The organism is Sphingopyxis sp. EG6, assembly GCF_003609815.1.
Taxonomy (GTDB): Bacteria; Pseudomonadota; Alphaproteobacteria; order Sphingomonadales; family Sphingomonadaceae; genus Sphingopyxis.
Map to the genome: position 1 here is coordinate 633272 of NZ_AP017603.1, position 57671 is coordinate 690942.

At 65.4% G+C, this 57671-nt stretch carries 42 protein-coding genes (2 of these 42 running past the window's edge); 22 read left to right on the top strand and 20 right to left on the bottom strand.

Annotation, left to right across the window (positions count from 1 at the left end; genetic code table 11):
* Positions 1-1919, top strand: partial view of a cytochrome c3 family protein gene (locus tag SPYCW_RS03140; RefSeq protein ID WP_120215554.1) — the 3' portion only. The gene continues 16 nt to the left of window position 1, outside the view; only the last 1919 of its 1935 coding nucleotides appear in the window; its start codon lies beyond the left edge, outside the window; the stop codon is at positions 1917-1919.
* 42 nt (positions 1920-1961) lie between these two features.
* Positions 1962-2810 carry a phosphodiesterase gene (locus tag SPYCW_RS03145; protein WP_120215555.1) on the top strand — a complete coding sequence of 283 codons (849 nt, stop codon included), beginning with the start codon at positions 1962-1964 and terminating at the stop codon, positions 2808-2810.
* 100 nt (positions 2811-2910) lie between these two features.
* On the opposite strand, the gene SPYCW_RS03150 is transcribed toward SPYCW_RS03145, so the two are convergent.
* The 8 genes from SPYCW_RS03150 to SPYCW_RS03185 form a co-directional block, all read right to left on the bottom strand.
* Complete coding sequence (locus SPYCW_RS03150) at positions 2911-3855, bottom strand: D-2-hydroxyacid dehydrogenase (RefSeq protein WP_120215556.1); 945 nt, start codon at positions 3853-3855, stop codon at positions 2911-2913.
* 7 nt (positions 3856-3862) lie between these two features.
* Positions 3863-4219 carry a hypothetical protein gene (locus SPYCW_RS03155; protein WP_120215557.1) on the bottom strand — a complete coding sequence of 119 codons (357 nt, stop codon included), beginning with the start codon at positions 4217-4219 and terminating at the stop codon, positions 3863-3865.
* A 256-nt stretch (positions 4220-4475) separates the two neighbouring features.
* The gene (cysS, locus tag SPYCW_RS03160; RefSeq protein ID WP_120218070.1) at positions 4476-5999 is read right to left on the bottom strand and encodes a cysteine--tRNA ligase; all 1524 of its coding nucleotides are present in this window, start codon (positions 5997-5999) and stop codon (positions 4476-4478) included.
* Between the two features lie 134 nt (positions 6000-6133).
* Complete coding sequence (locus SPYCW_RS03165; RefSeq protein ID WP_120215558.1) at positions 6134-14551, bottom strand: hypothetical protein; 8418 nt, start codon at positions 14549-14551, stop codon at positions 6134-6136.
* A 30-nt stretch (positions 14552-14581) separates the two neighbouring features.
* Positions 14582-16402, bottom strand: a complete 1821-nt coding sequence (locus SPYCW_RS03170) for a ShlB/FhaC/HecB family hemolysin secretion/activation protein (protein ID WP_120215559.1) — start codon at positions 16400-16402, stop codon at positions 14582-14584.
* A 187-nt stretch (positions 16403-16589) separates the two neighbouring features.
* The gene (locus tag SPYCW_RS03175; protein WP_120215560.1) at positions 16590-17348 is read right to left on the bottom strand and encodes a hypothetical protein; all 759 of its coding nucleotides are present in this window, start codon (positions 17346-17348) and stop codon (positions 16590-16592) included.
* Entirely contained in the window at positions 17335-19425 is a 2091-nt protein-coding gene (locus SPYCW_RS03180) for an adenylate/guanylate cyclase domain-containing protein (protein WP_172595408.1), read from the bottom strand. The genes SPYCW_RS03175 and SPYCW_RS03180 overlap by 14 nt, the downstream gene beginning before the upstream one ends.
* Before the next feature lie 4 nt (positions 19426-19429).
* Positions 19430-22504, bottom strand: a complete 3075-nt coding sequence (locus SPYCW_RS03185) for a CHAT domain-containing protein (protein WP_232014817.1) — start codon at positions 22502-22504, stop codon at positions 19430-19432.
* Positions 22505-22737: 233 nt separating this feature from the next.
* Between SPYCW_RS03185 and SPYCW_RS03190 the strand changes: the two genes are divergently transcribed.
* The 15 genes from SPYCW_RS03190 (at position 22738) to SPYCW_RS03260 (ending at position 38773) form a co-directional block, all read left to right on the top strand.
* Entirely contained in the window at positions 22738-23064 is a 327-nt protein-coding gene (locus SPYCW_RS03190) for a DUF1476 domain-containing protein (protein ID WP_120215562.1), read from the top strand.
* A gap of 4 nt (positions 23065-23068) precedes the next feature.
* Positions 23069-23302 (top strand): BolA/IbaG family iron-sulfur metabolism protein, encoded by a 234-nt coding sequence (locus SPYCW_RS03195; protein ID WP_120215563.1) that lies wholly within the window; start codon positions 23069-23071, stop codon positions 23300-23302.
* 44 nt (positions 23303-23346) lie between these two features.
* Positions 23347-23676 (top strand): Grx4 family monothiol glutaredoxin, encoded by a 330-nt coding sequence (gene grxD / locus SPYCW_RS03200; RefSeq protein WP_120215564.1) that lies wholly within the window; start codon positions 23347-23349, stop codon positions 23674-23676.
* Positions 23677-24304: 628 nt separating this feature from the next.
* Positions 24305-24673 carry a BlaI/MecI/CopY family transcriptional regulator gene (locus SPYCW_RS03205; protein WP_120218072.1) on the top strand — a complete coding sequence of 123 codons (369 nt, stop codon included), beginning with the start codon at positions 24305-24307 and terminating at the stop codon, positions 24671-24673.
* Positions 24670-26343 (top strand): M56 family metallopeptidase, encoded by a 1674-nt coding sequence (locus SPYCW_RS03210; protein WP_120215565.1) that lies wholly within the window; start codon positions 24670-24672, stop codon positions 26341-26343. Before SPYCW_RS03205 ends, SPYCW_RS03210 begins: the two co-directional genes overlap by 4 nt.
* Positions 26344-26655: 312 nt before the next feature.
* Complete coding sequence (locus tag SPYCW_RS03215) at positions 26656-27573, top strand: MBL fold metallo-hydrolase (RefSeq protein WP_120215566.1); 918 nt, start codon at positions 26656-26658, stop codon at positions 27571-27573.
* A 1-nt stretch (position 27574) separates the two neighbouring features.
* The gene (locus SPYCW_RS03220; protein WP_120215567.1) at positions 27575-28375 is read left to right on the top strand and encodes a hypothetical protein; all 801 of its coding nucleotides are present in this window, start codon (positions 27575-27577) and stop codon (positions 28373-28375) included.
* Positions 28372-29019 carry a DUF4230 domain-containing protein gene (locus SPYCW_RS03225; protein ID WP_120215568.1) on the top strand — a complete coding sequence of 216 codons (648 nt, stop codon included), beginning with the start codon at positions 28372-28374 and terminating at the stop codon, positions 29017-29019. Before SPYCW_RS03220 ends, SPYCW_RS03225 begins: the two co-directional genes overlap by 4 nt.
* A gap of 66 nt (positions 29020-29085) precedes the next feature.
* Positions 29086-29799 (top strand): adenylate cyclase, encoded by a 714-nt coding sequence (locus tag SPYCW_RS03230; protein ID WP_120215569.1) that lies wholly within the window; start codon positions 29086-29088, stop codon positions 29797-29799.
* Between the two features lie 70 nt (positions 29800-29869).
* Positions 29870-30859, top strand: coding sequence for a quinolinate synthase NadA (gene nadA, locus SPYCW_RS03235; RefSeq protein WP_120215570.1), 990 nt, complete (start codon positions 29870-29872; stop codon positions 30857-30859).
* Between the two features lie 947 nt (positions 30860-31806).
* Positions 31807-32070: a GlsB/YeaQ/YmgE family stress response membrane protein gene (locus tag SPYCW_RS03240; protein WP_120215571.1), complete on the top strand. Its 264-nt coding sequence runs from the start codon at positions 31807-31809 to the stop codon at positions 32068-32070.
* Positions 32071-32191: 121 nt separating this feature from the next.
* On the top strand, positions 32192-32461 hold the full coding sequence (locus tag SPYCW_RS03245; RefSeq protein ID WP_120215572.1) for a GlsB/YeaQ/YmgE family stress response membrane protein: 270 nt from the start codon (positions 32192-32194) through the stop codon (positions 32459-32461).
* Between the two features lie 293 nt (positions 32462-32754).
* On the top strand, positions 32755-33963 hold the full coding sequence (locus SPYCW_RS03250; protein ID WP_120215573.1) for an efflux RND transporter periplasmic adaptor subunit: 1209 nt from the start codon (positions 32755-32757) through the stop codon (positions 33961-33963).
* Between the two features lie 37 nt (positions 33964-34000).
* Positions 34001-37417, top strand: a complete 3417-nt coding sequence (locus SPYCW_RS03255; RefSeq protein WP_120215574.1) for an efflux RND transporter permease subunit — start codon at positions 34001-34003, stop codon at positions 37415-37417.
* A 156-nt stretch (positions 37418-37573) separates the two neighbouring features.
* Positions 37574-38773: a DUF445 domain-containing protein gene (locus SPYCW_RS03260; protein ID WP_232014912.1), complete on the top strand. Its 1200-nt coding sequence runs from the start codon at positions 37574-37576 to the stop codon at positions 38771-38773.
* Between the two features lie 93 nt (positions 38774-38866).
* On the opposite strand, the gene SPYCW_RS03265 is transcribed toward SPYCW_RS03260, so the two are convergent.
* The gene (locus SPYCW_RS03265; protein WP_120215575.1) at positions 38867-39658 is read right to left on the bottom strand and encodes an SDR family NAD(P)-dependent oxidoreductase; all 792 of its coding nucleotides are present in this window, start codon (positions 39656-39658) and stop codon (positions 38867-38869) included.
* A gap of 46 nt (positions 39659-39704) precedes the next feature.
* Here SPYCW_RS03265 and pepN point away from each other — a divergent pair, with 46 nt between their 5' ends.
* Positions 39705-42299, top strand: a complete 2595-nt coding sequence (pepN, locus tag SPYCW_RS03270; RefSeq protein WP_120215576.1) for an aminopeptidase N — start codon at positions 39705-39707, stop codon at positions 42297-42299.
* Between the two features lie 719 nt (positions 42300-43018).
* Here pepN and SPYCW_RS03275 read toward each other — a convergent pair.
* Genes SPYCW_RS03275 through SPYCW_RS03290 form a run of 4 tightly spaced genes read right to left on the bottom strand, consistent with a single transcriptional unit; the run spans position 43019 to position 46540 of the window.
* The gene (locus SPYCW_RS03275; RefSeq protein ID WP_120218074.1) at positions 43019-43618 is read right to left on the bottom strand and encodes an ABC-type transport auxiliary lipoprotein family protein; all 600 of its coding nucleotides are present in this window, start codon (positions 43616-43618) and stop codon (positions 43019-43021) included.
* A gap of 8 nt (positions 43619-43626) precedes the next feature.
* Entirely contained in the window at positions 43627-44568 is a 942-nt protein-coding gene (locus SPYCW_RS03280) for an MlaD family protein (RefSeq protein ID WP_120215577.1), read from the bottom strand.
* Positions 44568-45434, bottom strand: coding sequence for an ABC transporter ATP-binding protein (locus SPYCW_RS03285; RefSeq protein WP_120215578.1), 867 nt, complete (start codon positions 45432-45434; stop codon positions 44568-44570). Before SPYCW_RS03285 ends, SPYCW_RS03280 begins: the two co-directional genes overlap by 1 nt.
* Positions 45434-46540, bottom strand: coding sequence for an ABC transporter permease (locus tag SPYCW_RS03290; protein WP_120215579.1), 1107 nt, complete (start codon positions 46538-46540; stop codon positions 45434-45436). The genes SPYCW_RS03285 and SPYCW_RS03290 overlap by 1 nt, the downstream gene beginning before the upstream one ends.
* An 89-nt stretch (positions 46541-46629) precedes the next feature.
* Between SPYCW_RS03290 and SPYCW_RS03295 the strand changes: the two genes are divergently transcribed.
* Positions 46630-47361: an HAD family hydrolase gene (locus tag SPYCW_RS03295; protein ID WP_172595409.1), complete on the top strand. Its 732-nt coding sequence runs from the start codon at positions 46630-46632 to the stop codon at positions 47359-47361.
* 152 nt (positions 47362-47513) lie between these two features.
* Here the strand turns inward: SPYCW_RS03295 and SPYCW_RS03300 are convergent, their stop codons facing one another.
* The 6 genes from SPYCW_RS03300 to lgt are packed head-to-tail and all read right to left on the bottom strand — an operon-like array spanning position 47514 to position 53529.
* A complete protein-coding gene (locus SPYCW_RS03300; RefSeq protein ID WP_120215580.1) occupies positions 47514-48839 on the bottom strand; it encodes a cystathionine gamma-synthase family protein in 1326 nt (441 codons plus the stop codon).
* A 59-nt stretch (positions 48840-48898) separates the two neighbouring features.
* Complete coding sequence (locus SPYCW_RS03305; protein WP_120215581.1) at positions 48899-50305, bottom strand: SLC13 family permease; 1407 nt, start codon at positions 50303-50305, stop codon at positions 48899-48901.
* Between the two features lie 18 nt (positions 50306-50323).
* Positions 50324-51085, bottom strand: coding sequence for a peptidoglycan editing factor PgeF (gene pgeF, locus SPYCW_RS03310; protein ID WP_120215582.1), 762 nt, complete (start codon positions 51083-51085; stop codon positions 50324-50326).
* Positions 51082-51600, bottom strand: a complete 519-nt coding sequence (locus SPYCW_RS03315) for a GNAT family N-acetyltransferase (RefSeq protein WP_120215583.1) — start codon at positions 51598-51600, stop codon at positions 51082-51084. The genes pgeF and SPYCW_RS03315 overlap by 4 nt, the downstream gene beginning before the upstream one ends.
* Positions 51597-52661 (bottom strand): class I SAM-dependent methyltransferase, encoded by a 1065-nt coding sequence (locus SPYCW_RS03320; protein WP_232014818.1) that lies wholly within the window; start codon positions 52659-52661, stop codon positions 51597-51599. Before SPYCW_RS03320 ends, SPYCW_RS03315 begins: the two co-directional genes overlap by 4 nt.
* Positions 52654-53529 carry a prolipoprotein diacylglyceryl transferase gene (lgt, locus tag SPYCW_RS03325; protein WP_120215584.1) on the bottom strand — a complete coding sequence of 292 codons (876 nt, stop codon included), beginning with the start codon at positions 53527-53529 and terminating at the stop codon, positions 52654-52656. Before lgt ends, SPYCW_RS03320 begins: the two co-directional genes overlap by 8 nt.
* A 77-nt stretch (positions 53530-53606) precedes the next feature.
* Here lgt and SPYCW_RS03330 point away from each other — a divergent pair, with 77 nt between their 5' ends.
* The 3 genes from SPYCW_RS03330 to SPYCW_RS03340 all read left to right on the top strand — a co-directional run bounded on the left by SPYCW_RS03330 (position 53607) and on the right by SPYCW_RS03340 (position 57091).
* Positions 53607-55310 (top strand): class I adenylate-forming enzyme family protein, encoded by a 1704-nt coding sequence (locus SPYCW_RS03330; RefSeq protein WP_120215585.1) that lies wholly within the window; start codon positions 53607-53609, stop codon positions 55308-55310.
* A 180-nt stretch (positions 55311-55490) separates the two neighbouring features.
* Positions 55491-56324 carry a cytochrome b/b6 domain-containing protein gene (locus SPYCW_RS03335; protein ID WP_120215586.1) on the top strand — a complete coding sequence of 278 codons (834 nt, stop codon included), beginning with the start codon at positions 55491-55493 and terminating at the stop codon, positions 56322-56324.
* On the top strand, positions 56321-57091 hold the full coding sequence (locus SPYCW_RS03340) for a molybdopterin-dependent oxidoreductase (RefSeq protein WP_120215587.1): 771 nt from the start codon (positions 56321-56323) through the stop codon (positions 57089-57091). Before SPYCW_RS03335 ends, SPYCW_RS03340 begins: the two co-directional genes overlap by 4 nt.
* Before the next feature lie 459 nt (positions 57092-57550).
* On the opposite strand, the gene SPYCW_RS03345 is transcribed toward SPYCW_RS03340, so the two are convergent.
* Positions 57551-57671, bottom strand: partial view of a DUF1801 domain-containing protein gene (locus SPYCW_RS03345; protein ID WP_120215588.1) — the final stretch only. It continues 317 nt past the right edge of the window; only the last 121 of its 438 coding nucleotides appear in the window; the start codon falls outside the window, past its right edge; it ends in the stop codon at positions 57551-57553.

The window sequence follows — 57671 nt, forward strand, 5'->3', positions numbered from 1 at the left end:
GCCGCGTTTCGACGACCAAGACGGGCAAGCAGATCGTCCGCGATCAGCCGCTGCCGGGCGATGTGATCACGCTGGGCCGCGACAGTTCGAACATCATCCACGTCGCCGACCTGGCGGTGAATCCGCAGCATGCGACGATCAGCAGCAGCGACGGGCGGACGGTGCGGGTAACCGCGCAGGAGGGGCTGGGGTTCGACGTCAACGGGCGCAGCGAAACCGTCGCCGACATCGACAGCGCCGCGGGCGGCGAGCTGCGTTTCGGCGGCCACCGGCTGACGATCGCGCGCGAGGATGACAAGATCATCCTGCTGGTCGAACGCATCGACGAGCTGTCGCAATCGTCGAAGGATGTCGACGAGGCCAAGGCCTTCTCGCTGCAAGGCGTGATGCTCGGCAAGCGCGTCGGCGCGTGGGCGTTCGCCGTGCTGATGCTGCTGGCGTTTCTGGTCGGACCGATCTGGGCCTGGTACAGCTACAAGAGCGTCGACGAGCGCCCCGAGGGCTTCCACGCCGACAGCAGCTGGTCGTCAGGACCATTGTCGAGCGCGCACGCGAGCCTGAAGGACGATTGCCAGTCGTGCCACGTCGAACCGTTCGTGGCGGTCACCGACACCGCGTGCGTCAGCTGCCACACCGGCGAGCACAAGGCGATGAGCACCGCGCATGCGGGCGCGCCGACTGCGATGCTGCTCGCGGCGCGCGCACCCGATGGCGGGTTCGACAAATTGCTGGCCAATGTCGGCGAAGTGTTCAACCGGCCGCAGGGCCGCTGCGTCGATTGCCATACCGAACATGAGGGCGCCGGGCCGATGGCGGCGACGCCGCAGAAATTCTGCGCCGACTGCCACGACGGGATGCAGGGGCGGCTGAAGGCGGCGGGGCATCCGACGATGCTGGCCGATGCTGCCGACTTCGGCACCGGCCACCCCGAATTCCGTCCGCTCGTCCGCGCTGCGCCGGGGGCGAAGCTGGCGCGCGCCGCACCGGGCAAGGGGACGGTCGATTACAACGGGCTGAAATTCCCCCACGACATGCACTTGCAGGCGACCGGCGGCGTCGCGCGCATGGCGGCGAGTTTCCGCGGGCGCTATGATTTCGGGCAAAAGCTGGAATGCGAAAATTGCCACCGCGTCGAGGCCGACGGCGTGCGCGTCAAGCCGGTCGAGATGGAGCGCGATTGCGCGATGTGCCACAGCCTGGCATTCGAGACGGTCGGCGGGGTGACGCGGACCTTGCGCCATGGCGAGCCCGATCAGGTTGTCGCCGACCTCACCGCCTATTATCGCTCGACCCCGCCCGCGCGCCCGCTGCAGCTGGGCGGGATGCAGCGGCGGCGTCCGGGCGCTTATGCCGAGGGGCAGGTCTACAATATCTATTTCAACGAGGTGGCGGTGCGGCCGAGCCGCGCGCAGGATGCGGTGCGCGCGGTGTTTTCAAAGGGCGGCGCCTGTTATGATTGTCACACGATCTTTGCGCCCGCCGCAGGAAATAACTGGCGCGTCGCGGCGGTAAACCAGACCGCGCGCTATCTGCAAAAGGGCTGGTTCGACCATGACGCGCACCGCGAGACCGATTGCGCCGATTGCCACACGGCGGCACCGGGGTCGAAGACGTCCACCGACCTGCTCGTCCCGGGCCTCCGCCAATGCCGCGACTGCCATGTGGGCGAAAGCGGCGCGCGGCTGGTGAAGGTCGAAACCGCGACCGAATCGCCCTGCGCGATGTGCCACGAATATCACTCCGACGGCGGCCAGCCGTGGGCGCCGAAGCGTCAGCGGAAGGTAAATAGCGCGGCAATCACAAATAAACCCCTGCGTGCTACCTATGGTGTGAGCTTGATCACAGGCGCCGAGGGGCGGGGACTTTACAAAGTGACATGGCGCACACCTGCTTTGCACGCGGCAAGTCGGGGCGGATAGGTTCAGGACCGGGGCCAGAATGGGCCGGAGCAGGGGGCGGATGTGCTGATCGCGCAGATCACCGATATCCATTTGGGGTTCGATCCGGACAATCCGGCCGAATATAACCGCAAACGGCTCGACGAGGTGCTCGACATGCTGATCGAAGGGCCGAACCGCCCTGATCTGCTCCTCGCCACCGGCGACGTTACCGACCGCGGCGACGAGGACAGTTATCGGCGTCTGGCGAACGCCTTTTCGCGCTGCCCCTTTCCGGTGTGGGTCAGCGTCGGCAATCACGACCTGCGCGATAATTTTCATGCGCGCTTCCCGGGGCTCGACGATGGCAATGGCTTTGTCCAATATGCGATCGAGCTGCCTGAACTTCGGCTAGTGACGATCGATACGCTGGAGGAAGGGCGTCATGGCGGCGCTTTTTGTACGGCACGCGCAGCGTGGCTGGACGCCGAGCTGGCGAAGGAGCCCGCAAAGCCGACCTATATCGTGATGCACCACCCGCCGATCGAAAGCGGCATCGAGTGGATGAACACCCATCCGGACGAGCCGTGGGTGGCGACCTTTACCGACGTCGTGCGGCGGCACCCGCAGGTGCGCGGGCTGATCTGCGGCCATTTGCATCGCAGCGTCACGGTGGCGTGGGAGGGGCGCACCGTCGCCATCTGTTCATCGACCGCGCCGCAAGTCTCGCTCGACCTGCGCCCGATCGACGCCGACCGGCCCGACGACCGCCCGATGATCGTCGCCGAAGACCCCGCCTATGCGCTCCACCGCTGGAATGGGCGCGAGCTGGTGAGCTTCTACGATTTCGCCGGGGCGCACACGATGCTGGCGAAATATGATGCCAATCTGCAGCCGCTGGTGCGCGAGTTGAAGGCCGAGCGGCCTAGTTAAAAGCCGTCGCCCCCGCGAAGGCGGGGGCCGCAATCGGCCTTGTCGTGCCTCGCTGTGTAAACCGACAGCGGCCCCCGCCTCCGCGGGGGCGACAACTTGCTCAATAACCCAGCGTCAAATCCACCCGCGGCTCGACCGCCTCGCCCTTGTGCCAGCGCGCCAGATTTTCCAGAAACCGCTGCGCCGACCGCACGAACATTTTGTCCTGCGCGCGGCCCGACAGGTGCATGGTGATATGCGCATTGTCGAGGCTCCACAGCGGGTCGTCGGCGGGCAGCGGTTCGGGGGTGGTGACGTCGAGGAAGGCGGCCGCGATCTGCCTGCTGTCGAGCGCCGCGACGAGCGCGTCCTGATCGACGACACTGCCGCGTGCGATGTTGATCAGCGTCGCGCTCGGCTTCATCGCGGCGAGTTCGGCGGCGCCGATCATGCCATCGGTTTCGGGGGTCGCGGGGACCGCGAGGATCACCCAGTCGAAATCGCCAAGCTGCGCGCGCCACTGGTCGGGAGTCAGCGTGTTCGCACCCGGCGAGCGGCGGACGACCGTGACGTCGACCGCAAACGCTTTCAACCGCTCTTCGATCAGCTTGCCGATCGCGCCATAGCCGAGCAGCAGGGCTTTCGACCCGAACAGCTCGACCTTGCCCGGCGAATCGATCAGCCACTCGCGGCGCTCCTGCGCGCGGACGACTTCGCGATAGCCTTTGGCGATGGTGAGCATCCCCATCACGACATATTCGGCGATCGTGATCGCGTTGATCCCCGCGCCGTTGGTGACGACGGTGCCGCGCTGCTGCAGCAGGTCGAGCGGCATGCCGTCGACCCCGGCATAGATCGAGTTCAGCCATTTGAGCTGCGTCGCGGCGGTGATGACCGCGGCCATATCCTTTTTATCGTACATATCGAACCAGCCGATCTCGGCGTCGGGCGCGAGGGCAAGCGCCTCGTCCTTGGACGCGAAGAAACGCGGTTCGACCCATTCGGGCAGGCGGTTTTCGACGAGCGGGCGGATGAGTCCGGACAGGACGGTGACGGTCTTGGTCATGAAATCCCTATTGCTGAAATGCGTGCCACCCCGCCCAGGCGAGCGGGACAAGGCCGATCAGATCGACGAGCGCGATGGTGCCGAGCTGCGCGGGGCGGCCGTAGGATTGATAGAGAAAAAGGAAGCTGAGCATGCTGATCGCCGCCAGCAGGGTCGCGATCTTGCGCCCGCCGGGATCAAAGGCGGCCCAGATGCACGCGACGAGCACCGCAAAGAACAGCGCGGCGCGGTGCTGCATCAGCAGGAAGAGCGGGCTGTCGGGCTGAACGCCGTAGAGCCGCGTGATCAGCGCCGGGCGGAACAGCGCGAGTGCGGGGATCAGATGGACGAGCCCGAGGAGAAGCCAGCAGATCAGTTGCGACATGCAACGAAGCTAGCAGCCCGCGGCGCCGGGGCAAGTCTTTAAAGCGCGATGATTCCCGTTCGCATCGTCATCCCGGCCTTCGCCGGGATGACGAGAGGGGAGCATTCGGTTCGGATTGAACCGTAGCCCTGAGCTTGTCGAAGGGCGCCTATTGCCGAGAGGCGCCCTTCGACAAGCTCAGGGCTACGGTGATTGGTGATCCCGACTTTCCAAGCCGGAATCGGGAAGGTGGTGTTTCGACCCAACCAGATGATGCTCAATTGGCGTCGAGCCGCCAATCCCAGCCAAGCGGGTCGCCATCCATCACCTCGACCCCCGCAGCGGTAAGTTCGTCGCGGAGTTTGTCGGAGGTCGCGAAGTCCTTGGCCGCACGCGCCTCCTTGCGGCGGGTGAGGGCGGCTTCGATTTCGGCCTCGGTGATGGTGGCGGCGTTCGGGCGGATGCGAAGGTCAGCGCGCGACGTGGAACAGATCGCCAGCCCCAGCACATCGTCAATAGCAGCGAGCGTGTTCAACCGATCGGACGCCGATTGCTTTTTTGCTCCCGGCCCGAGAACCAGTTCGACCTCTAGGAGCGCGCTCGGCGCACCAAGGTCATTTGAAATCTCGCGATCAAATTGGGTAAGGTTGTTAGATTCGATCGACTTGACCGGCATCGCATCCAGAAATTTGCGCAGGGTCCATTCCCCCGCCGCGTAAGTCGGCGACCACGCCGACGACGTCGTTTCAAGATGTCGAGCCTTTAGCTGTTCGACGCCCATCACCATCCGCTTCAACCGCGTCAGTGCCGCGCCCAAACCCTCCCACGAAAATTCCAGCTCGCTGCGATAATGCGCCTGCAGGCACATCAGGCGATAGGCGAGGGGGTGGTAGCCCTTGTCGATCAGCAGTTGCAGGCGCAGGAATTCGCCCGCGCTCTTGCTCATCTTGCCGCTGCGTTCGATCAGGAAATTATTGTGCATCCAGATGCGTGCGCCGCTCGCGTCCGAGCAGCTATGCGCCTGGTTCTGCGCGATCTCGTTCGGGTGGTGGATCTCGCGGTGGTCGATGCCGCCGGTGTGAATGTCGAACGGAAAGCCGAGCAGCGCCTCGGACATCACCGAACATTCGAGGTGCCAGCCGGGCGCGCCTTTGCCCCACGGTGAATCCCATTCCATCTGGCGCGTTTCGCCCGCGGGCGTCTTGCGCCAGATCGCAAAGTCCGCGGCGTGACGTTTGCCCTCAACCTCCTCGATCCGGCCCTCGCCCTCGTCGGTTTTTGCGCGTGCCAGCGCGCCGTAATCGGCGACCGTCGAGGTGTCGAAATAGAGGCCGCCCTCCAGCTCGTAGCAATGCTTGTCGGCGATCGCCTTCGCAAATTCGATCATTTGCGGCACATAGTCGGTCGCGATCGACCAGTGCGCCGGCTGGCGGATATTGAGCGCCTTCACGTCCGCCCAATAAGCCTCGGTATAATGGCGCGCGATGTCCCAGATCGACTGCGCTTTCTCCGCCGCCATCTTTTCCATCTTGTCCTCGCCCGCATCGGCGTCGTCGGTCAGGTGGCCGACGTCGGTGATGTTGATGACGTGGGTGAGCTTGTAGCCCTTGAACGACAGGGTGCGGCCAAGCGTGTCGGCAAAGACATAGGCGCGCATGTTGCCGATGTGCGGGTAGTTATAGACCGTCGGGCCGCAGCTATAGACGCGCGCCTCGCCGGGATGGACAGGCTGGAATTCTTCCAGCTGGCGCGTCAGGCTGTTGAACAGCATCAGCGGCTGCGAGGCAGGGGCGTCGGTCATGCTCGCGCCCATGCCTCGCCCGATGGGGAGGCGTCAACCCGATTGAAGAACCGTAGCCCAGAGCCTGTCGAAGGGCGCTTCTCCGAGAGGCGCCCTTCGACAGGCTCAGGGCTACGGTCTTGTCGCAAAGCCCGCTACGGACCTTCCGTCGGCGTCCACAGATCATCGTTACCCGCCCCCGTCACCGGATCGTCGAGCAGCGGCTCGCCGCTCAGCGGATCGAGGTCGCGCATCGTGATCAGCGGTACAGGCAGGCTCTGGCCGTTGCCATCCTCATCGACGGCGTCTGCCTCTTCTTCGATGACGTCCTGGACCGGGAAGTTGCTTTGTACGTCGATAAAGGCGCAGGCGCTGGCATTGGCGATCAGGCAGCCGTTAAAGGTTGAGCGCGGATCGAAGTTGCCCGCGACGGGCGCTACCCCGCCGATGGTGAGGAGCAGGATGGTGTCGAGTCCGGTCACCTGGCCATTGGGCCCGATGTGGACGCCGTTTATGACGATCCGCGACGGACCGCTCGTGACCACATTGAGCCCGCCTGCGCCAAAGCTCAGACCGCGGCGGCTGGCAAAATCGGTGCCGACGCCGCTGTTTTGCACATAGAAACCGCCGACGACTTCGGCGCGGATGCCGCGCGCGAACAACGCGCCTTCGTCGATCAGCACGCCGTCGTTCTGTGCCAGACGCGTTTCGATCGCATCGGTCGATGTCGCGGCGCCGACGTCGTTGATCGCGGCGGTCGTCGCGACGATGATGTCGTCGGATACCATGTTGAGCTGACCGGCGGCGTTGGCGCCGTTGACCAGTCGCACCGTGCCTTGTCCCAGGATGACTTCGAGCGCGTCGTCGGCGAACAGGTTGAGCGCGTTGGTGTCGGACAGGCCAGTCAGCTGGACATTGCCGATAACGCGCATCTTGCCCGGGGTGCGAATGGTCAGCGCGCCATTGGCACCGAGGTTCGACCCGGCGGCACCCCCGGCGAGGGTGAAGCTGTCGACGATGAGGTCGGGCGGGGTGGTACTGCCGACCGACCCGCCGCTGACGACCTGAACGTCGGGCGCGAAGATTTCAATATTCGTACCGAACAGCCGGGTAAGCTCGTTCGCGTCGAGATGGAAGCCGTTGCGGGTGCCGGTGCCGCCGACGAACGTCTGGCTGAACACATCGTTGTTTTCGATCGACAGCGTATCGGTGCCGCCCGCGGTACCGACCCGTGCGCCGCTGGCTATGATGATGTCGTTCGATTGCAGCGAGATATTCCGGGCGGTCAGCAATGTGTTGACGGTGATGTCGCCCTGCGTCGTCACATCGGCACGGTTCGCGGTGAGCTGGTCGATGATGATGTCATCGCCGCTCTCCGCGCTCAGCGCGGCGCGTCCGGCAACGACGCCCGACGTGACGGTCAATGTGCCCGAACTGGTGCGCACCACCGCATCGCCGACATCGGCAGTCAGGCTGGCGAAGACAATATTGCCACCGGTGCGAAGGTTGACGCTGTCGCCGCTGACGGTCACCGGACCGGTCGAGATGAGCCCGTCGGAAGTCACGGCGCCGTTGCTTGCGTTGAGCAGGGTGGCCCCGCCGGCCTGGATATTGGTGGAATTAACGCCGTTCGTTCCGTCGAGGGTCAGTTGTCCGGTCCCGGTGGTCTGGGCGCGGGTGATGTCGATGCTGGCGCCGGTCAGCGTCAGGTCGCCCCCGGCGCGCACCCGGCCCCCGATGATGGCTCCCGCGGCGGTGACGGTCAGATTCGCTCCGGCGTCGAGGGTGCTGACAAAGGAGCCGCCGGGGCTGGCCAGCGTTTCGAGATTGGCGGCCGTAGCGGTGACGGCAATGTCGCGCCCCGCGGCGACGGTGCCGGTCGCGCTGAAGGTGCCGGTCGACGTGACCAGAACGTCGGTAAAGGCATTGAGCCCCGCCAGCGTCGTGTCGCCGCCCTGCGTGCGAATGTCGCTGCTGCCCCCGGTCGCGCCAAGGCCAAGCGTCGTCGCTCCGTCGATCGCGATGGCCCCGGGTGCTATCGCGACGATGTCGTCTCCTGCCGATAGCGCCGATGCGCTGATCGCCCCGCCAGCCGACAACCGGACATCGGAGCCATCGGTTGCCGACACCCCTTCGCCCGAATTGATCGTGAAGCCGCTGCCCGCAACAAATCCCAACATGGCGGTATCGGCCTCGGCGCCCGTCGCGCTGACCCCGGTTGCCGAGAGATCGCCGACCGTGCGTACATCGACGTCATCGCCCGCGGTGATCCCTGTGAGCGTTGCGGTCGTGCCTGCGAGGACGAGCATATCCTCGCCCGCATTGGCGCCCGCGATCGTCGCCGACCCGCCTGCACTGACCCCGAACATGCGTGCGGCGGCGCTGTTCGCCAGCACGACATTGCCTGCCGCCTCGACAAAGACATTGCCTTGGGTTGGAATCCCGCTGGGATCGGGGAAGCCGCCATTAGCGGTCGCCGAAGCATCGACATTCGCGTTGGAATTCAACCGAATATCGCCGCCAGCAACATAGGTTCCGGTGAGGTCGCCGTCCGCAAAGATCGAAATCGTCCCGGCGGCGTCCGCCTGATTGACCGCGACTGGTCCGCCGAGGCCAAAGGCAAAGAAGTTTGCGCCGCCGGTTACCGTGCCGGTCAGCGAAATGCTGTCGCCGATCAGGTTGATATCGCTGCCTGCGGCGATGTTCGCGCCGGTGATGGCGTTGGTCGCGGTCAGGTTGACCGTGCTGCCCGCATCGATCGCGGCAAAGGCGATGCTGTCGCCGCTGACACTGGTGGCCTGACCCGACGCCAGCGTGCCGGTTGTCGTCACCGCACCCGATGCTGTCAGGCTGAGATTGTCGAATGCTGCGATATTGCCGCCGCCGATGGTACCCGCCGATGCGGTGAGGGTGATGTTCGACAGGTCGGGGGGCGACGAATTGGCCTGGAAGAAGCTGGGGCCGGACGGGCTGAACGGTCCGTAGCTGAGCGTCCGATCATCGGGCCCGGTGCCGGTCGTCGCGAGGCCGTTGGCGCTAATCCCGCCCGGCGCCGTGACCGTCAGGTCGTCGCCCGCCGTGATGTTGGCCAGCGTTGCGGTAGTGCCCGCCAGCACCAGCACGTCTTCGCCGACATTGGCGCCGTTGACCGATGCCGACCCGCCCGCGCGGACCCCGAACATGCCGGTGGCGCTGTTATTGGTCAGGACGACGTCACCGCCCGCATCGACATAGACGCTCGCGGCGATCGGGGTGCCGCTGCTGGAGCTTTCGAACCCGGTCGCGTTCGCCGATGCGCTGATATTGGCGTCCGATGTCAGTCGGATGCTGTTCGGCGTGTTGTAGGTGCCGGTAATGTCGCCGGTGGCCGACACCGATATGAAATCGCCCATATTGGCAAGCGCGATGGCCACTGGTCCGGCGCTGCCATTGGCAAACAGGGCGCCGCCGCCCGCTATTTCGCCGCTGATGGCGATGCGGGTTGCGTTGAGGTTGATGCTGCCGCCTGCATCGATCGATCCGCCGCCGATCCCTTCGGCGCCGGGGGTGTTGCCGGTCGCGGTCAGGAAGACCGACGACCCGGCATCGATATTGTTGAACAGGATCGACTGGCCGCTGACCTGGACGAAGCCGCCCGCGGTCGAATTACCCAGGTCGACTGCGCCCGGCGAGGTCACGAAGATATCGCCGCCGGTGATGATCGAATTGAGCCCGGTTCGGAAGCTGGCGCCGCTGGCGGTAAAATCATTGACCGCTTCGGCATGTTCGACCGACGCCGCGCCTGCCGCGGTGACGACGATGTTGTTGCCGTCGAGCCGGTCGACCCCGATGCCGCCAAGGGTCGAGGTCAGCGACAAGGTCCCGTCCGCGCCCAGCAAGCTGCCCGGCGCGCCGCTGATGCTGCCCGCGGTGGCCGACAGGCTGCCGGTCGCGCCGATTGTGCGCGCGGTTCCTTCGCGCCCGTCGTGCCGGATGTCGATCTGGTCGGCGGCGGTGATCAGCAGGTTGCCGCCCACCGCGACGCTGCCGTTCGACTGGCCATAGGTACCGAACGAGCTGTCGGTGGTCAGCGTCATGTCGCCGGTGGTGGCGATCGTGCCGCCGGTTACGTCAAAGAAGATCCCCGCCGGGGCTTCGTCGGTGTCATTGTTGGTCGGCGGTGCCGTTCCCAGCGCATCGGCCGTCAAGCTGGCGAACGTGATTTCGCCGCTGCTCCGGACCTCGATCCGGCCCGCGGCGTCGCCGTTCGCGGCGATCGTGGTCGCCCCCAGATCGACCACGCCAACGCCGGATGACGTGGCCGAGGCGTCGATGACCGCGCGGCCCCCCGTTGTCCCGACCGATCCGCCCGCGGCGCCGTTCCCGGCGCTTCCCGTGCCGCCAGCGCCGCCGATTCCCGACAGGCCGCTGACGTTGATGTCGACCGCCGCGCCGTTCGACGTGATGGTGCCGCCATTGGCCGACAGGCGCACGGTGCCGCCAGTGCCGCCGCCCCCGCTGCCGCCGTCGCCACCAACCCGCATCCCGCCGAAGCCGTTGAATGCGCCGTTGCCGCCGTTGCCGCCGGTTCCCGCGCTGCTGAGCGCGATGATGCCGCTGGTTTCCGGGGTGATCGCGACGGTCGAACCGTTGCTGGCCGCAATCTCAAGCGTCCCGCCGGTGGCATCGCCGCCGCGGCCACCCGCAGCACCGACAAGTTCTTCGGAGAAGAAGCTGCTGTTGGCGCCGCCGCCATTGCCGCCGGTCGCCGCGGTGACGAAATTGGCCTGCGAGACGCTGATATTCGCATTGGCGCCATCGGCTTCGATCCGTCCGATGCCGCCCGCCGCGTTGCCGCCATCGCCGCCGGCGCCGTCATCACCAAAGCCGCCATTGCCGCCGATCGCCGACGCATCGACGGTCAGCGCCAGCGCGCCCGCATCGAAATCGGAAACGATGACCTGCGCCAGACCGCCCGCCCCGGCGCCGCCATTGCCGCCGACCGTGCCAAAGCCGCCGACGCCGCCCGATCCGCGCGACGTGCTGGCGACCGTGCCGGTGGCAGTAAAATCGGTCGCGAAATTGATCGTCGCCGTGCCGCCCTGGCTGTTGCCGCCATTGCCGCCGACGCCGATTCCGGTGACCGAACCCGAACTGCTCGACGCAAAGACGTTGCCGCCCGCGCCGCCGATGCTACCGGCGTCGGCGATCAGATCCCCGGTGGTCAGCGTTCCCGACACGATATTGATCGTCGCGGTGCCGCCGACGCTGTCGCCCGCGTTGCCGCCATTGCCGGCGACGCCATTGAACGCGAAATAGCTGCCGCCCTCGCCGCCCTCGCCATTGGCATAGGCCGCGAGCGTGGCGGTATTGATCACCGCCGTACCGTCGATGTTGATGATCGCAGTCCCGCCCTGTCCTGTACCCCCGGCACCGGTCGGGGTCGGGTTGGCCGGATCGTCGTCATCGCCGTTGGCGCCGTTGCCGCCCTCGCCGTTGGCCGAAACCGAGACATTGCCGCCGTTCAGCGTGCCGCCGAGCAGGTTGAGCGCTGCGGTGCCGCCGATCCCGTTGCCCGAAACGGCAGGATCAAAGCCGCCGCGACCCGATGCTGAAACCGACAGCGTGCCGACCGTCATCGTGCCGCCCGTTTGCGTCAAAGTCGCCGTTCCCCCGCGACCGATTCCGGCGGCGGTGCCGCCAAAGCCGTCGGCGCTGACGGACAGCAGGTTGGCGGTGAAGCTGCCGCTTTGCATGTCAAAGGTCGCGGTGCCGCCAACCGCGCCGGCTGCGCCATCCCCGACATTCACGCCTTCGGAAAAGCTGTTCGTGGCCCCAAGCGCGTCGACGAAGATGTCATCGAACGTCATGCTGCCGGTACCGGTCGTGCTGTTACGGATGCGGATCAGAACCGTCCCGCCGACGCCCGATTCAATCGGCGACGCCCCCTCGGTCAAATTGCCGCCAGATACGCCGCTGGCCGAAAAGCTGGCGAAATTCGCCATCGAAATCGTGCCGCCGTCGGCAATCACCTGAATCGCGCCGCCGGTGGTCAGCACATCGGTGGGCGCGGAACCACTGGACGCCGAGGCGGAAAATTCGTTGAAGCCGCCCGAGTCGGTCGCGCTGATCGTGCCGTTATTGGTTGCGATCAGGTCGATCGTTCCCCCGGTGACCGCGCCGCCGCTGGCGTCGGAATTGGGTCGTTGGGCATTGGCCTCCATAAAGAAGGATGCCGCGGTAATCGTCCCGCCATTGGCGGTCAGATCGATATTGCCGCCGGTCGAGGCGCCTGCATTGATCAGCCCCGATGACAGAAAATTGCCACCCGAGGCGCTGATTGCAACGCCGCCATCGGTGGAGAACAGACCGCCTGTGGTCGCCGTAATCGCGACGTTGCCGCCGGCACCGGTTCCGATGCTTTCGCTGGCGCCGGCAATGCCGCTGACATCGATCGTGGTGTTGCCGTCGTTGATGATGCCGCTGCCGTTGGCGACGGCAATCGTGACGGTGCCGCCGACGCTGTCGCCCGAGCGAGCGGTCAGGTTGCTGGGCGACAGCGCGCCGCCGCTACGTGCGCCAGCGCTGAGCACCAGGTCGTTCATGTCGACAGCGATGCCACCGTCGACCGACAGGCTGACCACGCCGCCGGTGCCACTGGCGCCGGTCGCGCCTTCAACGACGCTACTTTCCCCGCCGACGCCGTTGGCGGACATCGCAACAGCACCCAAATCGACGATCGTGGCCGCGGGCGCGTTGATGACGATCGCGGCGTTGCCGCCTGTGCCTGCTCCACCATTTTGCGTGGGGATGGGCGATCCCGATTGCGAAGCCCCGCTACCACCGACGCCATTGGCGCTGACGCTGGTCCCCAGCGCATTGAGCGACGTTCCGGCGCCGGTCACCCCGATCCGCGCGGTGCCACCGGTGCCGCTGCCCGACTGGATGTTGCCGGTCTGCCCGATGCCCGTCGCGGCGACGTCGACTAACCCGTTGATCGCGAGCGCGCCGCCATTTTCGACGGTCAGCGTCGCGTTGCCGCCGGTGCCGTCGCCGCTGTTGTCGACCGCCGTGCCCACGCCGCTCGAATCAAAGGTGACACCGCCGCCGATCCCCGTCGATTGGACATTCAGGCCGTTGGCGGTGAGGGTGCTGCCGGCGCCCGAAATCAGGACGGACGCATCGCCGCCCGTCCCGTCGCCGCCGCCGGTCCCGATACCCGCTGCGCCGATCGACGCGACGGTGATGAAGCCCGCGGTGACCGAGCCGCCGAGGACCGACAAGGTTGCATTGCCGCCCTGCCGCGATCCGTCGGTTTGCAGCTGGCCCAGCGACTGGAGCGCCAAGGCGCCGTCGACTTCGATCGCCTGGTCGGCCCCGACGGTCAGCGTCGCACCCGCATCCCCGCCGAAATCGGCATCGCCACGTACGATGATCTTGCCGGTTTGCGGGGTCGGCGGGGTGCTGGCCGGGATCAGATTGTCGGGCCGACCGGCAAAGGTGCCGCTGGCGCGCGCCACGACGCTGCTGCTGAACAATGTATCGCCGACGGTGATGTTCGCCGCGACGCCGTTCACCGGCGTATCGTTCACTTCGCCATTCGTGACATTATACCCCGCCGACAGGCGCACCGCGCCGTTGGGATCGACCTGCGCCGACACCGCGTCATAACCGATCTGGCCCGACACCAGCATCGTGACCGCCAGATTTTTCGGGATTGCGACCATATAGACGCGGCTGTCGTTCGGGTTGCTGTCCAGATGGCCCGGACCGCCGGTGGTGCCGGTGTGGGTGATGACGTTGCCGCCCTCTGCGCCGACCTGAACATTGATGTCGAACAGCCCGCCGTTGATCCGGATATCCGCCTGCTCGGCGGCGACATAGCCGACCGATCCGTCGACGCGGACGGCGCCTGCCTGGACGACGCGCGGCGCCACCAGCGCGACATAGCTGCTGCCGGGACTGAGCGCGGTGTTGGCATTGATCGCGCCGTTCACGGTGATCGCCGAAGTGCTGCCCGCCGCGCCGCGGAAACGGATTTCGCCCGCCGGCCCGAGCAGGCCGTCGGAGGTCAGGATGTCGTTTGCCGTCAGCACCAGGCTGCCGACATTGATCACGCCGCTCGCGCCGATCAGAATGCCGCCGGCGTTATAGAACCAGATATTGCCGCCGCGCCCGCCCGAGGTGGCAAAGTCGATGCTGTTGACGGTGCCGTTGATCGCGATCTGGTCGGAAATCGGCAGGCCTGCGCCGGAAATGAAGCGGTTGAGGACGATATATTGGCCGGTACCGGTGAAGTTGAGCGAATTGCCGGCGGGCAGAAAGTCGATCACCCCGCCGACCGGCGCATTCGACGGCGTCCAGTTGATGATGGTCTGGGCGCCCGTCGTGTCGACGGTGGTTGGTCCTGGTCCCGGCGGCGAGATTGTCGGCGTGCTGAGCCCCGGACCGGTGACGGCTTGCCCGGTACCCGCCACCTGCGCGAGCGCCGGTCCGCCGTAGGCCAGCGCCGCCAGCCCGGCCACGATCGCACAGCTTTCGAGGAGGCGGCGCTTGCAGTTGCGGGTCGGTGCGGGATTGGCCGTGGCACGCATGTCTGTGGTCCTCGATGTCGTCGTCATGGGTCAGCGCGCCTTCACGCCAAATTGGGTGGTCAGCGACACCAGCAGCCGCGGGTCGGGCTTTTTGACCAGGAAACCGCCGCGGTTCAGCGGCGCCGCGACCGTCACGTCGAGCCGCGCGACATCGCCATAGGCAACGCGCACCCCGCCGCCCGCGGAATAGAGTTTCTGCGGATTGAGGCCGTTGAATGCGGTATCCTTGTTCCACACCCAGGCGGCGTCGAAGAAGGCGAAGGGCTGCACCGCGAACGCCTTGGTATTGGCGGGGACGAACGACCCGTAGCGCGCCTCGAGCGCGACGCCGATGCCGCTGTCGCCGATGATCGTGCCGGGATCGAACCCACGCCCGACGGTGAAATTGCCGCCCGAAAACTCCTCATAAGCGAGTAGCGGATCGTTCGACCATTGCGCGCGCGGGGCGGCCGACAGGGTGAATAACTTGTGCGGTCGCCATTCGGCGAGCGCATTGGCGCGCAGCAGGAACGCATCGGGTTTGCCCTCGACGCGGGTCAGTGGCACCGCGCCGGGCAGGAAACAGGTTGCCCCGCCGGGACCGCAATCGTCACTCGCGCCAAGGAAGCTGGCACCCTGCCGCGCTTCGATCGACGTCGACAGCGCCCAGCGAGGTTCGCTGGGACTGAAGCCGCCGCGACCCGCCACCGACGACGGGTCGATCCAGCTGGCGTCGGCGCGTAGGTTAAAGACGCGCAGCCGGTCGCGGTTGATCGGCACGCCGCCAAGGCCGATGTCCTGATCGATCAGGTCGAGCCCGCCGCCGACGGTCAAGCGCCGCGCCTGCGTCAGCGTGACGGGATAGGAGGCAAACAGGCTGACGATCTGGGTTTTCGACTTGATCGGGAACGCCGCGATGTCGGGGCGCGTCCAGGCGTAAGTGTAGCTGGCCCCCAGCCGCAACCCTTCTCCGCCGACGCGGAATTCGTGCGCCAGTTGCACCACCTGCTGTTCGTCGAAATCGGGGGTCGAATAAAAGCTGGCAGTCGTCAGATCGCCCATGCCGGTCAGCCCGGCCAGGCGGACGCGCGCCACCCCACCCCAGCGGCCGACGTCGCGCGAGCCGAAATTCTGCGCGTTGAAATCGAACAGCACCGGGGTGCGCGCGACGGTAACTTCGCCGACGACCTCGCCCGGGGCGCCGCCCGGACGGAGCGTCAGCCGCGCATCCATGCCCGGAATATCGCGCGCCAACAGCAGATAGCGTTCGGCGTCGATGATGTTGAACACCGGCTGATCGTCGAGGCGCGACAGATAGCGCTGTAGCAGCGGTTCGTTGGCACCGGCGTCGCCGCGCACCTCGATCCGCGACATCCGCGCAGCAAGAATCTCGAGCTGCACGACGCCATCGTCGATCGTTTGCGGGGGAACGCGGACCGCAGCGAGATAACCTTGCGACCGCAGCATCGTCGCGGCGCGGTCGCGGATGTCGCACACGACCGAAATCGGCAGATCCTGCCCGACCTTATCCGACCAGCTGGACGCCAGCATGGCATTGTCGATGCCTGCCACACTGGAAAATTCGACCCCGCGCAGCGTGATGCGGACGTTGGCGAATTCGGGGTTGGCGAGCGGGCAGGGCGCGCGCTCGATGCCGTCGTCGGCGGTCACCACCTGTTCGTTGGGCGGGGTCAGCGGCGCAAGGGTCGGCTGCTGGATTTCCTCGCGCGTCGGGATCTGCGGGGTGACCTGCGCCAGCGTCGCGGCGGGCATCGCTGCCGCGACCAGTCCGGCCGAACCGATCAGCGTTCGCCGCAGGGCCGCCCGTTTCGGTCGCCCGCGCGCAATATATCCCACATCCCCCTTGATCATCACCACCCCTTAAGTACGAACGCGACCGCGAAATCGCGGTGCGGAAATTCATATGGCTCTGCCGCAAAGCCGGGCAGCGCGAATTGTTCGACCCAAGGAAAGGTTCTGCCGGTTGTAGCGGCAGATTTTCGCCCGTTTTGTATCAGATGGCTCGACCGGGTTCAATGCCCGGCCGAATCCGTTTGCCTCAACCTGCTTCAGATTCCGACATCGCGTCGACCAGCCGATTGAGCTGCGGTGTGCAGCCCTTTGCCATCAACATATCGACCGATCCTTCGACCGTGTCAGGCGCGTTTTCGAGCGCGGTAAAGCGCACCGTCACCGGCGCCGCGAGGCCGCCGCCGGACAGCCGGTAATCGACGCCATATTGTACCGGCAGCACATCGGTCGGCCATTTGCGGAAATTGGCGCCATCGACGATCGCGACGGTCGATTTTTTGCCCGCGCTTTCGATTTCCAGCGCGGTGTCGCCCTCCATGTTGGGACGCCACAGCATCAACGTGGCAGGGTTGGCGACGCAGAAGGTGCCGCCTTCGCGATAGTCGAGCAGCCACAGGTTCGGCGCCCGCGCCTCGACCGGTGCAGTGTCGCCGGGACCACGGGAAAAACCGCCGCGCGACCGCATCATCGGCCCCTTGGCCAGCATCCGGGTCACGGTTCCGCTCATCGACTGGCTGGTCTGGATCGTGGCGCTGGCGCCAAAGGTGCCGGGGCCGGACAGGGTGCGGGTCTTGCCCGCCTGCATCAATACGACCTTGTCGCCTGCGACGAGGGTCAGCTTGTCGGCCGATTTCAGCTTGGCTCCCGTCGGATATTTGCTCGCCGACGGGCCGGTTGAACGGACGACCATCGATTGCGCGGCAGCGCTGCCGACCACCGCAACCGCCATGATTGCCGCGGCGGCAGAGAGGGCAATGCGGCCCTTTGGCAGATCAGGAAAGGACATAGCTTTCTCCATTCTTCGTATTGTTCAGACGTTCTATCAGAAACATTATGGCTGGATCCTGACCGAATTCGGCCTGTGCTGCTGTGGCACAGGTCACATAGGCATTTTTATCGCCCGCGCTGTGCGCCGCGACCATGGCCGCAATCCGCGCGCGTTGTTCCGGCGCAAGGTCGGGGCGCGGAGAGAGAACGTCGACGGGCTGGGCGCGGCCGCGCAGCGTCACCCGCCCCATCGGTACCAGATCGTCGCGATCCGATCGCGCCGCGGCTTCGGCGGAGATCAGGACACCCGTCTTCAGGCTCTTGTTCGCGGCTTCGAGCCGCGAGGCGGTGTTCATGCTGTCGCCAAGCGCGGTATATTGGATGCGCCCTTCGCCGCCGAAATTGCCGACGATCGCATCGCCGACGTGCAACCCGACGCGCGTCATGCCGATCGGCGGAACATCTTCGGCGGCCAGGTCAACGCGGTATTTCTCGCCGGCCTGATACATGGCGAGCGCAGCGGCGGCGGCTTTTGGCCCGTCGTCGGGACGGCTGAGCGGCGCGCCCCAGAAGGCGACGACGGCGTCGCCGACGAACTTGTCAATCGTGCCGCCATGTTCGAGCACGATGTCGGACAGCCGATCGAGATATTCGTTCAGCAACCGCGCGACGGTTTCCGGGGTGACTGCATGGCTCAGCTTGGTGAAGCCTTCGAGGTCGGTAAAGACGCAGAATATGTTGCGCCGTTCGCCGTGCAACGACAGCTGGTCGGGATCGCGCATGATCTGCGCCGCGACATCGGCGGGCAGATATTTGCCGAGCGCCGACTGGGCAAAGGCTCGCTGGCGCGACCCGATCGTGCGCGCGGCGGTGCCGACGGCCGCATAGCCAAACAGCCAACCGATCGCCCAGCCGAAGGTGGGCAGGGTCGTCGTATCGACCCCGCGTCCCTGCAACCAGAAGGGGAAGGCGACAAAAAACGCCATCTGCCCGAAAAAGGCGAGCGCGACCCAGCGCGCGCGCAGGTCGATCAGGCTGGTCAGCCCGCCCGCCAGCACGATCAGGATCGCCAGGATCCACAGCGCCGGAACCGACAGGGGCCGTGACCACGCATTGTCGAGCTGCTGCGCCAGCATGTGCGCGTGAACTTCCAGCCCGATCATCGTTTCGTGTTGGCCGGTGATCGGATCGGTAAAACGGCTGAGCGGGGTGTTGAACTGGTCGTTGTCGATGATGTCGCCGCCGATCAGGACGTAACGGTCTTTCACCAGCTCGGCGAACCCGGCGCGCATGTCGGCGTCCATGGGCATCGCAAAGGTGTCGATCGGGATATTGGCGAAAACGGGCTCCTCCTGTCCCGCGGCGGCGCGCGCGGGAACCAGGAAACGGATATTGCCCTGGAAATTCGCAAAGGCCGGATCGACCGGCGCCAAGGCGTTCGACATGAGCGGCGGCAGGTTTTTGGGCCGGTCGGGCCAGGTGCGGATCACGCTGTCGTCGTCGGTCCGAAACAGCACGCTGGTCGGTTTGGTCTTGTCGGTCGCGACCGCAGCGATGAAGGCTTCGAGAAACTTCTGCTGTTCGTAAAAGATCGTGTTCGGATTACTCGCCTGCTCGGCATAGGCGAGCCAGGTCGGGGTGGTCATGGCGCGCAACTGCGTCTTCAGCACCTCGTCGTCGGGCCGGGGCGAATCGAACGCGATATCGATGCCGATCGCTTTTGCCCCCATCTGGTCGATATTGCCGAGCGCATTGGCAAGGAGGGTGCGGTCGAGCGGTGACCGGATGCCGGTGTTGAACAGGGTTTCATCATTATAGGTGATCAGGACGATGCGTTTGTCCTGTTCGACATGCGGCGCCATCAGTGTCGCGCGCGCGTCATAAAGTGCCCGCTCGGCGGCATCGATCAACGGCATCTGCCAGCTGAAGCGCGCGATCAGGATCGCGACGAGCAGGAAGACGATCGTTGCCGCCATGCGCGACGGGCCAAGCTGCATGACCAGACGCCGCACCTGCTTGCGCAGCGGCACAGCGGGGCGCTGGTCATCGGGCGCGACCGGGTTGTCCGCGGTGGGGCCGGCTTCGGGCAAGGGCATGGGTTCAGCGGGCAGCGCGGCCGATACCTTCCTGCGCGGGGGCGGCGGCAGTGGCCGTGGTCCCGTGCAGCAACGGCTGGCCGCCGTCACCGATGATCGCAAAGCCCGCCCAATAATAAGGATGCGACGTCTGCTGATCGTCCATCAGCCGCAGCTGCGTTCCCCACATGGCGTCGGCGACGCTGGTACCCTGACCCGATCCGAACAGGCCGCCGATCAGGCGCTTCGTCGCGTCGAAATCGTCGGGGGCCGGCCAATGGCTGGCGATCACCGAGCGGCCCCCGGCGCCGATGAAGCTGCGCACCAACCCGTCGAGCGCGTTGCCGCCGCCTGACAGCCCCGCTTCGCGGGTGGCCGCGACCGATGCGGCGCCCGCGGTGTCGCACGCCGACAGGATGACCAGGTCGGCGTTGATCTTGAGGTCGAAAATTTCCTGAAAGGTCAACAGCCCGTCCGAATCACCGTCGCCGAACGAGGTGACGAGTGCGGGGCGCGCCGGGCAGGCGGGGCGCGGCGCGGTGACGAGGCCGTGGGTCGCGAAATGGATGATACGATAGTCATCGAGGTCGGTGCGCGTCTTGACCGCGCTGTCGGTGAAGGCGCCGCCGGTCAGCAGCGTCCCCGCGTTGCCGCCCATCGCGTTGCGCGCGGTCACCAGCTCGTCGGCAGAAATCGGCCGCGCCCATTGCGCGATGTCCCACTGGCAGTCGCTGTCGATCGCGCTGCCCGCTGCGCCGCGGGTGCCAAGCGACGGGAGGGTGGTGCCGTCGACCGGCAAATTCTGGCCCAGCCCGAAATATTGGTTGGCGGCCTTCGACGGCGCCGCCTGCCGAGCGTTGCGGAAAGCCAGGGTCGATACCGCGGTGCTCGGCCGCGAGGTCCGCCCAAGCCAGGCGACCTGGCGCATGTCGAACGGATCGGCATCGGGATCGAGCAGTCGCTGTTCGTAAGCGGCGAGCCCCGTATCGGCGCTGATCAGCAGATTGATCGGCAGTCGCAGCATCGCGCCATCGGGTTCAAAGATCAGATGGGCAACGCCGGGCAGCTTGGCGGCGACCGGGCCGAACAGCTGGCCATAGAGCTTGTACGCGGTTGCCGCATCGAACGGATAGGTCACGCGGCGGCCATTTTCGACGATCGAGATCGTCGAGCGGATCGCGTCGACCGCGGTGTCGAGCCCTGCCGCGCTGATGTCGGATTTCCAGAGCTGGGCGCCGCCCGGTTCGATCAGCATCGCATAGACGGAAGCGCCGACCACCAGCATTTTGAGATAGGCTTCGTCGGCGCGCAGCACCTGTTGCAGTTCGACAAGGTCGAGCTTGCCCGGCGCGACGACGCGATATTGCGGGAAGGCGTTCAACGCGACGATCGTTTCGGCCTGCTGGAAAGACAGATTGTCGATCTGGGTCTTGAGGTCGGCGCGCAGCGCATTGATTTCGGGCGAAACCGGCAATTGGCCGAGCCGGGCATCCTCGATCCGGGCGCGCTCGATGTCGCGGTTCAGCGTCGTTGCCTGACGGAACAGCCGCGCGCCATCGTCGCTGCCGCTCGACAGTTCGCGCGCCAGCACCGCCTGGGTATCGGCGACGCCGGGACGAACCTGCAACTGGCTGGCGACGAAGAAGTCGCTGACCGCGGTGGCATCGGTGGCGGCGCGGCTGGCGAGCAACCGGTAATAGGGCGCCATCATATTGGCCATGCCGGTGGTCGAGCGCTGCGATCCGGCAAGCGCGGCAACAACGTCGCGATAGATGGCCAGCGCCTTGTCGTCCTGCCCGTGGCGGGTCAGGAAGGCGGCGTAGCGCGCGCGGGCAGAGGCAAGCGCGTTGGTTTCGGGATATTCGACCGCCAGCGCGTTCACCGAATCCAGAAAGCGCGCATCGGCGGCGGCAATGTCGCCGAGCGCCTCTTCGGCCAGCGCGAGCTCGCCCAGCATTTGCGAGCGCAGCCGGACGATCGAGGTGACGCGGCCTTCGCGCACCGCCAGCGCGTCGGTCAGCCCCTTGAGCTGCGCCGTCTTGGCCGCGGCGCCATTGCCGCGCAGCCGCTCGACGGTGCCGAGCAGGTGCACCGCCTGCGCGTCGATGATCTGGGCGCGTTCGATCGGAGTCAGCCGTTCGCGGTCCGATGCCTGCTGGACGGCGCGGGCGTTGCTGCCGCTGTTCACCCCGGCGACGATCGCCGGGGTCAGCGTGACGCTGGCGCCATCGACCGTGACGGCGCTGGTCAGCGGCGCGATCGGTTGCTGCAAGAGTTCGACCGCCCCGTCGTAATTGCGCTGGTTCAGCGCATGAATGGCGCGGAAATTGCGGCGCAGGCGGAGCTGGACGGGATCGCTGGTCGGCACCGCCTCGGCTTCGGCAAACAACCGTTCCGCCTCGCCAAATTCGCCAAGGTTCGATCGTTGCAGCGCGCGGTTCAGGGTGAATTCGGTCGGGTCGATGTCGGCGGCGGCCTCGTCTCCCTGTGCGCGGCGCGACAGGGTTTCGAAAAATTCGGCGGCTTCGGCATAATCGCCGCTGTGGTTGCGCCGATATCCCTCCGCCAAGGCCTTGTCGACGTCGATGGCGCCGGCCAGCGTGCGCGCGAAACCGTCGTTGGCGCCGACCGATGTCGTCGCAACCTTGATCACGCCGGGGACGACCCTGCGCTGACGGACCGATTCGAGCGCGAGGTTGAGCGCGTCGCCATAGGCGGCAAAGCCTTCGACCGTGTACGCGGTGTTTCCGTCCGCTTCGACCCGCGTTTGCCACGCGACGCTGCTGTCCCTGACCGTGCAGGTTCCGTCGGCGGCGCAGGTGATGCTGTCGGCGCGGCCGCGTTCGATCCGGGCGAGCGCCTGGTCGGGGCTGGCGCGCAGCATGCGGACATATCCCACCGGCTGGCTGGCGTCGCGGCACAGGATCACCCAGGCACGATCGAACATGCCGCCGATGACATTGTCGCGCACCGTCGCTTGGACGGCGCACAGCGAGCCGCCCTGGTCGCCGATCGAAAAACTGTCGCGCAAAGTGGGGTCGGTGACCTGCGCCTGAGCGGTTCCGGACGACGCGACACAGAGCGCGGTCAGAATTGGCAAGCAAAATAGACGTCGCACGGTCATCACCAATTCCCCAAACCTAAGGTCAGAGGCGCCATGCCGACGCGATCGTGGCTAGGCGCAGTCTTCATGGCTGCGGTGCGACCCATTCCCCGGGACGGACCCTAAACCCTTCGCCCGAAAAAGGGAAGTGATCAGCGGCACAGGCCGCTTGCGCCCATGGGACGCGCAACCTATCTGCAGGGCGACTGTTTCAAACCCATGAGGACATTATGAGCGGATTCGACGATCGTGAACGCGCCTTCGAGACCCAATTTGCCCGCGATCAGGAGCTGCAGTTCCGCATCACGGCGCGGCGCAACCGGCTGGTCGGCGAATGGGCCGCCGAACGCATGGGGCTGACTCCAGAGGAAACCGACGCCTATGCCAAGGCGGTCGTGCAGGCCGATTTCGAGGAAGCGGGCGACGAGGATGTGATCCGCAAGCTGGCGGGCGACCTGACCGCCGCCAAGGTCGAGATCAGCGACGCCGAAATCCGCGCGGTGCTGAACGAAAAGACCGTCGAGGCACGGCGCCAGTTCATCGACGCGCAGGGCTGACCCGATGGGTATGCGCGCCGACGATTTGCGGGCGATGATCGCCGCCGCCTTTCCCGAAGCGGAGGTCGAAATCACCGACCTCGCGGGCGATAACGATCATTATGCCGCCCATGTCGTCAGCGAATCCTTTCGCGGCATGACCCGCGTCGCGCAGCACAAGGCGGTCTATGCCGCGCTCGGCGGACGCATGGGCGGCGATCTTCATGCCTTGCAATTGACGACCGCCGTCCCCTCATAAGGGATAGCTTAAAAATTTGGCGCGCTGCGCCGCCGGAGACGATTATGACCGAACCCACGCATGACCGCATCGCCAAGCTGGTCGCCGACAATCCCGTGCTGTTGTTCATGAAGGGCACGCCGCTGTTCCCGCAATGCGGCTTTTCGTCGCGTGCGATCGCGATGCTCGATCGGCTGGGGATCGAATATGAAACCGTTGATGTGCTGCAGGACATGGAAATCCGCCAGGGCATCAAGGAATTTTCCGACTGGCCGACGATCCCCCAGCTCTATGTGAAGGGCGAATTTGTGGGCGGCAGCGACATCATGATGGAAATGTGGGAAGCCGGCGAGCTGCACACGCTGATGGCAGGAATTCCGGCGCGGGCGGAATAACGCACCTCGAACAAATAGAAGCCCGCCGGAACGTGCGTTTCGGTGGGCTTTTGTTTGGCCGCTTTGGGGTGAAGAGCGAACTTACCTAAACCGTCGCCCCCGCGAAGGCGGGGGCCGCTACCGGCCTTTTCCTGCGTCGCTGCGTAAGCCGACGGCGGCCCCCCGCCTTCGCGGGGGCGACGGCGAATTCCGCGCGTTTCCAGCCGTCAACCCGCGCTGAGAACCGAAAAGCGTCCTGGAGGCACTAAAGCTTCCGGGGGGCGGGGCCTTTCGGCCGCTCCGCCCCCCGTCTGCATCGGGGGCAAGTGGGGATTTCCCGGTGGGGGCAGGGGGCATCAGGGACCAGACCGATGCCCCCCACCGCTCCATTGAGCGGAACACTCGGGAACATCTGAAACTATTCAATTGCCGTGCCAATTTGGCGCGGTAACGGATTTGGGCGGGAGACGGTGGTTAGCGATTTCTTACCGCCCTCACGGCTTGTCAAAAATCCCGACACACCGGCTGCCGCCCAGTCGCGCCGGGGTGACGGATGCTGGGTCGTTCAGCTTCGTTCATCGACCATTCAGCCCTTTGACTACAATTGTAGTCGCGTTGCAGTTCAGCGATGCCAATGGGAGGGGTTCTGATGGCAGAAAGAGCAAGCGAGTCGGAGATGCAGGTGCTGTCGGCCCTGTGGGACGACGCCCCGCAAACCGCGGCCGATCTGACCGCCCGGGTGGGCAAGGCCAATGGCTGGACGCAGGCGACGGTCAAGACGTTGCTGGCACGGCTGGTTCAAAAGGGCGCGGTGACCGCCGAGGCCGATGGCCGACGCTACCTCTATAGCCCCGCGATCGAGCGCGCCGATGCCGTGGGCGAGGAATCGCAGCGCTTCGTCGACCGCCTGTTCGGTGGCCGCGTCAGCCCGCTGATCGCGCATCTTGCCGATCGCGAAGCCTTGTCGGACACCGACATCGCCGAAATCGAAGCCTTGCTGCGGAAGCTTAAGTCATGAGCGCCGCGACCTGGATGCAGGTGTGGAGCGACACGATGCTCACCACCGCGCTGCTCGTCCTGGCCGTGCTGATGATCCGCAAGCCCTTTGCACGCCACTTCGGGCCGCGGCTGGCGTATAGCCTGTGGCTGATCCCGGCGCTGCGGCTGGTCTTGCCGCCGCTACCCTTCGCCGATCCGGTTCCCGCGCCCGAAAGCGTCGACGTCATGCTGGTTGCGGTCGATACGGCGATGACCGCACCGGTCGCCCCGAGCTGGTCGGTCACCGATGCCATGCCCTATGTCTTTGTCGCGTGGGCTATCGGCATGGCCGCGGTGCTGACGATGGCCCTCTTGTCACATCGCCGGTTTCGCGTCGCCGTGCTCGCCGAAGCGGTCGAGCTGGAGCCGATCGGGACGATCCGGCTGGTGATGACCGACGCGGTCGACGGCCCCGTCGCTTTTGGTCTGTGGCGGCGTATCGTCGCGGTGCCGCAGGATTTCTTTGCCCGCTACGCCGCCGACGAGCGTGCGCTCGCGGTTGACCATGAACTCGCGCACCATCGCCATGGCGATTTGTGGGCGAATGCCGCGGCGCTCGTGCTGCTGGCGTCGCAATGGTTCAATCCGTTCGCCTGGCGCGCGATCCGCGCCTTCCGTTTCGATCAGGAAGCAGCGTGCGATGCGCGCGTACTGACGATGGCCGACGCGGACATGCGCGGCGATCGCACCGCCCGCTATGCCACCGCGATCGCCAAGGCGGCGGTGGGGTCGCGGCTGTCGCTGGCGGCGCCGATGGCGGTTCACGATAATTTGCAGGAGAGGCTGACGATGTTGATGCGAAGGGATATTTCGAAACAGCGCGGGCTGGCTGGCCGGTTGCTGATCGGCGGCGCGGCACTGGCGGTGCTGGCGACGACCGCGACGCTGGTCCCCGCGGGGGTCGAGACGGCGACGGCGCAGACGGTCGATGTCGCCGAACCGCCCGCACCGCCGCTGCCGCCCGAGGCTCCGCTACCGCTCGAAGCGCCCGACGCCCCCGATGCCCCGGGCGTCATGGTCTTCACCGACACCAGCAAGGACGTCACCACCGATAAGGATGGCAAGAAGCGCGAAGTGCATCGCATCGTCATCCGCCGCGACGGCCAGGGTGACGGCAAGGCGCCGACGGTGATGTTCGCCCCCGCCGATGGCAAGGACAAGCTGCGCCATATCGATGTACGGATGCCGGGCAGCCTGTCGCGCGACGACGTGCTGGCGACGCTGAAAGAACAAGGCATCACCGGCAAACAGGCCGATGCGATCGCCGACAAGCTGGAGGCCAAGCGCAAGGAGCGGATCCGCACCGTGCTCGCCCCGATGCCGCCGATGCCGCCGATCCCTGCGATGCCGCATGGCGGCTGGTCGTCGGTGCATGGCCAGACGATGGTGCTGGGCAAATGCGGCGACAGCAAAAAGGCCGCGCCGATCGTCAACCGCGACGAGACCGATGGCAGCAAGCGCACCCGCGTCCATATGTTCGCGTGCAATGATAGCGCCGAGGGCAAGGCCGCGCGATTGTCGGCGCTCAAGAAAGCACGCGAATCCTTTGCCGACGGCGAGCGTGCCCGCGGCCTGTCCGACGACATGCGCGCCAAGGTCGCTGCCGATCTGGAAAAGGCGATCGCCGAGATCGAGAAATCGGGCAACTAAGCCCGACCAGCTTCGGCGCCAGCCTTTGCTCCCCGGTGGGGCTGGCGGCAGGGGCGGGGAAAGGGAGCGGGCAACCGCTCCCTTTTTCGTGGGCGGGATTTGAGTCGTTCCCCTCCCTTCTAGGGCGGGGTTAGGGGTGGGTGTGAGCGCTAGCGAGCCGAGGTAGAGCGCCGCTTTCGGCGGCCACCCACCCCCGACCCCTCCCTAAAAGGGAGGGCAGAAGAAACTTCCGCGCCGGTGGTTTCCGCCATTATCGCCAAATGATCGCCGCCACCCCTTTCGTTCCGCCGCCCGCAGTGCCACATGACACCCATGAGCGAAGAAAAGCCCTGGCCCGACAGCATCCGCGCCGGCGATTGCGAGCAGCATGAGCCGCTGGTGCGCCGCGTGCTGGCGCCCAACCCGTCGCCCTACACCTTTACCGGCACCCAGACGTGGATCGTCGGCGCGGGCAGCGATGTCGCGGTGATCGATCCCGGCCCGACCGGATCAGGGATGAGCATCGGCGATCCCGCCGACATCAACGGCGTCGGTCATGTCGATGCGATCCTGCGCGCCGTGGACGGGCAGCGCGTCGCCGCGATCCTGTGCACCCACACCCACCGCGATCACAGCCCCGCCGCCGCGCCGCTAAAAGCCGCGACCGGCGCCCCCATCATTGGCTGCGCGCCGCTGGCCCTGTCCGACAACGGCCCGCGCGCCGATTCCGCCTTCGATCCCGATTATGCCCCCGACCGCGTGCTCACCGATGGCGAGCGAATTTCCGGCGACGGCTGGACGATCGAGGCGGTCGCGACCCCCGGGCATACGTCGAACCACCTGTGTTTTGCACTGGTTGAAAGCGGCGCGTTGTTCACCGGCGATCATGTCATGGCGTGGTCGACCAGCGTCGTCAGCCCGCCTGACGGCGACATGGCGGCCTATATGGCCAGCCTGTCGAAGCTCTATGACCGCGAGGATCGCGTCTATTACCCGGCGCATGGCCCCGCGGTGACCAAGCCGCGGCAGCTCGTCCGCGGCATGCTCGGGCATCGCAAGCAGCGCGAGCGCCAGATATTGCGCGAGCTGGAAAAGGGAACCCGGGGCATCCCGGCCATGGTCGCGCATATGTACAAGGGGCTAGACCCGCGGCTGACCGGCGCCGCCGGACGATCGGTGCTGGCGCATCTGTACGATCTGCGCGCGCGCGGGGTGGTGCGCGAACGCGATGACGAATGGGAACTGGCCTGACATGCTTTTGACGATGCTGCTTGCCGCGGCGCAGCCGATGACCGACCCCGCACCCGACCCCAGCGTGGGACTGGTCGATCTGGTCGCTGACGCCAGCGGCACCCATTGCCTGCCCGACGGCCGGATATGTTTTGCGCTGCCGGATGCGACGGATGCGGACACACTGCCCGCCAATCTGGTCGTCTCGTTTCCAGGGTCGGGCGATGATGAAAAGACCGTCCTGCCGCTGCCCGCGCTAGCCGGTGAGCCGCAGGCGCTGCGCCTGTGGTCGCACGCGGTGTGGGTGCGCGGCGGCGACGAAGCGGGCAGTGGTGAGGGGCTGGAAATGCTGGTCGGCGTCATCGGCGAACAACATGCGATGTATTCGGGCGGTGGCGGGTCGGGCAGCCGGCTCCACCTGCTGCGTTTCGGTATGGCGCCGCATGCGATCGGGCTCGGCGGCGAGGTTCTCGATGTCGCATGGGACAGTTCGCTGATGATCCGCGCCTGCTTTTCCGAACAGGACGCCAAGGATCGGCTCGATGCATGCCACGACGAATATGAATATAAGGCGGTACTGAAGCCCGGACCCGACGACGGCGGCGAACTGCCGAGCCTGACCTATCGCAGCTTTGCGACCGCCTATCCGCAGACGTCGCGGCGGAGCGAGGACAATAGCGGGCAAAAACTGAAACCCAGCGATCTGGCCGAGTGGAAGGACCCCGAGTGCAGTTACGAACGCGTGCTGCGGTTCAACAATGCGACGGGCCGTTATGAAATGGATCGCCCCGCACCCGATTGTTCGGTCTATACGGAGCCATGACCACGACTCCATCCGCACCGCCGCCGCGCTTGACCGGGCGCTTGATCCTGCTCGTCGCCGCGGCCATGCTGCTGCTCGCCGTCTGGTGGGCGGTGTCGGCTTGGCGCGATTGGGAAAAGGGCTATGATCCCGAAACGGTCGTCGCCGCGAGCCTGCAAGGCTTGCAGGAACAAAATGTGCTGGTGCCGTTCACCGCGCGCTATGTCGCAGTCGTGACATCAACGCAAAGCCGCATGGGGCTCAGCGCCAAAAAGACGCTGATCATGCCCGGCACGGTGCGCTACGAAGTCGATCTGGGCAAGCTGAAGCAATCGGATCTCGATTGGGATGCGGCGAACAATGCGCTGACCGTGACGCTGCCGCCGCTGCGCCTCGCCCGTCCCGAAATCGACATCGACGCGATCAGCGAGTTTCGCGACGGGACGATCCTTTTGACGCTGACCGATGCCGAGGCGTCGCTCGACGCCGCCAATCGCAAGGCGGCGCAGGATGAGCTGATCAAGCAGGCAAAGGGGCCGACCCCGATGCGGCTGGCTGAGGGCGCGGCGCGGGCCGCGATCGAGCAGAGCTTCGCGATGCCGCTGAAGGCTGCGGGGATCGAGGCCAAGGTCACCGCGCGCTTTGCCGATACCCCTGCCGGATAGGCGGCTTTCGCGCGTCATCGCCGTGCGTTAATCTGCCCAAAGATTTGGCCGACTGGGGGGTATGGCATGGCAACGACAGCAGCGGGCACGGCGCGGCCCGAACGTTTCTGGCAACATATGGCGATCGGCCTCGCGGCGTTCATCATCATTGGCTTTGCGCAGTTCGCGCTGCGCGGGTTTGTCGATCCGGTCGCGGCGCCCTTCTGGGTTCATGCGCACGGCGTGCTGATGCTCGCCTGGCTCGCGCTCCTGGTTGTCCAGCCGACCCTGGTCGCGCGGCAGAATCTGGCACTCCACCGGCGGCTCGGGTGGGCCGGTGCGGCGCTGGCGATTGCGATCACCGCGCTGGGGGTCTTTACCGGGATGGCGTCGCTGGTGCTCGGGCGCTTCCCACCCTTTTTCTCGCCGCCCTATTTTCTTGCCCTGACGGCCATCGAATCGCTGGTGTTCGGTTTGATGGTGTGGGCGGCGGTGCGAAGGCGGAACCGGACCGACTGGCATCGCCGGCTGATGATCGGGGCGACGATCGTCATCCTCGAGCCCGCGCTGGGCCGGTTGTTGCCGATGCCCCTGATGATCGGCTGGTCCGACATCCCGATCGGCCTGTTCCAGCTCGGCGTCGTCGGCATCATCGCGCTGTACGACCGCCGCACGCTCGGCACCGTCCATCCCGCAACTAAAGCGATTGCGGCAATTGTCATCGCGGTGCGCGTCGCCATCTATCTGCTGGCGTTGACGCCCCCCGTCATCGCGCTGGCGGAGCGGCTGGTTGGCGGCTGACGCCGCGTTGCCCTGTCCGGGGTCGCGGTGTAGGGGGGAAGCCAAGGCAAAAGCCAGATAAGGAAAAGCGATGACTGCTCCCATCCGCGAGAATCTCTCGGGTATCGACCTGCGCGCTGAAATCGAGCGGCTGCGCAAAGAACGCAATGCCGTGATTTTGGCACATTATTACCAGAAACCTGAGATTCAGGACCTTGCCGATTTCGTCGGCGATTCGCTGGAGCTGTCGCGCAAGGCGGCGGACACCGACGCCGACGTCATCGCCTTTTGCGGCGTGAAGTTCATGGCCGAAACCGCCAAGATACTGAGTCCCGAAAAGATCGTGATCCTGCCCGACATGGACGCCGGATGCAGCCTGGAGGACAGCTGCCCGCCCGAACAGTTCAAACGCTTCCGCGAGAAGCACCCCGACCATATCGCCCTGACCTACATCAACTGTTCGGCGGCGGTGAAGGCATTGAGCGACATCATCGTCACCTCGTCGAGCGCCGAGACGATCATCAGCCAGATTCCCGAAAGCCAGCCGATCATCTTTGGCCCCGACCGCCACCTCGGCGGCTATCTCAACCGCAAGTTCGGGCGCGAGATGCTGCTGTGGCCGGGCGTGTGCATTGTGCATGAAGCGTTCAGCGAAACCGAGCTGCTGAAATTGAAAGCGCAGCACCCCGGCGCCCCGGTCGCCGCGCATCCCGAATGCCCGCCGCACATCGTCGATCATGCCGACTATGTCGGGTCGACCAGCGGCATCCTGCAATTCGCCAAGAGCTTTCCCGGCGACACGCTGATCGTCGCGACCGAGCCGCACATCATCCACCAGATGGAGCTCGCGCTGCCCGAGAAGAATTTCATCGGCGCGCCGGGCGCCGACGGCAACTGCAACTGCAACATCTGCCCCTATATGGCGCTCAACACGATGGAGAAACTCTACCTCGCGCTGCGCGACCTGAAACCGCAGATCGAGATGGAGGAAGGCCTCCGCCTCGCCGCGCGCAAGAGTCTCGACCGGATGCTGGAGATGGCGTCGGGGACGGTGGGCAAGGGCGATCTGGGCCGGGCGTGATTGACGTAGCGAGTCGGATTTTCGACTCGCCGATAGTGAGTCGCGCGGCGGATTCCTTCTCGACAAGTCGCAAAACCACATCCGAAAATGCTGCACCCTTGTTACAAAAATGCTGCACCGAATCCGCTTGTTGCTAATGCCGGACTTATCCACAGCGGGCGATGCGCATAGGGGGTATTTACGCGTTTTTCTGTTGGCGCCCTGAACGCTTCATGTCAGCTTCAAATCATCGGATGACGGAGACGAAAGGCCGCCGGGACATCAAGGGTAGTTGCAAGACTAGCCAGAAGAGAACGGACCGGACTTGCGAGGAAATCGACCGATAGCTTGGTCACGGAACGTAGCGATTCCCACGAGTTGATGCGAACCCGACCAGGTACAGGAAATGCAGTCCATCGCTTGGACAGCGATCGCTTCGGCGGACGCAGGAAGAGATGATGAAGGGCTTTCCAGGTGCGGCCGGCCCCCGAAAGGGGGCCGACCAAACCGTCGCCGGATTGTTCCGGCGTGCGCCGCAACGCATCGTTTTGCGGGCTGCTGATCGCAAGAGAAGCGGACCGGGATGAAGGCGGGGTAGCGAGACGCGGAGCAGGACCGGATAGTGGGGGTTGGCAGTGATGTCGGCCCCCATTTCGTTTGTGCGCAGCGCGCGGCGCGTGCGCCGTCTTTGCCGTTCTCAGGCACGCCATCATATTTATTTTTGTCCGTGTGACCTTCGTCACATCGTCGTCAAACGCGGCTGCTTAGAGCCGTCGTTGCGACCCGGAGCAGTTCTTGATCTGGAACTGATCCCACTTTCCCGGCTGCGTCCTTCGGGACCGGCCGGGAACCTTTCGCTTCCTTTCCGCATTGTGTCGGCATCGTTGAAACGATGTCTGGGCGCGACCGGACGTTCATAAATGGGCCGGGTATCTGCGTTTGCCCGGCGGTTCAGGAAGGGAAAAATCATGGGCTTGATCATCACTTTGATCGTCGGCGGAATCATCGGCTGGCTGGCGAGCATCGTCATGCGCACCGACGCGCAGCAGGGCATCATCCTGAACGTCGTCGTCGGCGTCGTCGGGGCGTTCCTCGGCAATTTCCTCGGCAGCTTTTTCGGCATGGGCGCCAGCCTCGATACCTTCAGCCCGGTCGGGCTGCTGTGGGCGTTTATCGGCGCCGTCGTTTTGCTCGGCATCATCAATCTGGTCCGACGCGGCAGCGTTCGTTAACCGGGGTCGCGGCGGCGCACCTAGCGCCGCCGCTATTCCGCTAGGCGCTTTCAAATAACTGGGTTAACAATGCCATGCCTGCCAAGGCGGGCGACACCAATGATCGTAGGGGGTCAATATCATGGATTTCATTATCGCAATCATCATGGGCGGTGTTATCGGCTGGCTGGCCAGCATTGTGATGCGCACCGATGCGCAGCAGGGTATCTTCCTCAACATCATCGTCGGCTGCGTCGGCTCGATCCTCGGGCGGTTCCTGTTCGGCCAGTTCCTGGGTGGCGGGCACCTGCGCGGCAATGCGTTTGACCCGATGACGCTACTGACCGCATTTATCGGCGCCGTCGTGCTGCTCGCCGTCGTCAATCTGGTGCGCCGCGGCCGCGTTCGCTGAATCGATCATAGACCGGCATCGGTCGTTCGCGACCGACCGGATCAAAGGGTGGCCCGCCGTCAGGCGCGCCGCCCTTTTTCATGTCTGCAACCACTGGAAATCGCAACAATATCGGCTTATGGACCGCGCCCCGGCGCGCGGGCAGGGGGACGCGTTTTGGCCTCTTGCAAGCGGTGATTTAATTAGGTAATACACCTCGTGCGGGATTTCGGTCCTGTCGTGCGGGCCTGAGGGGGCGAAGCGCAGTCGCGCTTGCCGCATCGGATGCCGCCACAGGCAGGGAGGAATATGGCGTGAACTACGAGCGGAAAGTGGATGTGATGGACAGCCTCGCGGGTTCGACCCAGAGCTATTATGACGAGGCGGAAAGCCGCCGCAAGCGGACGCGACTGATCATCGCAGTGGTGCTGATCGCACTCGCGCTGGCCGCCGCATGGTACGCATTCAGCTCCAGCAAGGAAGGCGCCGCGGGCGCTGGCGGTGCAGCAGGCGGCGAGGGCGCCGCGGCGGTGCCGAGCATCACCGTGATGATCCCCGGCCGCCAGTCGGTCGAGGCGACGATTTCGACCAACGGGACGATCGCGGCGCGCCGCGAAATGCCCGTCGGGGTTGCCGGTGAGGGCGGTCAGGTCGTGCGCGTGCTGGTCGAACCCGGCCAGTGGGTCGGCGCTGGCCAGCCGCTCGCAATCGTCGATCGTGCGGTGCAAGCGCAGCAGGCCGCCGCGCTCGCCGCATCGATCCGCGTTGCGCAGGCCGATGCCGATCTGGCGCAGGCCGAACTGACGCGCGCCGACGCACTGGTGTCGCGTGGGTTCATTTCCAAGGCTGATATGGATCGCAAGCGCGCAACCCGCGACGCCGCCAACGCGCGCGTCCGCGTCGCGCAGGCGCAATATGCCGAGGCGCAGGCGCGCAACGGCCGCTTGAACATCGTCGCCCCGGCGGCGGGTCTGGTGCTGACGCGCCAGGTCGAAACGGGTCAGATCGTGAGTTCGGGCAGCGGTGTGCTGTTCCGTATGGCACGCGGCGGCGAGATGGAATTGATGGCGCAGATGGCCGAAGCCGATCTGGCGCGCGTCCGCGTGGGTACCCGCGCGACGATCAGCCCGGTCGGCACCAACCTGCAGATCGCGGGTCAGGTGTGGCAGGTGTCGCCGGTGATCGACCCCGACACCCGGCAGGGCATGGTGCGCATCGCGGTGCCGTACAGCAGTGCGCTGCGCCCCGGCGGCTTTGCCGATGCGCGGCTGGTGTCGGGGACCGAAGAAGCGCCGTTGCTGCCTGAAAGCGCGGTCCAGAGCGGTCCGGAAGGCAATTATGTGCTGGTGGTGGACGGCAAGGACACGATCCAGCGTAAGCCGGTGAAGGTTGGTACCGTGACCGACGGCGGCGTGTCGATCGCATCGGGCCTCAACGGCAACGAACGTGTCGTCGTGCTGGCCGGTGCGTTCCTGAACGTCGGCGACAAGGTGAAGCCGGTGGTCCAGAAATCGTCGCAGTAATCTTCCCCGATCGCGTACGCACAAGGGCGTTTGAATCATGAGCTTTCGCAACATTTCCGCCTGGTGCATCCGCAATCCGGTGCCGCCGATCGTGATGTTCGTGCTGTTGATGCTGGCGGGGATCGTCAGTTTCAACCGGATGGACGTCAACGACAATCCCGATATCGAATTCCCCGCGGTGCAAGTCATCGTGTCGCAGCCGGGGGCGGCGCCGTCGGAGCTGGAAACGCAGGTGACCCAGCGCGTCGAAGCGGCGGTACGCGGGGTCAGCGGGGTCGACGAAATGTCGTCCTATGTCGGCGAAGGCAACAGCCGCACGATGGTGCAGTTCGCGATCGGCACGCCGATCGACCGCGCGTATAACGACGTCAACCAGGCGATTTCGCAGATCCGTAGCGACCTGCCCGACGGCATCTTGGAACCGCAGGTCGTGCGCGTCGACATCGCGGGCGGTCCGATCACCTATTTCGCGGTTGAGGCGTCCGACATGACGCTGGAGCAATTGTCCTGGTACGTCGATAATACCGTCGCCAAGGAATTGCTGTCGATCCCGGGCATGAGCCAGGTCCGCCGTTCGGGCGGCGTCGATCGCGAAATCCGCGTGATCCTCGATCCCGCGCGGATGCAAAGCTATGGCCTGACCGCCAGTCAGGTGAACCAGCAGCTGCGCCAGACCAACGTCAATGCGGCGGGCGGGCGTACCGAAATCGCCGGCAGCGAACAGGCCGTGCGCGTGCTGGGCAATGCCGCCAATGCCTTTGAACTTGGCGAGACGCGGCTGTCGATCGGCAATGGCCGTACCGTGCGCCTGTCCGACGTCGCCAAGGTTACCGACGGCTATGCCGAACAGCGCAATCTCGCGAAGATCAAGGGTCGCCAGGTGCTCAGCTTTGCGATCGAAAAGGCCAAGGGCGCGTCGGACGTCACCGTGCATGACGAAACGATGAAAAAGCTGGCGGCGATCAAGGAAGCCAACCCGAAGGTCGATTTCAAGATCCTGTTCACGCGCACCGAATATACCAAGGAACAATATCGCAGCTCGATGCTGGCGATGATCGAAGGCGCGGTGCTTGCCGTCGTCGTCGTGTTCCTGTTCCTGCGCGACTGGCGCGCGACGCTGATCAGTGCGCTCGCGATCCCGCTGTCGGCGATCCCGACCTTCTGGTTCATGGACATGATGGGCTTTTCGCTGAACAGCCTGTCGCTGCTCGCGCTGAGCCTGGTGGCGGGGGTGCTGGTCGACGACGCGATCGTCGAGATCGAGAATATCGTCCGGCATATGCGCATGGGCAAGACCGCCTATCAGGCGTCGATCGACGCCGCCGACGAAATCGGCCTCGCGGTCGTCGCGACGACGATGTCGATCGTCGCGGTGTTCCTGCCCGTGGCGTTGATGCCCGGGATTTCGGGCCAGTTCTTCATCCAGTTCGGGATGACCGTGGTGTTCGCGGTGCTCGTCAGCCTCGCGGTCGCGCGCATGATCACCCCGATGATCGCCGCCTATTTCCTGTCGGCGCAGGGGGAACAGGAACATGCGGCGGGGCCGTGGGTCGACCGCTACGAAAAGGTCCTGGCGTGGACGTTGGACAGTACGAAGCAGCAGACAGTGCGTGCGCGTTACGACGGTACCCGGACCAGCGTTGCCTATCTGGCTGTACCGCTCATCCTTGCGGGTCTGTACATGCTCTATGCGATCTACGCCTATTTCCAGCCGGTTCCGGCGGGACAGGATGGTCCCAACCCCGCGCTCTACTTCCTGTTGCAAACGCCCTTCACGGCGATCGGCATCTTCCTGCTGACCAGCCTGGTCGCGATCATCGGCGGCGCACTGGTCTACGCGGTGGGCATGCGCGGCTGGGGCTTTACCCACTGGGCAAAGTTCATGGTGCAACGCGCCTATGCGCGCCTGCACGATCATCGCGTCTGGATCGTCGGCATCGGGCTGCTCGCTTTTCTGTCGAGCATCGGGCTGTTCGCGGTGCTGCCGCAGCAGTTCCAGCCGACGACGAACAGCGATTACAGCCAGGTTCGTTACGAACTGCCGCCGGGTTCGACGCTGGCGCAAAGCGAAAATATCGTGCGGCAGATTGGTGCCATCCTCGACAACAGCCCGGTCGTCCAGACGGCTTTCTATGACGTCGAGGTCGGTGGCGGCAATGCGTTCATCACGCTCAAGAAAGAGCGCCCGATGACCAGCGTCGAATGGGAGCGCAGCCTGCAACCCAAGCTGGCGGCCATCCCCGACGCGCGCGTTTCGTTCCAGAGCCAGTCGGGCGGTTTTTCGGGTCGCGACATGACGATGGTCATCGGCGGTGACGATCCGGTCGCGCTGGAAAAGCATGCGCGCACGATCGTGGCCCAGATGGGCGGGCTCAAGGAACTGCGCGCACCGCGTATCGAGGGCGACATTCCGCGCCCCGAAATCATCGTCAATCCGCGGATGGACCTGGCGGCCGAGCTGGGGGTCACGACCGCGGCGCTCAGCCAGACGATCCGCATCGCGACCCTTGGCGACATCGATCAGAATGCGGCGAAATTCTCGCTGTCCGATCGCCAGATACCGATCCGCGTACTGCTGTCCGAAGATTCGCGCCGCAGCCTCGCAACGATCGAGAACCTGCCGGTACCGACCTCGCGCGGCGGTACCGTGCCGCTGAAATCGGTTGCCGAGATCGGGTTCGGCGCCGGGCCGACCGAACTGCGCCGTTATAACCAGACGCGGCGTATCGTGATCGGCGCCGATCTGGCGCCGGGGCTGGTCACTGGCGACGCGCAGAAAAAGATCGACGCGCTGCCTGCGGTCAAGGAAATGCCGCAGGGCATCCGCAAGGTGGTGCAGGGCGATGCGAAATGGCAGGCCGAACTGATCACCAATTTCATGATCGCGGTGGTGTCGGGATTGCTGCTCGTCTTCGCGACGCTGGTGCTGCTCTATCGCCGCTTCCTGTCGCCGCTGGTCAATATGTCGTCGCTGCTGCTAGCGCCGCTCGGCGGCCTGCTGGGCCTCGCGATCACCGGCATGGAAATCTCGATGCCGGTCTATATCGGGCTGCTCATGCTGCTCGGCATCGTCGCCAAAAACTCGATCCTGCTCGTCGATTTCGCGATCGAGGAAATGGATCATGGCGTCGGCAAGATGGAGGCGCTGCTCGATGCCGGGCGCAAGCGCGCGCAGCCGATCGTCATGACCACGGTCGCGATGGTGGCGGGCATGGTGCCCACGGCGATCTCGCTGTCGGGCGACGGGGCGTGGCGCGCGCCGATGGGCGTCGTCGTGATCGGCGGGCTGATCTTGTCGACGCTGCTGACGCTGCTGATCGTCCCGGCGGGCTTCAGTCTGGCCGACAGCATGGAAAAGCGCCTCGGCCGCTTCTTCTCGCGCAATCTGCTCACCTATCGAAAGGGTGACGACACGAAACCGCATGGGGAACCGGCGCCGCAGCCTGCCGAATAGCGTGACGCGCGCAAATGTGCGGCCTTGGTTGCAACTTTTGCGTCGCGTCGCCATTTTAAGCGGATGATCGATAAAGCTTCGACCCCGGCGACCGCCGGACGCGCCCACCCCGGCGGGGTGGGCGTTGCCGTTCCGACCGGCGGACTGAACGTCCGGATGGTCGCGACGGGCATGTTGGTGGTGATGGCGATCATATTCGTCACCGCCAAATTTTATCAGGATGTCCACCCCGCGATCGGGTTTGTCCGCGCCTTTGCCGAGGCGGCGATGGTCGGCGGGCTGGCCGACTGGTTCGCGGTGACCGCGCTGTTCCGGCACCCGATGGGGCTGCCGATTCCTCATACGGCGATCGTGCCGCGCAACAAGAACCGCATCGGCGACACGCTCGCCCGCTTCCTGCTCACCAACTTCCTGTTGCCGCGACTGATCGCGCGCAAGATGCAGACGGTCGACGTTGCGGGCGCGGTGGGCAAATTCCTGTCGCAGCCGGGCGAGGGCGGCGGGCGGCTGCGGCTCGGAGCGTCGCGGATCATCGCCGACGGGCTCGGGGCGCTCGACCAGCAGCGGCTGGGCGGCATGGTCAAATCGGCGATCGCCGATCGCTTGCGCGAACTCGACGTCGCGCCGCTGCTGGGGCAGGCGATGCAGGCGGCGCTGGCTGAGGGGCGGCATCAGCCGCTGCTCGACGCGATGGTCAAATGGGGGTCAAAGACGCTCGAACTCAACGAGCATCTGATCCACCAGATGGTGCACGACAATTCGAACGCGATCGTGCGCTTCACCGGGCTCGATGAAAGCATTTCGAACCGCATCGTCGCCGGGCTGTCAAAGCTGCTCAGCGAGATGGCGGTGGATGAAACCCACCCGCTACGCATCCGCGTCGAGGAAGGGCTGGCCAAGATGGCGCTCGACCTGCAGCATGACGCCGAAGTGCAGGCAAAGGTCGCCAAGGTCCGCGACGAGTTGCTCGAGAATAAGGCGGTCAAGCGTTGGCTCGACGGCCTGTGGGAACAGGGACGCGGCGCACTGCTCAAGGCGGCGCGCAACCCTGACACGATGCTGGCTGGGCGGATCGGCGAGCTGGTGACGCAATTCGGCGCGATGCTGGGCGAGGATGCGGCGATCAAACGCACGCTCAACCGCTACGCGCGCCGCGCCGTCGTCGGCATGGTCGATAGCTATGGCGAAACCGCGCTGAAGCTCGTGTCCGACACGATCCGCGGCTGGGACGCGAAGACGATCACCGACCGGCTGGAAAATGCGGTCGGAGACGACCTGCAATATATCCGCATCAACGGCACGCTGGTCGGCGGGCTGGTCGGGGTGTTGATCCACACGGTGGATGTGTTGATTTGATCCGTCGCCCCCGCGAATGCGGGGGCCGCATTCGGTTTACACAGCGATGCCGGAATGCGCTGCCAGCGGCCCCCGCCTTCGCGGGGGCGACTCTTATGAGCAGCTCACCACCCCTTCGCGAAAGCTGGGATAACGCGGCGTCCAACCCAAGAGCCGCTTCGCCTTGCCATTCGCAACGCGCCGGTTCTCGGCGTAAAAGGCCCGCGCAGCCGGCGACAGGCCCGCCTCGTCCAGCGTTTGCAGCGGCGGCAACGGCATTCCCAGGATCGCGCAGCCCCATTCGACCAGCCGGTTCTGGTGGCACGGCTCGTCATCGGCGAGATTATAGGCCCCCGCCGGTCCACGAAACGACGCAATCACGCCGCCCGCGATGTCGTCGACATGCACCCGGCTGAACACCTGCTCGGGCAAGGCGATCCGGTGCGCGCGGCCTTCGCGGATGCGATCGAGGATCGAGCGACCGGGGCCATAGATGCCGGGCAGGCGAAAGACCGATACGTCACCGCGCAGTCGCTGCCACGCTGCATCGGCGGCGTTGCGGTCTGCGCGGCGTCCCCTGATCGGCGCGCTCTCGTCCACCCACGCGCCACCCGCGTCGCCATAGACTCCGGTCGAGGACAGATAGCCGACCCATGCCGCCGGGGCGAGCGCGATGGCGTCACCATAGCGTGCCAGCACCGGATCGGCGCCCTCGACAGGCGGAACCGACGACAGGATATGCGTCGCCGACCGCAACGCCGCCAGCACGCGTGCCTCATTGCCGAACGCAATGCTGTCGCCGCGTCCGTCCTGCGTCGTCCCTGCCACGTCCCACCCGCGCGCGCGCAGGCGGTCGGCAAGGTGGCTGGCGGCATAGCCCAACCCGAAAATCAGCATCTGTCCCATCGCCCGCCTTATTGCGCGGCCCGCGCCCCGCGCCTAGACCCGAAACATGACCGACGCCTCTTCCACTCCCGTCCTTCCCGTCACCATCCACCGCGGCGATTATCGCCCGCCCGAATGGCAGGTGCCCGACGTCGCGCTCGATTTCGCGTTGGCGGTCGAGGCAACGCGCGTCGCGGCGGCGCTGTCGGTGGTGCGCCAGGCCGATGCGCCGGTGCCGCTCGTGCTGCGCGGCGACGGGCTGACGCCGGCGGCGGTGCGCGTCGATGGCGAGGGCTGGAACGACTGGCGGATGGACGGCAGCGACCTGATCGTCGACCTGGGTGAGCGGACCACGGCGACGGTCGAGATCGATACGCTCATCCACCCCGCGGCGAACACCCAGCTGATGGGGCTCTATGCGTCGAACGGCATGCTGTGCACCCAGTGCGAGGCCGAGGGGTTCCGCCGCATCACCTTTCACCCCGACCGTCCCGATGTGCTCAGCCGGTACAAGGTGCGGATGGAGGGCGATAAGGCCGCGTTCCCGATCCTGCTGTCGAACGGCAACTGTATTGCCAAGGGCGACGGAGCGGGCGGCAATCATTGGGCGCTGTGGGAAGACCCATGGCCGAAGCCGAGCTATCTGTTCGCGCTGGTCGCGGGCGACCTCGTGGTCAACCGCGACAGCTTCACAACGATGTCGGGGCGCAAGGTCGAGCTCGGCATATGGGTCCGCGACGGCGACCTCGATCGCACCGGCCATGCGATGCAGGCGCTCAAGGACAGCATGGCGTGGGACGAGCGCGTCTATGGCCGCGAATATGATCTCGACCTGTTCAACATCGTCGCGGTCAGCGATTTCAACATGGGGGCGATGGAGAACAAAGGGCTCAACGTCTTCAACACCCGCTACATCCTCGCCGACTCGGACACCGCGACCGATGTCGATTATGACGGGGTCGAGGGCGTCGTTGCGCATGAGTATTTCCATAATTGGTCGGGCAATCGCGTCACCTGCCGCGACTGGTTCCAGTTGAGCCTGAAAGAGGGCTTCACCGTCTATCGCGACCAATGTTTCTCGGCCGACATGGGGTCGTCTGCGGTCAAACGCATCGAGGATGTTCGTCTGCTCCGCGCCGCGCAGTTTCCGGAGGATGCCGGGCCGCTCGCGCATCCGATCCGCCCCGACAGCTTTCAGGAAATCAGCAACTTCTACACCGCGACCGTCTATAACAAAGGCGCCGAGATCATCCGCATGATGGCGACGATAGTCGGCGCGGAGCGGTTTCGCAAAGGCACCGACCTCTATTTCGATCGCCACGACGGCGAGGCGGCAACCTGCGAAGATTTTGTCCGCGCGATCGAGGAGGGCGCCGGGATTGACCTGACGCAGTTCCGCCTGTGGTACAGCCAGGCGGGGACGCCGCGCCTGTCGCTGGCGCTGGCTCAGGACGACGGCGAATGGATGCTCGACATTCAGCAGACGGTGCCGCCGACCCCGGGCCAGCCTGACAAGCAACCGATGATGATGCCGCTGAAACTCGCCGCCTTTGCCATGGACGGCAGCGGCGCCGCGCTGCCCGAAACATTGGTCACGCTGACCGATGCCACGCAGCGGATCGCGCTCGGCGCCTTTGCGGCGCGCCCGGCGCTGTCGATTAACCGCGGCTTTTCGGCGCCGGTGATCGTCGACTATGCGCGCGCGGTGGGGGAGCTGGCGTGGCTCGCGGCGCACGACGACGATCCGTTCGCGCGCTACGAGGCGTTGCAGCAGCTGATGCTCGACACGCTCGTTGCCGCAGTGTCGGGCGAAGCGGTGGATCATGCCGCGGTGATCGATGCGGTAGCGGGAACGCTCGCGGGCCGCGCCGACGACCCGGCTTTTGTCGCCGAGGCGGTGCTGCTGCCCAGCGAAGCCTTTATCGGCGACCAGATGGTGACCGTCGATCCCGATGCGATCCGCCGCGAACGGCTGGCGCTACAGGCGGCGATCGGGGTTGCGCTCGAAAGTGAATGGCGCGCGATCCTGAGCAGCGCCGCGCCGCCCGCCACCGACCTGTCGCGCGCCTCTAAGGGTGGTCGCCGCTTGCGCGGCGTCGCGCTCGCCTATCTCGCGGCCACCGGGCTGGACGATGTGCCTGAGCTGGCGTTCCGGATTTTCTCCGCCGCCGACGGGATGACTGAACGGCAGGCGGCACTCGCAACGCTGGCGCATGGCGACAGCGACGAACGCGTGGCGGCGCTGGATATTTTCTATCAACGCTACCGCGACAATCCGCTGGTGCTCGACAAATGGTTCCAGGTGCAGGCGTGGTCGCTGCGCCCCGATACGGTCGATGCGGTGAAGGAACTGGCGCAGCATCCCGACTTCACGCTCGCCAACCCCAACCGCGTGCGCTCGCTCTATGGCGCCCTGTCGGGCAATCAGGCCGCGTTCCATCAGACCGACGGCGCGGGCTATCGCCTGATCGCCGACCTCGTCATCGCGCTCGATCCCAAGAACCCGCAAACCGCGGCGCGGATGATCCCGCCGCTCGGCCGCTGGAAACGCTTCGACGAAGCGCGCGCGGCGATGATGCGGAGCGAGCTGGAAAGAATCCTGGCGCAGCCGGGCCTGTCGCGCGACGTGACCGAGCAGGCGAGCAAGAGTTTGCTGGGGTAGGCGAGGGCTGCGTTGGGGTGGGAAGCGAACTAACGCTTAGGGGGAGGTGTGGGCACGAAAATCGGATTTGGATTTTTGCCCCCACGACATAACTCAAAGTTACCCGCTTCTTCCTTTTGGAAACGCGTTGGCCATCCGCCGACACAATCAGTCGGCGTCATATCGATACCGTCCGTGATCACGATCGACATCGAACGAATCCGGGCTTCCCCAATTACGCAGTTCAGATTGGCTTTCGGCATCCCGTCGATTCTCACGAACGATCATCCAGCATAATCTGCTCGCGACGTGTCCGTTGTGAACTGCTCGATCTTGCAATCTCTGATTATCTGCGCGCTCGTCGGGCCGTCCTCCGGCTTATATGTCGGCCCCAGAGTGTAATCGTAATCGTCATCGACGATGCGGAGATACTGCGGGGCATCTTCTTTAGATAGCCACGCTGCAGCTGCAGCACTTATCAGCGCCAGTGCTGCACCAGATAGCATTCCTATTAGAAAAGGCCGACCGTTCATCCCAATGCTCATGAAGGAAACTTACCCGGGGTTCCAATGTCTGCAACTGATCGCTACCAGACCCTCGTCACCCCGGACTTGATCCGGGGTCCATGAGGCCATGCACCGTCCGCTGCTGAGAGGGCGCATGGATCCCGGATCAAGTCCGGGATGACCAAGTAAATTACTGAAGCTTCCGGTTGCTAACTGCCGTTCAAAGCGCAGTGCTTACCCTCCAAGCCACCCAGTAACTTCACCCGCCACCTTGTTCGCCGCCCGCGCCAGCGCTTCGCCGACCGGCTTCGCCTCGATCTCGCCGCCGATCGCCTCGCGCGCTTCGAAGCGACGCTGGCTGACCGTCTTGCCGCCCGCCGACACCAGCATAGCCTGATAGACGACGACCGCTTCGCCCGTTCGCGCGTCGACGCCAAATTCCATAAGCTGCCCGGCGAGCTGCTCGCCCGGTGCGGTCAGATATTGCCCTTCGTCGAGTACGACGCGCGCCGTACCCGCGGCGACGGTTTCGGACACCAGCCGCTGGAACAGCCGCTGCGGCGCTTCGACCCATTGCGCGTCCTTGACGTACGTCACGCTGCTGTTGTCCTGCTGCACCGGAATGCGCGTCGTGCGCAGTTTCTGCGGCGCGGTCGGGATCAGGATGGTCAGCGTCGATGCGTCGGCGGCGGTGCGCGCCGCGCCTGCTGCGGGCGCCGCTGCGGCATCGAGTGTCAACAGAAAGGGCGGCGTCTTGCCGCCGAGGCCGATGCACGCCGACAGCGATACGGCGAGCGTGGCGGCGAGCAGCGGGGTGCGGAGGTGGCGGATCATGATCGTCCTCATTTCTTGTAATCGGGCAGCTTGCTGCCGCCCAGCACGGCGCCGGCGCCTTGCTGGTCGAGCTTGTCCGTCAGGCTGGACAGCGAGGCGGAAGTGCGGCGCAGGTCGCGGATCAGCGCATTGGCTTCGGGGATCGTCGTCTGGCTGAAGGTTTGCAGGCCGGGCCGCGCGTCGGCGATCGCGCCTTCCAGCGTCTTCATCGATTCATTTGCCGACGCCAGCGTATCGCGCAGGTTCCGCATCGCCGGGTCGACGTTGCGGTCGATCGTGCCTTGTGTTGCCGCGGCCAGATTGCCGATCTGTTCGGCGGCGACCCCGGTCTGCTGGATCGCGATGCGCGTGTCGGCCAGCGCGCGTTCGATCGCGGGACCATTGCGCGCCAGAATCGCGGTCGAGGCTTCGACATTGTTCAGGATGCCGCGCATGCTCGCCTGGTTTTCGTCGTCGGCCAGTTCGGCCAGCCGCTCGGTCAGCGTCGACAGGCGCTGGAGCAATTGCGGCGCGGTGTTGAGCAATTCGCCGAGGCCGCCGACGCGGGTCGGGATGACGGGCTTGCCCGCCGGACCCTTGTCGGTGATCGCGGGCGCGCCCTTGACCGCGCCGTCGAGCGAGATTTGCGAGACGCCGGTGAAACCGACCCCCTCGATCGCGGCGGTCGTGCCTTGCAGAACGGGGACGCCCTCATCGACCTCGATCCGCACGCGGACGAATTGCGGATCCTCGGGCCACAGGGCGATTTCGCGGACCTGCCCCGATGGCACGCCCGAAAATTGCACCGCGGCTCCCTTGTTCAGCCCGTCGACCGACTGTTTGAAAAATATGTCATATTCGCGCTTCTCGCCGCCGGTGTCGTTGGCCAGCCAAACGACGAAAAAGGCGAGGGCCGCGGTAAAGAACAGGACAAAGGCGCCGACCAGGACGTTGTTCGAGCGAGTTTCCATCAGCTTTTCCTATCGTGCCGTTCGGCGGCAATGTTGCAGCCGGCGGCTGCGCGGCCGCGGGGGCCGTTGAAATAATCCTGTATCCACGGATGCTCGGTGGCAAGCAGTTCGGTTATGGTGCCGACCGCGATCACCTTCTTTTCGGCAAGCACCGCGACGCGGTCGCACGTGGCATAGAGCGAGTCGAGATCGTGGGTGATCAGGAACACGGTCAGCCCCATCGTGTCGGCAAGCTCGCGGATCAGCTCGTCGAATTTGGCGGCACCGATCGGGTCGAGCCCGGCGGTCGGCTCGTCGAGGAACAGCAGCGCGGGATCGAGCGCGAGGCTGCGCGCCAGGCCCGCACGCTTGACCATGCCGCCCGACAGCTCGGCGGGATATTTCGGCCCGGCGTCGGGGGGCAGGCCGACCATGGCGACCTTGTAGGCCGCGATCTCGTCGAGCAGTTTCTGGTCGGTGCGCGGATAATATTCGCGCAACGGCACCTGGATATTTTCGGCGACGCTGAGCGTCGAGAACAAAGCCCCGCCCTGGAACATAACGCCCCAGCGGCGACGCAGGTCGCGTGATTCCTCTTCGTCGGCGATGGCGTCGAGCGTCTTGCCATAGACCTCGATCTCGCCCGCCGTAGGGGTCTGCAAGCCGATGATCGAACGCATGAGCACCGATTTGCCGGTGCCTGATCCGCCGACGACGCCCAAAATCTCGCCCGAACGGACGTCGAGGTCGAGCCCGTCGTGGATCACCGCGTCGCCAAACTGGTTGACGAGGCCGCGGATACGGATCGCATAATCGAACTCGTCGGGGCGCACCGCGTCGGCGGCGGCGAGCTCTTCGGCAACCTGTTCGTCGATCTCGTTGCTCATCAATTCCATCCGATCGACGAAAAGAAGACCGCGAACATCGCGTCGAGCACGATGACGAGGAAGATTGCGGCAACGACCGCGGAGGTCGTGCGCTGCCCGACTTCTTCGGCGTTCTGGCGCACCTGCATTCCTTCATAACAGCCGGTAACCCCGATCAATATGCCGAACACCGGCGCCTTGATCAGCATCGCCCAGAAATCGGTCATCGGGATGATGTCGCGCAGCAGTTGGATATAGGTGAGCGGCGGAATATCGAGTCCGATCCAGCAGAACACGCCGCCACCGACGATCGCGCAAATGCTGGCGTAAAAGCCCAGCAGCGGCATCAGGATCGTCGCGGCGGCGACGCGCGGCAGCACGATCGCTTCCATCGGCGACACCCCGATGGTGCGCATCGCGTCGATTTCTTCGGTCAGCTTCATCGTGCCGATCTGCGCGGCGAACGCCGATCCCGATCGCCCCGCGACCATGATCGCGGTCATCAGCAGGCCGAGTTCGCGGATCGACGCGCGGCCGACCAGGTTGACGGTGAATATCTCCAGCCCGAATTGGCGCAGTTGCACCGCGCCCTGCTGCGCGACGACGATCCCGATCAGGAACGTCATCAGGCCGATAATTGGCAGGGCATCGACGCCGACAGTCTGGAACCGGGTGACGATGGCGTGCCAGCGCAGGCGCCGCCGCGCGCGCAGCTGGGTGCCGAGCGCCATGATCATGGCGCCAAAGAATCCGACGATGCCGAGCAGTTCGTGCCACACCGCCCGGCTGGCGACGCCGACCTGTTCGAGCATGCGGATCAGCGGGGGGCGGCGGTCGCGGTGGATGCGGTATTCGCTTTTGTCACTCGCCAGCGCATCGAGCAGCCGCTGCGCTTCGGGGCTGGCACCGGTGACTTTCGCGCCATGTTCCTTGACCGTACGGGTGACAATCCACGCGCCGACGGTGTCGATCCGTTCCAGCGCCGACAAATCGAGCGAAGCGATCGGACCCAGCGCATCGAGTCGCGCCGGCAGATCGCCGAGCCGCGCCAGCGTCAGCCGACCGGTGAAGCGGATGTCGGCGCCGTCCGCGCCCTCGCTCTGTTCGAAATCCGCTTTGGCCACCATCGTGCGGAGGACATTGTATTATTTGCCCCATGACGGCAAGCGAATCCCGCCCCCTTGGCCGCCGCGCGGCGGCGCACTATGCTGGCCTTATGGAAACCCCGCCGATCGCTCCGCCACCCGACTATGCGCACCGCGTGGCGATGTACGACATGGACAGGACGATAACGCGATCAGGGACTTACAGCGGGTTTCTGATGCATGTTGCACGGCGGCGGCAGCAATGGCGGCTATTGTTGCTACCGCTGGTCGGGCTGGCCGGGGCTGCCTACGCGCTGCGCCTGATCGATCGGTCGCGGCTGAAGGCGATCAACCTGCGTCTGCTGGTGGGACGGCGCTTTGCGCGCGCCGAAATTGCGCCGCTTGCCGCAAGCTATGCCGACAAGGTGGTGGCGCGCGGACTGCATCCCGCGGCGCTCGAACAGATCGCCGCCGACCGCGCGGCGGGTTACCGGCTGCTGCTCGCGACCGCGTCTTTCCATCTTTACGTCGATGAAATCGCCAAGCGACTGGGCATTGAGGATGTGCTGGCGACGCGGCTCGACGAACCCGACGGCGGCGATCATATTCACGCCCGGCTGTCGGGCGACAATTGCTATGGCGACGCCAAATTCGCCCGGATCGACGGCTGGATGGCGGCGAACGCGATCACCCGCGATAGCGCCCATATCCGCGCCTATTCGGACCATGTGTCCGACCACCCGATGCTGCGTTTTGCCGATGAAGCGGTCGCAACGACGCCATCGCGCGGGTTGAAGAAACTGGCGCCGCAAATGGGGTGGTCGGTGGTCGATTGGCGGGGAGCGAAGCGGCACACCAAATAGCCCTCCCCCTTGATGGGGGAGGGTTGGGTGGGGGTGATGGCGCAGCCTTGCACTGTCGCTTCAGGCCGGGAGCGCACCCCCTCCGCTGCGACTAGGAAGCAAGCTTCCAAGTCTCGCTGCCTCCTCCATCAATGGGGAGGGTTTTGTGGTTTTCAAACCGCGCCCAGTGCCTGCGCGAAGTCGGCGATCAGATCGTCGGCGTCCTCGATCCCGATCGAGATGCGGACCAGATTGTCGGTGATCCCCAGCGCTGCCTTGCGCGCGTCGGGGACCGACAGGTGCGTCATTGCGGCAGGGTGGCTGGCTAGCGTTTCGGTGCCGCCCAGGCTCACCGCGAGCTTGGCGATCTTGAGCGCGTCGAGGAAGCGGAAGCTTTCCGCCTCGCCGCCCTTAATAAACAGCGAAAAGGTCGAGCCGGCGCCGGTGCAATGGCGCACGAAAATATCCTTTTGCGACCCGTCGGGCAGGAAGCCGAGATAGCCCAGCCCCTCGACCTTGGGATGATCGCGGAGGAAGGCGCAAACCTTTTCGGCATTTTCGCCGGCGCGGCTCATACGCAGTTCGACGGTTTCCAGGCTGCGCAGCAGCATCCACGCGGTGTTGGGGTCGCAGATCGTGCCGATCGTGTTGCGCATCATCCGGATCGGACCGAGCCAATGCTTCGATCCCAGCACCCCGCCTGCGACCAGATCGCTGTGGCCGCCGGCATATTTGGTCAGGCTGTAAAGGACAATGTCGGCGCCATGCGCCAGCGGCTTTGACCACAAGGGGCCAAGGAAAGTATTGTCGATCGCGATCGGCGGCCGCGCATCGGCGGCAAAGGCGGCGTCGGTCGCGGCGCGCATCGCTTCGACATCGACCAGCGCATTGGTCGGATTGGCGGGGCTTTCCAGATAGACCATCGCGACCTTGCCGCCCTGATCGGCGGCCATCTGCTTGGCGCGGACGAGGATCGCGTCCATGTCCTCGCGCGACGCTTCGGCCGGGAAATCCACGTAAGTTGCACCGAAGCGCGACAGGATACGCGCGATCAGCGTCTCGGTCGCGGCGTAGAGCGGCCCCGAATGGACGATGACATCGTTCATGCTGACATGCGCGAGCAGCAGGGTGGCGATCGCCGACATGCCCGACGAAAACACCAGCGCATCCTCCGCCTTTTCCCAGACGCCAAGCCGCGCTTCCAGAATCTCCTGATTCGGGCCGTTGAAGCGCGAATAGACCAGCCCGTCGGCGCCGCCGGGACGCTTGCCAGTGATCCCCTCGAAATGGCGCTTCCCTGCTGCCGCGCTTTCGAAGGCGAAGGTCGATGTCAGGAACACCGGCGGCTTCAGCGATCCTTCTGACAGCATCGGGTCATACCCATAACCCATCATCAGCGTCGCCGGCGACAGCGGACGCCCGCCAATCTCGGTGACGTCCTGCTTGGGCTTGCGGCGCGGCGAGGTACCGGTGAGGTCGCTGTTGTCGATCGGGGGCATGAAGATTTCCTTGGGGCCAGATTAGTTTCGCTTGCAACTAGCGCCCTTTGCCGCGCGCGTCACCCCAGCATCGCAATCGCCCAGATCACCCCGATGAGCAGCGGCACCCCGATGACGTCGAGCGCCAGCCCCGCCTTCAGCATTCGTGGCAGCGCGATATGGTCGGTCGCCCACGCCAGCGCGTTCGGTCCGGTCCCCGACGGTAGCATGAAGCCCCAGCTTGCCGCCATCGCGACCGGCAGGGCGAGCAGGACCGGATCGACCCCGGTCGCCGCAATCAGCGCCGCGAGCACCGGCATGATGCCACTGGCGGTCGCGACGTTGCTCGCGAATTCGGTGATCAAGATGGTCAGCGCTACGATGATCGCGGCGAGTGCGACCGTCGGGATGCTGCCGAGCGGCGCCAGCACGGCGCCGAGCCACGCCGCGAGACCGCTGGCGGTGATCGCCGCGGCGAGCGCCAGCCCGCCACCGAACATCATGATCACGCCCCACGGCGCGCGATCGGCCTCTTTCCAGACGAGCAGCGGCCGCCCGGTGCCGTCGGGCAGGACGAACAACAGCAGGCTGCCCGCGATGGCGATCGTGCCATCGGTCAGTGCTCCCTTGGGCAGCAGGGGTTCGAGCCACGGCTGCGCCACCCAGGCGAGGAACACGAGCAGAAAGACCGGGACGACCCGGCGCTCGGCGATCGACCAGATCGCCTGCTTGCCGAGCGCGGCGGCGGCGCCCTGGCCATCGAACGCATGCGCCGAAAGTCGCTGCACCCGCGCGATGATGAAAAGCGCCGCCGGGGTCGCGAGCAGCACAACGGGGACGCCGTAGAGCATCCAGTCGAGGAACGAGATCCGCAGCTCAAGTGTCTTTTCGATCAGCCCTGCGGCGATCGCATTGGTGGGGCTGCCGACCAGCGTGCCGAGCCCGCCGATCGATGCGGCAAAGGCGATCCCCATCATCACCGCCCCGGCAAATCCCTCGGTCTCGCCCTCGCGAATGCCACCGGCGCGGACGACGGCCAGCGCGATCGGAACCATGATCAGCGCGGTCGAGGTGTTCGAAATGAACATGCTGAGCAGCGCGGTTGCCGCCATGAAGGCGAACAGCAGCCCGGTCGCGGTCGGCGCGGCGCGCTTGAGCAACGCGAGCGCGAGCCGTCGGTGCAAGCCGACCCGCTCGATCGCCAGCGCCAGAAAGGCGCCGCCGAGGATCAGGAACAGAATGGGCGAATAATATTCCTTGGCGATCGCATTGGCGTCCATCACCCCGAACGCCGGGACCAGCAGGAACGGCAGCAGCGCGGTGACGGTCAGCGGCATTGCCTCGGTCATCCACCAGATCGCCATCAGCACCGTCATTGCCGCGACATGCCAGGCGGTCGTTTCCATGCCCGTCGGGGCGGGGAGGGCGAGCATGACGATGAAGGTCAGCAGGCCGCCGATCAATCCAAACAGGCGCGTCCGTGTCATCCGTCCCCCAAACGCTTGTTAGCTCAGGCCGATCACCGATAGCTGGCGGCCATAGGAATTTTCCCCTTGGTGGCACGCGCGGCGATAGCTGAAATAATCTTGCTGCAAGGCATAGGTGTCCTGTCCGCCGATGGCAATTCGCGCAACCCCCGCCGCGGCGAGGCGCGCGGCGACATAGGCGGCGATGTCGAACATGGCATGTCCGGGCTTGGCCGCGGCAAAGAAGCGTTCGTTGGCCGGACCGGCGGTGGTGAAGCGCTCCACGAATGCGTCATCGACTTCATAGGAAGCGCGTCCGATGCACGGGCCGATCGCGGCGGCAATGTTCACGCGGTCCGCGCCAAGGCTTTCCATCGCGGCAAGCGTCGCATCGGTGACCCCGGCCAGCGCGCCCTTCCAGCCTGCATGCGCGGCGCCGATCACGCCCGTATCACGGTCGGCGAACAGCACCGGCACGCAATCGGCGGTCAGGATGCCCAACACGATGCCCGGGGTGCGCGTCGCGAGCGCGTCGGCCTCGGGACGTGCGGAAAGATCGCTCGTTTCATCGACGATGACGCAGCGATTGCCATGGACCTGATAAACGCCGGTCAGCGCCGCGCCGGGCAGCACTGCATCGGCGACGCGGCGCCGGTTTTCGGCGATCAGCGCCGGATCGTCGCCCGAGCCAAGGCCGCAGTTGAGCGACGCGAGGTCGCCGGTCGACACCCCGCCCCGGCGGCCGAAAAAGCCGTGCGCGATGCCGTCCAGCGTCGGCGCTGTGACAAATGGGGCGCTCACAGGTCGAGCCTGAAAAAACGGTCTTCGTCGATGTGGTTGCCGACGCGAAATGCGTTCCGACCGACATCGTAAAAACCATAGCGGCGATAGAAGGCCTGCGCGCGGGCATTTTCGGTAAAGACCGAGAGGTAGAGCACCGACGCGCGCGCGCGCGCCCAGCCAATTCCCCAGTCGGTCAACCGCGCGGCCACCCCGGTGCCCTGCGCGGCTTTGCCGACATAGAGCTGATGGAGCTCGACGGCATCGTCGACGGGCTGATCGGCGGGCAGGTCGAAATCGAGCGGACCCATTTTGATATAGCCCGCGATCGCCCCCGCCGCGTCCGCTTCCACCGCAATAGCAAATTGCGGATCGGCAATCTGGGCGCGGACGCGCTGCACGGGATTCCACTCGGCCAGGAACGCGGTCAGGTCGGCGGGATCATAGATATGGCCAAAGGTTTCGACAAAGGTCGCCTCGGCAAAGGCCCTGATCGCGGCGGCGTCGTCGGCCGTCGCGCGTCGGGGGGCGGTCATGCCACATCTCCTGAAAGTCCGGCGGGTGGCGGCCAGCCCGCCGCGCAAATCGCCATCACCTTGAACAAATCGCCCATCGCCTGCGGGTCGACCAGCCGGTCGCGCTGCCCCTGCAATTCGGCGGCGCGGGTGGGCGCCGCGGCGGCGAGCGATGCCAGCCGTGCGTCGATCCCCAGCCGCCGCAGCCAGTCGCCCTGCGTCGCGACTGGCCCGATGTGGGCGCCCGGCACCGCAGCGGCGGCGGCGAGCGCGGCAAAGTCGACATGTGCGGTCAGGTCGGCCTCGCCCGGATCGGCGAAGGGGTCGGCAAAGCGATGCGCCTTGACCGCTTGCAACGTGTCGCCCGCGGCCGGGCCGACATAGCCATAATCGATCGCCAGCATCGCGCCGCCCTGCCGCGCCATGCGAAAGGCACAGCGCTGCATGATCGCCGCAGCAACCGGCGCGGTTTCGACGATCGTGCCGACATCTTTGCTGCGCAGCATTTCGGGGATCGCGGCCGCCGCATCGGCGTCGCCCGGCACCGCGGCAAACACGTCGCCGCGACGTTCGACCATCCGCTCGCGCCAACCGTCCATGGTGCGAATATATTGATGCACCGGCAGCGCGTCGAAAAATTCATTGGCGACGATCAGCAGCGGCAGATCGTCCGGCAGCGCGTCGACCTCGTCATGGTGGGTCGCGGCGGGCAGGCGCGCCAATTGCGCGGCGCGCAGCGTCGGGCTGGTTTCAACGAGCTCGATCCCCGCGGGGATGCAGCCGAAGCGCGCCATCGCGCGCAGTGAATCGGCCGCCAGCGTCCCGCGCCCCGGACCCAGCTCGACGTAGCGAAACATGGGGCTGCCCGCGCGCGCCCACAGGTCGGCGATCCACACGCCGACCATTTCGCCGAACATCTGGCTGATTTCGGGCGCCGTGGTGAAATCGCCCGCGGCACCCAGCGGGTCGCGTGTCGCATAATAATGGCTGTTTGCGGCGGCCATATAATCGGCGACGGTGGTTGCCCGCGCCGCTGCGATGTCGCCGATCAGCTGTTCGGGGGTCGGCGGTCCGTCACGCAACGCTGTCGGGTCCGGCGACCGGCTCAACCCGCTGGCGGCGCCCCTTCGCGGTCGCGACAAGCCAGATGCCGATAACCAGCATCGGCACGGTCAGCGTCTGCCCCATCGTCAGCCCCCACGACAGCGTGCCAAGCTGGACATCGGGCTCGCGCACGAACTCGACCGCGAAACGGCTAAGGCCATAGATGATGGCGGCCATGCCGAACAGGAATCCGGGCTTGTAACGCGCATCGGTGCGCCAGAAGAGGAAGGTGAGGATGGCCATCATCAGCAGCCCTTCCAGACCCGCTTCGTACAGCTGGCTGGGGTGGCGCGGGTCCATCGTGCCGCTGTCCGGAAAGATGATCGCCCAAGGCACGTCGGTGGCGCGGCCCCACAGCTCGCCGTTGACGAAATTGGCCATGCGGCCAAAGAACAGGCCGAAGGGGATGACGCAGGCGACATAGTCGCAGAAGCGCAGAAAATTGAGCTTTTCCTTGCGCGTCACATACCAGATCGCGATCAGCACCCCGATGACGCCGCCGTGGAGCGACATGCCGCCGTCCCACAGTCGGAAGACGCCGAGCGGCTCCTCGATATATTCGCCGAGGTTATAGAAGAGTACATAGCCTAGCCGCCCGCCGATGATGATGCCGAGCATCGCGTAGAAGATCATGTCGTCGGCGTGGCGCCGCGCCATTGGGGCGCCGGGCTGCGCGATCAGCTTGAGCAGATACCAATAGCCGACAAAGATGCCGGCGAGATAGGCGAGCGCGTACCAGCGGATCGGCAGGCCGAAGATGCTGAAGGCAATTTCGCTATTCTCTCCCATCAAGTCATGGAAGTTCACATATTGCGTTGCTTCGGCTAGGGTTGCAAAAAGAAACATAAAGTCGCGCGGTCCTTCCCCAGGAGAGGCCTCCCCATAAGGGGTTAGGCCAGCGAGACCAAGAGGAGAGATACAAGATGCCATCTGCGCTCGATTTGCGCCTGGAAGCCGCCTATAATCTGATCACCGGTCCGGGCGGACCGATCCAGGTCGGGTCCGTCGAACGCTTCGGCCGACAGCTTCCCTTCATCACCAATGCGCCGACCAATCTCGCCGACTATGTCGCCTATTTCGCGATGCAGCACGGGGACGCGACCTTTCTGGTCGAAGGCGACGAACGGCTGTCGTTCAAACAGGTCTATATGGCGGCGCGGCAGGTCGCGGCGGGGCTGATCGAGGGTTATGGCGTCCAGCGCGGCGACCGCGTCGGGCTCGCGATGCGCAACGCCAATGCGTGGTGCGTGTCCTACATCGGCATCTTGCTCGCGGGTGGCTGCGCGACCTTGCTCAATGGCTGGTGGCAGGGCGGTGAACTCGCTGCAGGCATTACCGACAGTGAGGCCAAGCTGGTTATCGCCGATGTGCAGCGCGCGGCGCGGCTCGACGAGGTCGACCATGGCGCCAAGGTCGTCACGCTCGACATTGCGCAGCCGATCGATCTGGCGATCGCCCCGATCACCGGCGCCGGCGGCAATGCCGCGACGGTGCTGCCGACGCTGACCGGGCAGGATCTGGCGACGATCCTGTTCACCTCGGGCTCGACCGGCCAGTCGAAAGGCGCATACTCGCGCCACGAAGCGGTGGTGCAGGCGATCTTCAACTATGTGACGCAAACCGCCAGCATCGTACATCTGCTGACCGAAGACGGGCTTATGTCCGACATCCAGCCCGCGACGCTGATCTGCACCCCGCTGTTCCACGTCACCGCCGAAATCCCCGTGTTCCTGCAAAGCTTCGCGCTCGGGCGTAAATTGGTGCTGATGCCGAAATGGAATGCCGAGGAAGCCATGCGGCTGATCCAGGACGAACAATGCAATTATTTCGTCGGCGTGCCGCTGATGAGCTATGAAATCCTGATCCACCCCAACCGCAAGAATTACGACCTGTCGACGTGCAAAAGCTACGCCGGCGGCGGCGCGCCGCGACCGCCCGAGCATGTCAAACGCCTTGCGACCGAAATGGGCGAGGGCAAGCCGCTGCTCGGCTATGGCCTCACCGAAACCAATGCGGTCGGCTGCGGCATCATCAACGAAAATTACCTCGCCAAGCCGCTGTCAACCGGCCCGGCGTCGAAACCGCTGGTCGACCTCGCGATCCTCGACGACGACGGAAACGAGCTGGCGCCGGGGAAGGTCGGCGAGGTCTGCATCCGCTCGGTGTGCAATTTCGAAGGCTATTGGAACAACGAAGCGGCGTCGAAGGCGGCCTTTTTCGACAATGGCTATTTCCGCTCGGGCGACCTCGGCTATCTCGACGAAGACGGCTATTTGTTCATCGTCGACCGCAAGAAGGACATCATCATCCGCGGCGGTGAAAATATCAGCTGCCAGGAGGTCGAGGCGGCGATCTACGAACATGGCGACACCAACGAATGCGCGGTGTTCGGCCTGCCCGACGAGCGGCTGGGCGAGGTTGTCGGCGCGGTGATCTGGACCAAGCCGGGGAGCAGCGTCACCGCCGAGGATATGTGCTCGTTCCTCAGCCAGCGGCTGGCGCCCTACAAGGTGCCGTACAAGATCTGGATGGCCAACGACGCGCTGCCGAAGCTCGGCAGCGAAAAGATCGACAAGGTCAGCTTGCGCAACAAATATCGCGACGAATATGCGGCGGAGGTAGCGTAACCTTTTTTTGGTGGCGAGCGAACCGTCTTAAGCCCCTCCCTTTCACGGGAGGGGTTGGGGTGGGGGTCAGCGACCTTGTGCAATGCCGCTGACCCCCACCCGCTGCGACTAGGCAGCAAGCTGCCAAGTCTCGCTGCCCTCCCCTGAAGGGGAGGGCGTGTAGAGGGAGTGCCGGATGCGATGAGCGACGTTGATCCTTCTCCCACCCCGCCACCGCCGCACGTCTATCGCCACCGGCTGCCGACGCGCATCTGGCACTGGGTGAACGCGGTCACCTTGCTCGTCCTGCTGATGAGCGGGCTGACGATCTTCAACGCGCACCCGCGGCTCTATTGGGGCGAATATGGCGCCAATTTCGACCGTGCCTGGCTGGTGATCGGCTCGACCGCGGATGAGGGCTATTTGCGGATCGGCGACTGGCGGGTCGAAACGACCGGGGTGCTCGGCCGCTGGACCGATGCCGAAGGGATCCGAAAAACCTGGGCCTTCCCCGGCTGGGCGACGATCCCGACCAGCTACAGCCTTGCCGACGGGCGGCGCTGGCACCTGTTCTTTGCCTGGGTAATGGCGATGGGGCTTACGCTCTACATGTTGTGGACCGCGATCGGCGGGCATCTGAAAAAGGATTTGCACGTCCGCCGCACCGAATGGTCGCCGCGCCATATCTGGCACGACATCAAGGATCATGCGCGGCTGCGCTTCCCGAAAGGCGAAGCGGCGGGGCAGTACGGCATCCTCCAGAAGCTGAGCTACATCGGCGTGATCTTCATCCTGCTGCCGCTGATGATCGCGACCGGGCTGACGATGTCGCCGGGGATCAATGCCGGCGCGCCGTGGCTGCTCGACCTGTTCGGTGGTCGCCAGTCGGCGCGGTCGATCCACTTCATCGCCGCCTGGGCGCTGGTGGCGTTTTTCCTCGTCCATATCCTGATGGTCTTGCTCGCGGGGCCGGTGAACGAAGTGCGGTCGATGGTGACGGGCTGGTTCCGCCTGCCGCCGGAGAAGGATGCATGAACGAGATCATTCTGCCGCGCCGCCAGCTTATCGCCCGCGCAGGCGGCCTTGCTGCAACATTGCCGCTGCTGTCGGCTTGCGACGCGATCAACGACGCGCCCGCGGTGCGCAAGATATTGTCGATGGGCGAGGAGATGAACCGCGCGAGCCAGCGCGCGCTGATCGACCGCAACGCCCTGGCGCGCGAATATAGCCACGCCGACCTGTCGCCTTACTTTCGGCCCAATGGCACGCGCCTGCCCGCGGGCGCGGCCTATGCCGCGCATGCCGCGAGCGGCTTCGCCGACTGGCGGGTCGCGGTCACCGGACTGGTCGCGCGGCCGCTGTCGCTGTCGATGGCCGACATCCGCGCGATGCCGCAGCGCACCCAGATCACCCGCCACGACTGCGTCGAAGGTTGGAGCGCGATCGGGCAATGGACCGGGGTCCAGCTGTCGCGCATCCTCGCCGCCGCCGGGGTCAGCGACAATGCGCGCTATATCGTCTTTCGCTGCGCTGACCGGCTCGGCGACGCGCTCTATTATGAAAGCTGCGACATGATCGACGCGCGGCACCCGCAGACGATCCTGGCCTGGGCGCTCAACGACGCGGTGCTGCCAATCGCCAACGGCGCGCCGCTGCGCCTGCGGATCGAGCGCCAGCTCGGCTACAAACACGCCAAATATGTGAACGCGATCGAAGCAGTCGCCAGCCTCGACGGCACCGGCGCGGGCAAGGGCGGCTATTGGGAAGATCGCATCGATTATGAATGGTATGCGGGGATTTGACCGGTTGGCCCCTCTGGGCCGGAAGGGATGGCGCCTTTGGGGTGGGGAGCTGCCACGAGCTCCTCTCCCCTTGTGGGAGAGGATAGCGCAGCTTGCTCCGTCAGGAGCTAGCGAAGCTTGGTGAGGGGGCGGACGCCAGCACGCGCAAACCCCCTCTCAACTGCGGCTAGGCAGCAAAGCTGCCAAGCCTTCGTATCTCTCCCACAAGGGGAGAGAAGAAATGACGTACGTCCGCAATCGGTCGTTTCCAGTCGTCCGAGCTAGAAGCGCTTTCGAAAGTGCCGTATTAAAGCGATCGCCGCCCACGCCGTCAGCGCCAAGGTGAGCAGATACACGACGATCTGAAAAGGACTCATTTCGCTCTCCCTTGCTAACGAGGCTTGTGTTTCCTGCATCCCTAAACTGAGCTGTCTAGGTCCGCAATTGGTCGCAACCGGCCATTGGCCATGTCCGCAATATCTATCCCGGATAACGCTCGTTCATGACATCCCAGCTGAGCACAATCAGCTGCTCCAGCACGTCCAAATCAACATCCGCCAGCTTGTTGACGTAAAGACACGACTTGCCCGTCTTATACTTG

Coding starts and splice junctions, on each gene's coding strand:
- SPYCW_RS03230 (WP_120215569.1), top strand. CDS start 29,086: ATGGCAACGACAGCAGCGGGCACGGCGCGGCCCGAACGTTTCTGGCAA.
- SPYCW_RS03245 (WP_120215572.1), top strand. CDS start 32,192: ATGGATTTCATTATCGCAATCATCATGGGCGGTGTTATCGGCTGGCTG.
- SPYCW_RS03210 (WP_120215565.1), top strand. CDS start 24,670: ATGAGCGCCGCGACCTGGATGCAGGTGTGGAGCGACACGATGCTCACC.
- SPYCW_RS03330 (WP_120215585.1), top strand. CDS start 53,607: ATGCCATCTGCGCTCGATTTGCGCCTGGAAGCCGCCTATAATCTGATC.
- SPYCW_RS03255 (WP_120215574.1), top strand. CDS start 34,001: ATGAGCTTTCGCAACATTTCCGCCTGGTGCATCCGCAATCCGGTGCCG.
- SPYCW_RS03180 (WP_172595408.1), bottom strand. CDS start 19,425: ATGCCCTTGCCCGAAGCCGGCCCCACCGCGGACAACCCGGTCGCGCCC.
- SPYCW_RS03340 (WP_120215587.1), top strand. CDS start 56,321: ATGAACGAGATCATTCTGCCGCGCCGCCAGCTTATCGCCCGCGCAGGC.
- grxD (WP_120215564.1), top strand. CDS start 23,347: ATGACCGAACCCACGCATGACCGCATCGCCAAGCTGGTCGCCGACAAT.
- SPYCW_RS03155 (WP_120215557.1), bottom strand. CDS start 4,219: ATGTCGCAACTGATCTGCTGGCTTCTCCTCGGGCTCGTCCATCTGATC.
- lgt (WP_120215584.1), bottom strand. CDS start 53,529: ATGTTTCTTTTTGCAACCCTAGCCGAAGCAACGCAATATGTGAACTTC.
- SPYCW_RS03300 (WP_120215580.1), bottom strand. CDS start 48,839: ATGCCCCCGATCGACAACAGCGACCTCACCGGTACCTCGCCGCGCCGC.
- SPYCW_RS03260 (WP_232014912.1), top strand. CDS start 37,574: ATGGTCGCGACGGGCATGTTGGTGGTGATGGCGATCATATTCGTCACC.
- SPYCW_RS03150 (WP_120215556.1), bottom strand. CDS start 3,855: ATGACCAAGACCGTCACCGTCCTGTCCGGACTCATCCGCCCGCTCGTC.
- SPYCW_RS03190 (WP_120215562.1), top strand. CDS start 22,738: ATGAGCGGATTCGACGATCGTGAACGCGCCTTCGAGACCCAATTTGCC.
- SPYCW_RS03170 (WP_120215559.1), bottom strand. CDS start 16,402: ATGATCAAGGGGGATGTGGGATATATTGCGCGCGGGCGACCGAAACGG.
- SPYCW_RS03315 (WP_120215583.1), bottom strand. CDS start 51,600: ATGACCGCCCCCCGACGCGCGACGGCCGACGACGCCGCCGCGATCAGG.
- nadA (WP_120215570.1), top strand. CDS start 29,870: ATGACTGCTCCCATCCGCGAGAATCTCTCGGGTATCGACCTGCGCGCT.
- SPYCW_RS03265 (WP_120215575.1), bottom strand. CDS start 39,658: ATGGGACAGATGCTGATTTTCGGGTTGGGCTATGCCGCCAGCCACCTT.
- SPYCW_RS03215 (WP_120215566.1), top strand. CDS start 26,656: ATGAGCGAAGAAAAGCCCTGGCCCGACAGCATCCGCGCCGGCGATTGC.
- SPYCW_RS03335 (WP_120215586.1), top strand. CDS start 55,491: ATGAGCGACGTTGATCCTTCTCCCACCCCGCCACCGCCGCACGTCTAT.
- cysS (WP_120218070.1), bottom strand. CDS start 5,999: ATGACCGACGCCCCTGCCTCGCAGCCGCTGATGCTGTTCAACAGCCTG.
- SPYCW_RS03225 (WP_120215568.1), top strand. CDS start 28,372: ATGACCACGACTCCATCCGCACCGCCGCCGCGCTTGACCGGGCGCTTG.
- SPYCW_RS03165 (WP_120215558.1), bottom strand. CDS start 14,551: ATGCGTGCCACGGCCAATCCCGCACCGACCCGCAACTGCAAGCGCCGC.
- SPYCW_RS03285 (WP_120215578.1), bottom strand. CDS start 45,434: ATGAGCAACGAGATCGACGAACAGGTTGCCGAAGAGCTCGCCGCCGCC.
- SPYCW_RS03205 (WP_120218072.1), top strand. CDS start 24,305: ATGGCAGAAAGAGCAAGCGAGTCGGAGATGCAGGTGCTGTCGGCCCTG.
- SPYCW_RS03280 (WP_120215577.1), bottom strand. CDS start 44,568: ATGGAAACTCGCTCGAACAACGTCCTGGTCGGCGCCTTTGTCCTGTTC.
- SPYCW_RS03240 (WP_120215571.1), top strand. CDS start 31,807: ATGGGCTTGATCATCACTTTGATCGTCGGCGGAATCATCGGCTGGCTG.
- SPYCW_RS03290 (WP_120215579.1), bottom strand. CDS start 46,540: ATGGTGGCCAAAGCGGATTTCGAACAGAGCGAGGGCGCGGACGGCGCC.
- SPYCW_RS03275 (WP_120218074.1), bottom strand. CDS start 43,618: ATGATCCGCCACCTCCGCACCCCGCTGCTCGCCGCCACGCTCGCCGTA.
- pepN (WP_120215576.1), top strand. CDS start 39,705: ATGACCGACGCCTCTTCCACTCCCGTCCTTCCCGTCACCATCCACCGC.
- SPYCW_RS03295 (WP_172595409.1), top strand. CDS start 46,630: ATGGAAACCCCGCCGATCGCTCCGCCACCCGACTATGCGCACCGCGTG.
- SPYCW_RS03175 (WP_120215560.1), bottom strand. CDS start 17,348: ATGTCCTTTCCTGATCTGCCAAAGGGCCGCATTGCCCTCTCTGCCGCC.
- SPYCW_RS03220 (WP_120215567.1), top strand. CDS start 27,575: ATGCTTTTGACGATGCTGCTTGCCGCGGCGCAGCCGATGACCGACCCC.
- SPYCW_RS03195 (WP_120215563.1), top strand. CDS start 23,069: ATGGGTATGCGCGCCGACGATTTGCGGGCGATGATCGCCGCCGCCTTT.
- SPYCW_RS03305 (WP_120215581.1), bottom strand. CDS start 50,305: ATGACACGGACGCGCCTGTTTGGATTGATCGGCGGCCTGCTGACCTTC.